Annotated in this window: 48 protein-coding genes (2 of these 48 cut by a window edge); 26 read left to right on the top strand and 22 right to left on the bottom strand. The window is 59.4% G+C overall.

Annotated features, from left to right (window positions below):
• A protein-coding gene (locus GBC55_RS04285) for a S9 family peptidase (RefSeq protein ID WP_162436924.1) crosses the window boundary here: on the bottom strand, positions 1–1,974 show its 5' portion. It extends 81 nt beyond the left edge of the window; only the first 1,974 of its 2,055 coding nucleotides appear in the window; the start codon lies at positions 1,972–1,974; the stop codon falls past the left edge of the window.
• Positions 1,975–2,154: 180 nt separating this feature from the next.
• Here GBC55_RS04285 and GBC55_RS04280 point away from each other — a divergent pair, with 180 nt between their 5' ends.
• Genes GBC55_RS04280 through GBC55_RS04270 form a run of 3 tightly spaced genes read left to right on the top strand, consistent with a single transcriptional unit; the run spans position 2,155 to position 4,016 of the window.
• Complete coding sequence (locus GBC55_RS04280) at positions 2,155–2,652, top strand: MFS transporter (protein WP_162436953.1); 498 nt, start codon at positions 2,155–2,157, stop codon at positions 2,650–2,652.
• A 33-nt stretch (positions 2,653–2,685) separates the two neighbouring features.
• Positions 2,686–3,462, top strand: coding sequence for a class II glutamine amidotransferase (locus GBC55_RS04275; protein WP_162436923.1), 777 nt, complete (start codon positions 2,686–2,688; stop codon positions 3,460–3,462).
• Between the two features lie 11 nt (positions 3,463–3,473).
• Positions 3,474–4,016, top strand: coding sequence for a DUF2937 family protein (locus tag GBC55_RS04270; protein ID WP_162436922.1), 543 nt, complete (start codon positions 3,474–3,476; stop codon positions 4,014–4,016).
• Between the two features lie 204 nt (positions 4,017–4,220).
• Here the strand turns inward: GBC55_RS04270 and GBC55_RS04265 are convergent, their stop codons facing one another.
• From GBC55_RS04265 to GBC55_RS04250, 4 genes are all read right to left on the bottom strand, one after another.
• Entirely contained in the window at positions 4,221–6,332 is a 2,112-nt protein-coding gene (locus GBC55_RS04265) for a TonB-dependent receptor (RefSeq protein WP_162436921.1), read from the bottom strand.
• 63 nt (positions 6,333–6,395) lie between these two features.
• Entirely contained in the window at positions 6,396–7,553 is a 1,158-nt protein-coding gene (locus tag GBC55_RS04260) for an MFS transporter (protein WP_162436920.1), read from the bottom strand.
• Positions 7,543–9,465 (bottom strand): IucA/IucC family protein, encoded by a 1,923-nt coding sequence (locus GBC55_RS04255; protein WP_162436919.1) that lies wholly within the window; start codon positions 9,463–9,465, stop codon positions 7,543–7,545. Before GBC55_RS04255 ends, GBC55_RS04260 begins: the two co-directional genes overlap by 11 nt.
• 110 nt (positions 9,466–9,575) lie before the next feature.
• Complete coding sequence (locus tag GBC55_RS04250) at positions 9,576–10,505, bottom strand: LysR family transcriptional regulator (RefSeq protein ID WP_162436918.1); 930 nt, start codon at positions 10,503–10,505, stop codon at positions 9,576–9,578.
• Between the two features lie 173 nt (positions 10,506–10,678).
• On the opposite strand from GBC55_RS04250, the gene GBC55_RS04245 reads away from it, so the two are divergent.
• Genes GBC55_RS04245 through GBC55_RS04230 form a run of 4 tightly spaced genes read left to right on the top strand, consistent with a single transcriptional unit; the run spans position 10,679 to position 14,377 of the window.
• Positions 10,679–11,965, top strand: coding sequence for an MFS transporter (locus tag GBC55_RS04245; protein ID WP_162436917.1), 1,287 nt, complete (start codon positions 10,679–10,681; stop codon positions 11,963–11,965).
• Positions 11,966–12,009: 44 nt separating this feature from the next.
• The gene (locus tag GBC55_RS04240; RefSeq protein ID WP_162436916.1) at positions 12,010–12,762 is read left to right on the top strand and encodes a 5-oxoprolinase subunit PxpA; all 753 of its coding nucleotides are present in this window, start codon (positions 12,010–12,012) and stop codon (positions 12,760–12,762) included.
• On the top strand, positions 12,759–13,463 hold the full coding sequence (locus GBC55_RS04235) for an allophanate hydrolase subunit 1 (protein WP_162436915.1): 705 nt from the start codon (positions 12,759–12,761) through the stop codon (positions 13,461–13,463). Before GBC55_RS04240 ends, GBC55_RS04235 begins: the two co-directional genes overlap by 4 nt.
• On the top strand, positions 13,460–14,377 hold the full coding sequence (locus GBC55_RS04230; RefSeq protein ID WP_162436914.1) for a biotin-dependent carboxyltransferase family protein: 918 nt from the start codon (positions 13,460–13,462) through the stop codon (positions 14,375–14,377). The genes GBC55_RS04235 and GBC55_RS04230 overlap by 4 nt, the downstream gene beginning before the upstream one ends.
• 34 nt (positions 14,378–14,411) lie before the next feature.
• Here the strand turns inward: GBC55_RS04230 and GBC55_RS04225 are convergent, their stop codons facing one another.
• Positions 14,412–15,590, bottom strand: a complete 1,179-nt coding sequence (locus GBC55_RS04225; protein WP_122837858.1) for a VWA domain-containing protein — start codon at positions 15,588–15,590, stop codon at positions 14,412–14,414.
• Between the two features lie 11 nt (positions 15,591–15,601).
• Positions 15,602–16,447, bottom strand: coding sequence for a MoxR family ATPase (locus GBC55_RS04220; RefSeq protein WP_162436913.1), 846 nt, complete (start codon positions 16,445–16,447; stop codon positions 15,602–15,604).
• A gap of 206 nt (positions 16,448–16,653) precedes the next feature.
• Between GBC55_RS04220 and GBC55_RS04215 the strand changes: the two genes are divergently transcribed.
• A complete protein-coding gene (locus tag GBC55_RS04215) occupies positions 16,654–16,884 on the top strand; it encodes a DUF4160 domain-containing protein (protein WP_162436912.1) in 231 nt (76 codons plus the stop codon).
• Positions 16,872–17,372, top strand: coding sequence for a helix-turn-helix domain-containing protein (locus GBC55_RS04210; RefSeq protein ID WP_162436911.1), 501 nt, complete (start codon positions 16,872–16,874; stop codon positions 17,370–17,372). The genes GBC55_RS04215 and GBC55_RS04210 overlap by 13 nt, the downstream gene beginning before the upstream one ends.
• On the opposite strand, the gene GBC55_RS04205 is transcribed toward GBC55_RS04210, so the two are convergent.
• Positions 17,369–18,445, bottom strand: a complete 1,077-nt coding sequence (locus tag GBC55_RS04205) for a DUF748 domain-containing protein (protein WP_162436910.1) — start codon at positions 18,443–18,445, stop codon at positions 17,369–17,371. The genes GBC55_RS04210 and GBC55_RS04205 overlap by 4 nt on opposite strands.
• Before the next feature lie 127 nt (positions 18,446–18,572).
• On the opposite strand from GBC55_RS04205, the gene cysK reads away from it, so the two are divergent.
• The 3 genes from cysK to GBC55_RS04190 all read left to right on the top strand — a co-directional run bounded on the left by cysK (position 18,573) and on the right by GBC55_RS04190 (position 22,138).
• A complete protein-coding gene (gene cysK, locus GBC55_RS04200) occupies positions 18,573–19,547 on the top strand; it encodes a cysteine synthase A (RefSeq protein WP_162436909.1) in 975 nt (324 codons plus the stop codon).
• Positions 19,548–19,790: 243 nt separating this feature from the next.
• A complete protein-coding gene (locus tag GBC55_RS04195) occupies positions 19,791–20,729 on the top strand; it encodes an aspartyl/asparaginyl beta-hydroxylase domain-containing protein (RefSeq protein ID WP_162436908.1) in 939 nt (312 codons plus the stop codon).
• Between the two features lie 545 nt (positions 20,730–21,274).
• The gene (locus tag GBC55_RS04190) at positions 21,275–22,138 is read left to right on the top strand and encodes a DMT family transporter (RefSeq protein WP_162436907.1); all 864 of its coding nucleotides are present in this window, start codon (positions 21,275–21,277) and stop codon (positions 22,136–22,138) included.
• A gap of 48 nt (positions 22,139–22,186) precedes the next feature.
• Here GBC55_RS04190 and GBC55_RS04185 read toward each other — a convergent pair whose 3' ends face one another.
• The 4 genes from GBC55_RS04185 to GBC55_RS04170 all read right to left on the bottom strand — a co-directional run bounded on the left by GBC55_RS04185 (position 22,187) and on the right by GBC55_RS04170 (position 26,327).
• Positions 22,187–23,128 (bottom strand): LysR family transcriptional regulator, encoded by a 942-nt coding sequence (locus tag GBC55_RS04185; protein ID WP_162436906.1) that lies wholly within the window; start codon positions 23,126–23,128, stop codon positions 22,187–22,189.
• A gap of 69 nt (positions 23,129–23,197) precedes the next feature.
• Entirely contained in the window at positions 23,198–24,727 is a 1,530-nt protein-coding gene (locus tag GBC55_RS04180; RefSeq protein ID WP_162436905.1) for a tripartite tricarboxylate transporter permease, read from the bottom strand.
• On the bottom strand, positions 24,724–25,257 hold the full coding sequence (locus tag GBC55_RS04175; RefSeq protein ID WP_162436904.1) for a tripartite tricarboxylate transporter TctB family protein: 534 nt from the start codon (positions 25,255–25,257) through the stop codon (positions 24,724–24,726). The genes GBC55_RS04180 and GBC55_RS04175 overlap by 4 nt, the downstream gene beginning before the upstream one ends.
• Before the next feature lie 53 nt (positions 25,258–25,310).
• A complete protein-coding gene (locus tag GBC55_RS04170; RefSeq protein WP_162436903.1) occupies positions 25,311–26,327 on the bottom strand; it encodes a tripartite tricarboxylate transporter substrate binding protein in 1,017 nt (338 codons plus the stop codon).
• A 377-nt stretch (positions 26,328–26,704) separates the two neighbouring features.
• Here GBC55_RS04170 and GBC55_RS04165 point away from each other — a divergent pair, with 377 nt between their 5' ends.
• The 6 genes from GBC55_RS04165 to GBC55_RS04140 all read left to right on the top strand — a co-directional run bounded on the left by GBC55_RS04165 (position 26,705) and on the right by GBC55_RS04140 (position 34,232).
• Positions 26,705–28,051, top strand: a complete 1,347-nt coding sequence (locus tag GBC55_RS04165; RefSeq protein ID WP_162436902.1) for an MFS transporter — start codon at positions 26,705–26,707, stop codon at positions 28,049–28,051.
• The gene (locus tag GBC55_RS04160) at positions 28,044–29,000 is read left to right on the top strand and encodes an amidohydrolase (protein WP_162436901.1); all 957 of its coding nucleotides are present in this window, start codon (positions 28,044–28,046) and stop codon (positions 28,998–29,000) included. Before GBC55_RS04165 ends, GBC55_RS04160 begins: the two co-directional genes overlap by 8 nt.
• Positions 28,997–30,001 (top strand): 4-hydroxythreonine-4-phosphate dehydrogenase PdxA, encoded by a 1,005-nt coding sequence (locus tag GBC55_RS04155; protein WP_162436900.1) that lies wholly within the window; start codon positions 28,997–28,999, stop codon positions 29,999–30,001. The genes GBC55_RS04160 and GBC55_RS04155 overlap by 4 nt, the downstream gene beginning before the upstream one ends.
• A 329-nt stretch (positions 30,002–30,330) precedes the next feature.
• Entirely contained in the window at positions 30,331–31,506 is a 1,176-nt protein-coding gene (locus tag GBC55_RS04150) for an L-rhamnonate dehydratase (protein WP_122476260.1), read from the top strand.
• Between the two features lie 30 nt (positions 31,507–31,536).
• Entirely contained in the window at positions 31,537–32,532 is a 996-nt protein-coding gene (araD1, locus tag GBC55_RS04145) for an AraD1 family protein (protein ID WP_162436899.1), read from the top strand.
• Positions 32,533–32,651: 119 nt separating this feature from the next.
• A complete protein-coding gene (locus GBC55_RS04140; RefSeq protein ID WP_162436898.1) occupies positions 32,652–34,232 on the top strand; it encodes an aldehyde dehydrogenase (NADP(+)) in 1,581 nt (526 codons plus the stop codon).
• Between the two features lie 161 nt (positions 34,233–34,393).
• Here GBC55_RS04140 and GBC55_RS04135 read toward each other — a convergent pair whose 3' ends face one another.
• Positions 34,394–35,302, bottom strand: a complete 909-nt coding sequence (locus GBC55_RS04135; protein ID WP_162436897.1) for a DMT family transporter — start codon at positions 35,300–35,302, stop codon at positions 34,394–34,396.
• A gap of 237 nt (positions 35,303–35,539) precedes the next feature.
• Here GBC55_RS04135 and aceK point away from each other — a divergent pair, with 237 nt between their 5' ends.
• From aceK to GBC55_RS04120, 3 genes are all read left to right on the top strand, one after another.
• Complete coding sequence (gene aceK / locus GBC55_RS04130) at positions 35,540–37,258, top strand: bifunctional isocitrate dehydrogenase kinase/phosphatase (RefSeq protein WP_162436896.1); 1,719 nt, start codon at positions 35,540–35,542, stop codon at positions 37,256–37,258.
• A gap of 438 nt (positions 37,259–37,696) precedes the next feature.
• Positions 37,697–41,608, top strand: coding sequence for an ATP-dependent RNA helicase HrpA (gene hrpA / locus GBC55_RS04125; protein ID WP_162436895.1), 3,912 nt, complete (start codon positions 37,697–37,699; stop codon positions 41,606–41,608).
• Between the two features lie 438 nt (positions 41,609–42,046).
• Complete coding sequence (locus GBC55_RS04120; protein WP_162436894.1) at positions 42,047–43,168, top strand: beta-ketoacyl-ACP synthase III; 1,122 nt, start codon at positions 42,047–42,049, stop codon at positions 43,166–43,168.
• A gap of 227 nt (positions 43,169–43,395) precedes the next feature.
• On the opposite strand, the gene GBC55_RS04115 is transcribed toward GBC55_RS04120, so the two are convergent.
• Positions 43,396–44,727 (bottom strand): putative porin, encoded by a 1,332-nt coding sequence (locus tag GBC55_RS04115; protein ID WP_162436893.1) that lies wholly within the window; start codon positions 44,725–44,727, stop codon positions 43,396–43,398.
• Positions 44,728–45,008: 281 nt separating this feature from the next.
• Here GBC55_RS04115 and GBC55_RS04110 point away from each other — a divergent pair, with 281 nt between their 5' ends.
• Positions 45,009–46,133: a GNAT family N-acetyltransferase gene (locus GBC55_RS04110; protein ID WP_162436892.1), complete on the top strand. Its 1,125-nt coding sequence runs from the start codon at positions 45,009–45,011 to the stop codon at positions 46,131–46,133.
• A 16-nt stretch (positions 46,134–46,149) separates the two neighbouring features.
• Here GBC55_RS04110 and aqpZ read toward each other — a convergent pair whose 3' ends face one another.
• From aqpZ to GBC55_RS04085, 5 genes are all read right to left on the bottom strand, one after another.
• Positions 46,150–46,845, bottom strand: a complete 696-nt coding sequence (gene aqpZ, locus GBC55_RS04105; RefSeq protein ID WP_162436891.1) for an aquaporin Z — start codon at positions 46,843–46,845, stop codon at positions 46,150–46,152.
• Positions 46,846–47,141: 296 nt separating this feature from the next.
• Positions 47,142–48,974 (bottom strand): ABC transporter ATP-binding protein, encoded by a 1,833-nt coding sequence (locus GBC55_RS04100; RefSeq protein WP_162436890.1) that lies wholly within the window; start codon positions 48,972–48,974, stop codon positions 47,142–47,144.
• A gap of 84 nt (positions 48,975–49,058) precedes the next feature.
• Entirely contained in the window at positions 49,059–49,616 is a 558-nt protein-coding gene (locus GBC55_RS04095) for a peptidylprolyl isomerase (RefSeq protein ID WP_162436889.1), read from the bottom strand.
• The gene (locus GBC55_RS04090) at positions 49,610–50,425 is read right to left on the bottom strand and encodes an alpha/beta hydrolase (RefSeq protein WP_162436888.1); all 816 of its coding nucleotides are present in this window, start codon (positions 50,423–50,425) and stop codon (positions 49,610–49,612) included. Before GBC55_RS04090 ends, GBC55_RS04095 begins: the two co-directional genes overlap by 7 nt.
• Positions 50,426–50,439: 14 nt before the next feature.
• Entirely contained in the window at positions 50,440–51,363 is a 924-nt protein-coding gene (locus tag GBC55_RS04085; RefSeq protein WP_162436887.1) for a LysR family transcriptional regulator, read from the bottom strand.
• Between the two features lie 49 nt (positions 51,364–51,412).
• Here GBC55_RS04085 and GBC55_RS04080 point away from each other — a divergent pair, with 49 nt between their 5' ends.
• From GBC55_RS04080 to GBC55_RS04070, 3 genes are all read left to right on the top strand, one after another.
• Positions 51,413–51,742 carry a 3-phosphoglycerate kinase gene (locus tag GBC55_RS04080; protein WP_162436886.1) on the top strand — a complete coding sequence of 110 codons (330 nt, stop codon included), beginning with the start codon at positions 51,413–51,415 and terminating at the stop codon, positions 51,740–51,742.
• A 264-nt stretch (positions 51,743–52,006) separates the two neighbouring features.
• Positions 52,007–52,606, top strand: a complete 600-nt coding sequence (locus tag GBC55_RS04075) for an FMN-dependent NADH-azoreductase (protein WP_162436885.1) — start codon at positions 52,007–52,009, stop codon at positions 52,604–52,606.
• Positions 52,607–52,951: 345 nt separating this feature from the next.
• Entirely contained in the window at positions 52,952–53,818 is an 867-nt protein-coding gene (locus tag GBC55_RS04070) for a carboxylate/amino acid/amine transporter (RefSeq protein ID WP_162436884.1), read from the top strand.
• 73 nt (positions 53,819–53,891) lie between these two features.
• Here the strand turns inward: GBC55_RS04070 and GBC55_RS04065 are convergent, their stop codons facing one another.
• Positions 53,892–55,190, bottom strand: coding sequence for a mechanosensitive ion channel family protein (locus tag GBC55_RS04065; RefSeq protein WP_162436883.1), 1,299 nt, complete (start codon positions 55,188–55,190; stop codon positions 53,892–53,894).
• Positions 55,191–55,383: 193 nt separating this feature from the next.
• On the opposite strand from GBC55_RS04065, the gene GBC55_RS04060 reads away from it, so the two are divergent.
• Complete coding sequence (locus tag GBC55_RS04060) at positions 55,384–56,730, top strand: DEAD/DEAH box helicase (protein WP_090181378.1); 1,347 nt, start codon at positions 55,384–55,386, stop codon at positions 56,728–56,730.
• 141 nt (positions 56,731–56,871) lie between these two features.
• Here the strand turns inward: GBC55_RS04060 and GBC55_RS04055 are convergent, their stop codons facing one another.
• Positions 56,872–57,147 (bottom strand): hypothetical protein, encoded by a 276-nt coding sequence (locus GBC55_RS04055; RefSeq protein ID WP_162436882.1) that lies wholly within the window; start codon positions 57,145–57,147, stop codon positions 56,872–56,874.
• A 94-nt stretch (positions 57,148–57,241) separates the two neighbouring features.
• Positions 57,242–57,671, bottom strand: the 3' portion of a protein-coding gene (locus GBC55_RS04050; RefSeq protein WP_162436881.1) for a thioredoxin family protein. 302 nt of this gene lie beyond the right edge of the window; the window shows 430 of its 732 coding nt (coding positions 303–732); its start codon lies off the right edge, out of view — the gene reads right to left on this strand; it ends in the stop codon at positions 57,242–57,244.

Raw genomic sequence — 57,671 nt, 5'->3', positions numbered from 1 at the left:
GCCATGCCCGGCGCCCAGTTCGGTCTTGAGCAACAGCGGATTCGTGTCGGTTTTGGTCGCTCGCAGCTTGGCTACCCATTTGGCCGCTTCCCAATACTGCACGCGGCTGTCGTTGTAGCCGGCGATCACCAGTGTCGCCGGGTAGGCTTGGGCAGTGACGTTTTCATACGGAGCGTAAGCCTTGATTCGCTCGTACACCTCCGGTTCTTCGGGATTGCCCCACTCGTCGTATTCGGTGACGGTCAGCGGCAGGTCCGGGTCGAGCATGGTGTTCAGCACGTCGACGAACGGCACTTCAGCAATCGCCGCGCCGAACAGATCCGGACGCTGATTGAGCACCGCACCGATCAACAAACCACCCGCGCTGCCGCCACTGATCGCCAGTTGCGGGGCGGTGGTGTAGCCGTTGGCGATCAAGTGTTCGGCACACGCGATGAAGTCGCTGAAGGTGTTGTGCTTGTGTTCCTGCTTGCCTGCGCGATACCAGGCTTCACCCAGTTCACCGCCGCCGCGCACATGCGCAATCGCAAACGCCACGCCGCGATCCAGCAGGCTCAGGCGTGCGTGGGAGAACCAAGGGTCGAGACTTTCGCCGTAAGCACCATAGCCATAGAGATAGAGCGGTGTCGGTTTGCCCAGTGCTTCGCGTTTGACCACCAGGCTGATGGGCACTTGCGTCCCGTCCGGCGCGGTCGCCCATAGGCGCTGACTGACGTAGGCATCGGCATCGAACGGACCCAGTACCGGGGTTTGCTTGAGGACTTTCTGCTCGCCATTTGCCAATTCCAGCTGGCGGATTTGCGCCGGCCGGTTCAACGCTTCATAGCGCAGGCGGATGCGCTCGCTGACGAACTCCAGGCTGTTCTGTACATGCAGGCTGTAGGCCGCATCCGGCAGATTGACGCGGTAGCTTGGCAGGTCTTGCGGGTGCACCTCGATGATGGGCAAACCGCCTTCGCGCAGGCTCAGGGTCAAAGCCCCCGCGTTGAGGCTCATGCCGTCGATCATCGTGGTATCGCTGTGCGGGATCAGTTTCTGCCAATCGGCCTCAGTCGGCGCAACGCCGGTATCGACGGCGCGATACAGCGCGAAGTTGATCCCGTCGCGGTTGGTGCGAATGAACCAGGTCCATTCACCGTCGAGCGCGCCGTGATCGACATCGTATTCATGATCTTCCACGCGCGGTGCAACACAGGTGAACGCTTGCTGGGGCTGCGCGGCGTCGAGGACCCACACTTCACTGGTGGTCTTGCTGCCCAATGCCAGCAGCAATTGCAGCTCGGAACTCGAGCGGTAGCAATGGAGGAAGAATCGACCGTCCGTCTCATGGAACACTTCTTCGGCCGCAGTGCCATCCAGTCGATAGCGGAACAGCTTGTGCGGGCGATGGGTGTCGTCCAGTTCGCCGAAAAACAGCGTCAGGCTGTCGTTGGCCCAGGTCATGCTGCCATCGCAGTCCTGGAATTCCAGTTCACTGACCCGTCCGCTGGACAGTTCCTTCACGAACAGCGTGTACACCTCATCACCCGTGGAATCGATGCTGTAGGCCAGGCGCTGGTGGTCCGGGCTGATGCTGAACGCCCCAAGAGAGAAGAAACCGCCGTTGGCCAGTTCGTTCGGGTCCAGCAGCAGCTGTTCCTGGCTTTCATCCAGCTGCAGGCCGTCATCGGCCGGGCGCGGGCAGCGGTAATGGCGCGCGTACTCGTCGCCGGCGGTGGTGCGGGTGTAGTACAGATACGGGCCCCACGGGGAGGGCAGGGACAGGTCGGTCTCGAGGATCCGGCCCTTGATTTCTTCGAACAGGGTTTCACGCAGCCCGGCCTGATCGGCGGTCTGCGCTTCCTGATAGCGGTTCTCAGCCTTCAAGTAGTCGAGCACCGCGTCGGTGTCCCGCTCCTGCAACCAGGCATACGGGTCGGAACCTTCAGCCCTGTGGGCTAGGGGTGCATCGGAAACGTTGGCGGATAGGGGCATGAAGGGCTCTCGAACGAAGTACGGAATAGGTTTCTGCAGGAAGGTCTGCTGCCCTGCAGCGCTGGCATCCACAGTCGATGTCGACTGGACTGGCGCCATCGCGAGCAAGCTGTGCTCCTACATGGACAAGCCTGATGGGTGAAAAGTCGTTACTATAAGCGCCTCTTTGCCTCCCTTGCCATGGACACCATGACCGAGAACGACTATCTGATCGCTTGGGGCCTCTACGCCTTCGCCGCTATAGGCTGCCTGTTGGTGTGGTTGCGCCTGACCCGCTGGATGTGGCGCTGGCTACGCGAGCCGCTGCGGCTGCTGGTGGCCGTGTTGCTGTTCAGCCCGACCATTATTGATCCCGTGAAGGAAAAAGTTGCACCGGCGATCGCCATTACCGCCCTCGACCTGATGTTCAAAGTCGGTAATAACGCCTGGCGGGCGATTTCCGACCTGTTCATGTACGGGATGATCGCCTTCGCCCTCTACCTCATCTTCGTGGCTATCCGCTTCCCTATCGAGCGCGCCGCCAACGCTCGCAAGGAACAGGCCGCCGCTGCACGAGAAGCTGCCCGGGCGGAAGAACCTGAAGACGAGCATCTGTTCGGCGGTGCCGGGGATGATCGATACGGCCGTCCACCGGTACCGAGCAACCCTCAGCGTATGCGGGTCGAACCGCGTTTGTAACACTGGCCCCAGCTTTTCATCGAGAGACCGAGCATGTGTGAGTTATTGGGCATGAGCGCCAATGTCCCGACCGATATCGTGTTCAGCTTCACCGGGCTGATGCAGCGCGGCGGGCGTACCGGTCCGCACCGTGACGGTTGGGGTATCGCGTTCTATGAAGGTCGCGGATTGCGCTTGTTTCAGGATCCGGCAGCGAGCTGCGAGTCTGAAGTGGCGAATCTGGTGCAGCGCTATCCGATCAAGAGCGAAGTGGTCATCGGGCACATCCGCCAGGCCAACGTCGGCAAGGTCTGCCTGTCCAATACTCACCCGTTCGTCCGCGAGCTGTGGGGACGCAACTGGTGTTTCGCCCACAACGGCCAACTGGCGGATTTTCAACCGATCACCAGCTTTTACCGTCCCGTGGGCGATACCGACAGCGAAGCGGCGTTCTGTGACTTGCTTAACCGTGTGCGCGCCGCCTTTCCTGAACCGGTCGACGTCGAAGCACTGTTGCCCGACCTGGTCGCCGCCTGCGCCGAGTATCGCAATAAAGGCGTCTTCAACTGCCTGCTCAGTGATGGCGACTGGCTGTTTTGTTACTGCTCGACCAAACTTGCCCAGATTACCCGCCGCGCACCGTTTGGCCCGGCGCGCTTGAAAGATGTCGATGTGATCGTCGACTTCCAGGCCGAAACCACGCCCAACGACGTGGTGACCGTGATTGCCACCGAACCCTTGACCGAAAACGAAACATGGACCCGTTACGAACCGGGCCAATGGAGCCTGTGGCGACGCGGTGAATGCGTCAGCCAGGGCAAGACCGAATAAGGACCGTCCCGATGTTGCTCAGTTATGTACGACTGGTGTTGTTCGCGGCGGGCCTGTTGATCGGCGTGCAAGTGCCGGGTTTTATCAGCGATTACGCCAAGCGGGTCGAAGCCCATCTGATTGAGGCGCAGACCGGCTTGAGCGGTTTTCAAGGCACCGCCAATCAGTTCTTCAAAGGCGACATGCAGGCACTGGTCGCGCATTACCGCGCCAGCGAAGACCCTATTTTTCGCAGCGACGCCGACAGCCTGAGCACCTTGCTCACCCGCCAGATCGCCCTCGATAAACAGTTTCAGGCCATGCAGGGCCCGTGGTACATCCGCGTCCTGCAAGTGGCCCTGGCCGCCGACCCGGATATCCGCAAGGAAACCTGGAATGGCTACAGCTACCAGATTCTGCTGACCCCGGAAGCGATGATCTGGGGCATGAGCGGCGCCTTGCTGCTGTCGTTCGGAATCGAATGCCTGTTCCGCCTGATCGACTGGGTGGTGTTGGGCGGCAAGCGTCTGCGCCAGAGCCGGCCGATTGAAGATCGGGATGTGCGGGGGTTGTAACTAGACTGCACCAGATACACCCAAATCCCTGTAGCAGCTGGCGCAGCCTGCGTTTGCTCCGGGGTCGCGCTCGACCGAAGCAGTCGCTGTCCAGGCACCGTGATACCGGTTTGAAAATCAGGTCCGCTTCGCGCCCCAACGCAGGCTTCGCCAGCTGCTACAGGTTGTCGTGAGGCTTGACTGATCGGCATGCCTGCTTAACTTTCACCAATCTACCGAATAACTCACGCTCAGCGTCCGGCCTTGAGCGTTCGCGTAAGGCGCTCGCGCGTTGGCTTGAGCAAACAGATTTTTGTACGTGCGGTCAGTCAGGTTGTACACCCCGCCTTCAATACGCCCGACCGGCAAGTGCACCGAACCGAGTAAATCCACCAGCGTATAGCCATTGATATCTCGCCCGTTGTTGTCCTTGGCGGCGGCATCGTAGTTGGCCAGGCGCATGCCTTGCAGACGCAGGGCGTAATCATCCCTGGCGTAGCCGGCAAACAACGTAGTTTTAGCGGGTGAAATACGGGTGGCCGGCAGGTCGATCCATTTGCCGTTCTGTTCGGTTTCCCCTTTGGCCCAGGCGTAGGTGCCGCCGAGCGACCAGTCATCGGTGACACGATACGTCAGGCTGCTTTCGATACCTCGAACCCGCTCTTTCTGATTGATCAGACGCAACACGCGATCATTGGCATCGTAGAACTGGGTCACATCCGACGTGTTTTCATACGCCGTGACATCGGCTTGCCACTGGCTCCAGTTGCCACGCCAGCCCAGCTCGTAACTGTCGACCTTGATAGCCTGCGCATTGAGGCTCTGGATGTTGAAAGTGCTCCTGACATCACGCATGAAACGCTGGATGTCCGGCAGCGAAAAACCCTGGCTGTAGTTGACGAAAATGTCCTGGTTTTCGCTCAGGTGGTAGACCGCACCCAGGTTATACAGCGTGGCGCTGTACTGGAGGGTGTCGCCCGGCAACGTCGCGCGTACACCGGTTTGAACGATTTCACCGTAAGCAATACTGTCGGCGACCTCGCTTTTGATCCATTCACGGCGAATACCGCCACGCAACGTCCAATCACCGATTTCCCATGACATCTGCCCGAAAAGCGCTTTGGTGGTGGTTTCGATGTCAGGTCCCATTTCGTAGGTCGTGCCGGTTTTTGTGTAGGTCAAACCATTGAGGGTGTACTGGTCGCCACGCTGTCGGGAGCGTTCGTGATCGTAGTCGGCGCCCCACACCAGATTACCCGTGGCATTGCCAATGGCTGGAAGCGCCGAATCAATGGCTGCACGCAGGCCGTAGACATCCTGCACGCTGTTGTTGTCGGCGATGCCGGCCTTGCCCCGCGACAGGTCCGGAAAAAACAGCGCGTCGGCCTTGCGCCAGTAGCTTTCCAGTTGCAGACCCTGGCTGTAGAAGTCCTTGTCGGTGTAATTGAGGTTGACCGCCTGATTATGGGTGTAAGGCTGGTCGCCCAGTTTCAACCCTTTGACCGCCACGGCTTGCTGCCGGTTTTTCGGATCCTTGGTGTAGTCGGTGTCTTGTTGGTCCTTGTAGTTCTGCAGAGACAGGCTGAGTTTCTTGTCAGCATCCAGCTCATACCCGAATCGACCTTGCAGGTCATAGGTTTCGGTGTCCATGTTGCTGCCCTGGGACGTGTCCTGAGGGATACGCTTGCCGCTGCCGTCGTATTGGTCGTTGCGCTGGGTCAGGTCGGCGGACACGTACCAGTCCAGCGCATCCCTGCGCCCGGTCGCGCTCTGGAAGACTTCATAGGCCAAGCCTTTTGCATTGAAGTGGTTGCCGCTGGTCAGGCCCAACTTGCTGCTATAGGCGATGTCCTGACCCTGATTACGCTTGGTGATGATGTTGATGATGCCGCCTGAGGCACCGGCACCGTAGACGCTGCTGGCGCCGGAGATCACTTCGATGCGTTCGATGCTCGCCGGCGCAATGCTGTTGAGCTGACGAAAATTATCGCGCGTGGCGTTCTGTGACACGCCATCGATCAGCACCAGCATGTTGCGCCCGCGCAGGGTCTGCCCAAAGTTGCTCATTCCGCCGCTGGAAGGTGCAAGGCCGGGAACCAGTTGCCCGAGAATGTCGGAGACCCGACGACCTGCGCCGCTCTGCTCGCGGACCTGCTGTTCATCGATGACCTGAACGGAGCCAGGAATCGAGGCAATGCTCACTTCGTTGCGTGTAGCGGAAACTACGGTGGCCTGGAGGTCCAGGGTGCCGGGCGGCTGCTCGATCTCCTCGGCGAGGCTGGAGGGGCTGAAAGCGCCGAGCAGGGGAATGAGGTACGACAGTCTGGATTGGGTCATGTTGTGGTCTTTTTTTATGATTGAAGTGGTAGAAAGCGTTTTGATGCCGGGTGCTGAGGCGAGCTAACGAATCCAGCGAATCCCGAGAGCAGCCAGTGCGTAAGCCACCGCCACCAGCCAGAAACTGTGAGCCAGACCGATCACACCCATGCCGACGCCGCCGACAACAACGCCTAGCAAGGCACCGGCTTTTGCCGCGCTGTTGCCAAGGCCCAAGGCGAAACCGAGTTGATTTGGGGTGACGGTGCAGGCGATCAATGCATAAGCGACGGGAAGCAGGGCGCCTTGCCAGATGCCCCAGATGAGCCGACTGACGAGAAAACCCATCCATTCGTTAGCCAATGCTGTCGCGGCGAGCGTCAGGGCGCACAGCCAGGCCACACCTTCGATAACGCGCAAGGTTTGAGCCGGCGCCCAACGATCGAACAAGCGCCCCCACATCGGTGCGGACAGCGCAAGGGTCGCGGCGCTTGCCGCGTAAGTGGCCCCGATCAGCCAATTGGGTGCTTGTAAAATGTTGGCGACATACAGGGCGTAAAACGGCTGAGGAATCGTCTTCGCGGCCTGGATCAGTACGATCACCAGCAGCATTGAGACGAGCCAGCCTTTGGGCAGAGGCATTGACGCAACGGGTTTTTCACGCGCCCTGCGAGTCGTGTCGGCAGGCAGGAGAAGGCTGCCCGCGACGCAAACGAGGCACACCACTGTCGCGCCATAGCAGAGAAGGGCAAACCCCGAGACGTCCATCAACCATCCGCCTGCAATGGGGCCGATTAACGAACCGACAGCCGTCGCTGACTGCAAGCGGGCAAGGGTGTGACCGCGTCTGTACCCGTCGCAGAAAGCCAGTGCATAGGCTTGGGCGGCGGCGAGAAAACCGGCCAGCGCGCCTTGCACCACGCGTAGGCCTACCAGCCACAATGGATCGACGATAACGGCCGCCAGGCCTTGGCATAGCGCGAGTGCCAGCAGTGCGCGGATGATCATCGCCTTGTGCCCGGTACGATCTCCCAATCGGCCCCACACGGGCGTCATCACCATGGCTGCGAGCATCGGGCCGGCGTAGACCAGTGTTGATAACAACGAGGTGTAGCCGACATCCTCTGGCCCGAGTAGGTGCTGGATCTGCAAGGGCCAGAACGGGCCGCTCATTTCCATGGCGCCCATGGAAAAGAACTGGATGCTGATCAGCAGTGGCAGCGCCCGCCCGTCAGCACGCATGTGTGCTTGATCGCAATGGATTGTTCAAGCGCCCGACGATATCGGTGTGACAGTCGAGCAAACGCATGCGCATAAACGATTTGGCTGGCCAATCCTGTTCCAGCAAGGCGAGGCGCTCGGTTTCCCAACGCTGAGGTTCAATGTGCTCGCGCAAGGTATCGAAGCAATGGGTAACGTGAGTGGCCATCCGCTCCCAAAGCAGCCGTTCAGGCACGTTCCAGTGTCGGGCGCACAGCAACGCCAGCTCGCCCAGGTGGCACATGAAGGTGGTGTGCAGAAGTTTTTCGCGGACAAAGCCGGGGTCGTCGTAGAGGGTCATTTTCGGGGCATGCAACAGCAGGTCGATACCCTTTGCGTGCAGCGTCTGGCGATGGATACGAACATCGCCAAAGTCGCGCAGCAGCAGTCGGCTCAACTGTCCGTCAGCGCCCATCACCATGAAGCTGTTTTGCTGGTGCGCTTCGAACGCTATGCCGTACAGGAGGTACATACCCAGCAACCCCGGTACGGCAATCGACACGTAGTCATTGAAGAACGCAAGCATTGCCTCGCTGTCGTCACTGCCCTGAGCCAGTTGGACCCAGTCACGCAACAGCGGTCGTTCGAACTCATCGACGGCGAACAGACTACCGACCGGAACCGCCAATTCACCGGTTTGAATCAAGGTATGCGGGTTGTCGCGGTACACCACGGCCAGATGTCGGGAACGTTCGTCATCGGCTGGCTGAGGTGAGTAATGAACACCGATTCGCTCCGGGACGATGTTCAGCTTGCGGCGTATATCTGGCTCCAGATCCAGAATGTGCAGAAGCAATTGGCTGATGCGTGGGCCCATCCTGGCCGAACGCGCAGAGACGGTGCGCTGCACGCTGGTCAGGCGTAATGACACCGGTAATTTGACCATCGGCGCTGTTTGGCTCGCCTCCGGTAATACCGTGCGAAAGGACATGGTCGGGTGGGCAATGAACGCAACGATGTCGGTGATTACCAACAGGTTATCGGCGAGTGCCTCCGCGAAGGTGTGGGGCAGTTCCTCTTGCGCCTGCCAGGGATGAGCGGGCAAGGGGAGGTAGTCCTCGGACTTGAGCCCCATTTGCTCCAGATGTTGATGGAGTTGCTCGCAGGCCTGGGGGAAGTGAGCGTGCCACCACTCCCGATAATCGGGAGTACCGTCCAGTGCTTCGACATGGGCGGCCCCCCGGTGTAACGCGCAAAGGACAATCGCAACACTCGCGTCGAATTCCGGGGACAGTGCAATGACCTGCGTGGCGCTCAAGCCCAGCTTGGTTTTGTAGTTCGGATGCCAGGGATGGCCAAGCGTGCCCCATTGCTCGAGCAGTAACGTCGGAATCTCTGAAGCTAGGCCGGCTTTAAGCCAGCCCAAAAAATTGCCGTCGTGTTCGGTGTCAATTTCCTCTCTTAAACGCTCAGTCCATTTGTGGTGAAACGCCAGGCATAGGGTGTCATTGCGCAGGCTGTCCTCCAGTTCCGTGGACAGGCGTTCGAGTACGTTGGCGCAGGGGGCGGGGGAGAAGTGAATACTGAGCTGCGCGAGCAGTTCGCCGGGCGTCAGGATTTTGTGGGGCAAATGACCGGCAGGGAAAAGGGTGACACTGCCGCGCAGGTCCCAGCTGTCCATTCCTGCACCGGTCAAATGATCAAAGCAAAGGTGCGCGTCATCTCCAATGGGCAACCAGCAACGACCGACATCGTCGTAAGTGCAAATATCAGGGTTGATCAGTTTCTCTCGAAACAACGCCTGCATCAGGCGCTGAAAGCTCCGTTGAGTGGCGGGTTCCAGCGCTTTGATCAGATGAACGAGCGTAATGCGATGGCCCTGAAACGCTTCTGTTTCGAGGGCCTCACTCCAGTGCGTGAGCAATTGCTGCTGTAGTTGCGTGTAGGCGCGCATTGAGTTCGACTCCTTGTCGACAGTCGTTAGCTGAAAGCGCGCAAAGAGTATTATTTTCGAAAACAATGGTAATGAAGACGATTCCTATTATCGTGTAGGAGGCTTCCTGTTCATACGTTTGGTAACGGTTTGCTCAAGCTGACATACCCTTCACCCACCTTCTGCGCGTACTCCACCAGCACCTGCTGACACAACGCCACAATCTCCTCGACCCATTCCACGCCCACCCGCCACGACACCACCACCTGCAAGTTCGGTGGCCGTTGATCAATATTCAACAGCGTCAGTTCACCCCGCGCCAATTCCTCGGCGACCAGCACCGGCGGCAATGCACCGATACCAAAGCCATCCCGCAGCAAGCGGGTGATGGCGGACACCGAATTCACGCAGTTCAGCCGCGGTGCCATCACTCCATTCGCTTGCATCAGGCTCAAAATGTCCTGATGCGGGTGGGAGTTTTTCGAGTAGGTGATGATCCGTTCTCGCGCGAGGTCGGTGATGCCCGAATACTCCCGGTTGTAGAGGGAGTTGCTGGCCGCGATCCAGCCAATGGGATGACTGGCCAGCTCCAGGCTGCGCACGCTTTCCTGGCGCAGCAGGTCGGTTTGCAGGATCACGTCGAGAAAGCCTTTTTGCAGCTGATCGCAGAGGTTGAGCGAGGTATCGGCCACCAACTCGATTTCCACCAGCGGATAGTGGTCCGTCATCTGCGCCACCAACGGGCTGAGCCAGGTGTGAATCACCGTGTCCATCACGCCGATGCGGATCCGTCCGACTTTGCAGGAGCGGGTCTCGATCGAGTGCTTGAGCGCCTGCATGGTGTCCATCATCTGCTCGGCGTATTCGAGCACTTTCAGGCCTTCGGGCGTCAGGCTGACGCCGCGAGAATCGCGCAGAAACAGTTTCACGCCAAGCTCGGTTTCGAGCACCGCGATCCGGCTGGAAATCGATGCTTGAGTGGTGAACAGCTTGTCTGCCGTCAGGCGGAAACTCTTGAGTCGGGCAACCCAGACAAAGGTCTCAAGAAACTTCAAGTTCATGGAATCAACTCGCAGGCTTAAACCGGGGGGATAAATTTTTCTTATGCCTAAGGCGGGTTTTTATTAGTTGGACGCAGTAGGGGCGGGCGTCCAAAAATCGACGCATCCGGTTCCCACGATAGGCGTCGTCGGGGCTCAGAACAATACCAATAAAATTTGCGCGGAGATTCGCCATGAGTGCGCCCGACACGCTCGATACCCCCAAGGCCACGGCTCGCCCGGGACCCTTCGACTGGTATCACAACATCAATCAGCAGGAACGTCGCACCTTCTGGAGTTGCAAGATCGGCTATGGCCTGGACGGCATGGACACCCAGATGCTCAGCTTCGTGGTGCCCACCCTGATTGCCATGTGGGGCATTACCACCGGTGAAGCCGGGCTGATTCACACCAGTACCTTGATCGCTTCGGCCATTGGCGGCTGGGTGGCGGGGATCCTGTCCGATCGCATCGGTCGCGTTCGCACCTTGCAGCTGACGGTGCTGTGGTTCGCGTTCTTCACCTTCCTCTGCGGCTTCGCGCAAAACTACGAACAACTGCTGATCAGCCGCACGTTGATGGGCTTCGGTTTCGGCGGCGAATGGACCGCTGGCGCGGTGTTGATGGGCGAAGTGATTCGCGCCAAGGACCGCGGCAAAGCGGTGGGCATGGTGCAATCGGGATGGGCGCTGGGTTGGGGGCTGACGGCGATTCTGTATGCGCTGCTGTTCTCGGTGTTGCCGCCGGAAGATGCCTGGCGCGCGTTGTTTATCCTGGGGATTGTGCCGGCGATCTTCGTGATTTTCGTCCGGCGGCTGGTCAAGGACCCGGAAATCTACCGCGAAGCCAAGGCTAAACAGGTACCGGGCAATCAGGCGAAGTTTTACGAGATCTTCGCTCCGGGCATCCTGTTCACCACGATTCGCGCTTCGGTGCTGACCACGGGCGCACTCGGCGGTTACTACGCCATCACCTCCTGGTTGCCGACTTTTCTGAAGAATGAGCGAGGGTTGAGCGTGCTGGGTACGGGCGGTTATCTGGCGATGGTGATCGTCGGCTCCTACGTCGGCTATGTCATCAGCGCGTATTTGACTGACATCCTCGGCCGCAAGAAAAACTTCATTCTGTTTGCCGTCGGCTCTTTCACCATTGTGCTGCTCTACACCCAGTTGCCCGTCAGTAATGGCGTGATGCTCTGGCTGGGCTTCCCGCTGGGCTTTTTTGCCTCGGGGATTTTCAGCGGCATGGGGGCGTTTCTCACGGAGCTGTTTCCGACACGGATTCGCGGTTCAGGCCAGGGCTTTTGCTACAACATCGGCCGGGCGCTGGCGGCATTGTTTCCGCTGTTGATCGGCTTGCTTAGCCAGAAGGTGCCGTTGAGCGTAGGCATCGGGGCATTTGCGGCGGTGTCCTACGGGGTGGTCATACTCGCGGCATTAAGTCTGCCGGAAACACGTGGCAAGCAATTGGATGCGCAGTAATCTGCCTGCATCTGAAAAGAATAAAGCCTACAGGAGTGTTCACCGTGAGCCGCCTGCTATTGAACTGCGACATCGGCGAGAGTTTCGGCAACTGGACCATGGGTATGGACGCCGAGGTCATGCCCTTCATTGATTGCGCCAACATTGCCTGCGGCTTCCACGCCGGCGACCCGAGCATCATGCGCAAGACCGTCAGCCTCGCCGTGAGCAATGGCGTGCTGATCGGTGCGCATCCGGCTTATCAGGACCTGGTGGGATTTGGTCGGCGTTCCATGGCTTACACCGCCGAGGAACTGCAAGATATCCTGCTTTACCAGATCGGTGCACTGGATGGCATTTGTCGCGCTCAGGGCGGGCGGGTGAGCTACGTCAAACCCCACGGCGCGATGTACAACGACATGATGGCCAACCCCGCGCAATTGCGAGCGGTGCTGCAGGCGGTAGCGGCGTATGACCGGACGTTGCCGCTGATGCTGATGGCGACACGTGACAACAGCGTCGCGCAGCAGCTTGGCAATGAATACGGGATCACGCTGTGGTTCGAAGCGTTCGCCGATCGCGCCTACGACAGCGCCGGCAGGCTTGTTTCGCGTCAACAGCCAGGCGCCGTGCACCATGATCCGGAAAAAATCATCGAGCAGGCGCTGACCATTGCCCGGGGCGGCGACCTCACTGCCAGCGATGGCAGTGCCTTGCATTTGCAGGCCAACACCCTTTGCGTTCATGGCGACAACAGCAGTTCAGTCGCTGCCGTGCGACGTATCCGCGAAGCCCTCGATCAGCAGCGTGCGTCATGAAGCTGCGGGTGGAAGTGGTGGCGCTGGATTGCCTGATGGTCCGCCTGTTCGATGAGATCGCAGAGGCCAACATGCCCTGGATGCTCGCGGCCAGTGAAAGTCTGCGGACGGCGTTCGCCGGGCATCTGATCGACCTGGTGCCGTCCTACACAACCTTGATGGTGCATTACGACCTCAGCGCATTGAATCCGTCCCAGGCTCGGGAGCTGATCAGTGCCGCGTTGATCGATCTGTCACCCAACGCGCGCACCCGCGGCACCTGTCATGTATTGCCGGTCTGGTACGACCTGAGCGTCGGCCCGGAGTTGAACCTGTTATCGCAACGCAGCAGGTTGGCGGTGGCTGATGTAATCCGACGTCACAGCGAGCATGAATATCAAGTGTTCGCCCTGGGCTTCGCGCCGGGATTTGCCTTCATGGGGCTGGTCGAGGAAGTGCTGGCGGCGCCGCGTCTGGATACGCCACGCAAAAAAGTCGCGGCCGGCAGCGTGGGTATCGCCGAGCGGCAGACCGCGGCTTACCCGGTCGTATCGCCCGGTGGCTGGAACCTGATCGGCCGAACCCCGGCCAAATTGTTCGACCGTGAACGCGATGGCTACAGCCTGATGCAACCAGGCGATACGGTACGCTTCGAGGCGGTCAGTCACGCCGAGTTCCTCAACCTGGGTGGCGATGACACGCCACTGGAGGCACAGGCATGAGCCGTCTAACGATAGAAGCAAGCACACCGTTGTGCCTGTTGCAGGACGCGGGTCGGTTCGGCGTGCGGCATCTGGGTGTGACACAGGGCGGGGCGCTGGATTGGCGTTCAATGTCGTGGGCGAACTGGCTGCTGGGCAATGAGCTGGATGCCCCGGTGATTGAAATCACCCTTGGCGGGTTTACCGTGGTCGCGCAAGAGGATTGCGTGCTGGCGCTGGCGGGAGCGGACCTCGGCGCCCACGTGGATGGCGAGGCGCTGGCACCATGGCGCAGTTTCAGGCTGAACAAAGGTCAGCGCTTGCAACTGACTCAGCCGCTGCTTGGGGCTCGGGCTTACTTGGCGGCACCCGGTGGGTTTGATGCGCCGAAGGTATTGGGCAGCAGTTCAACTGTGGTTCGAGAGGCGCTGGGTGGGCCGGACGCAATGGGTCGGGCGCTGGCCAAGGACGCGCAGTTGAGTTATCGGGGGAGCTCGCTGTTGTTGCTGCGAGAGTTGCCGTCGACACATCGACCGGACTTCAACGAGAACCGGCCGTTGGACCTGGTACTGGGTGCGCAGATAGGCGCGTTCAGCGGGCAGAGTTCGTTCGACGCGTTCAACAATGCCTGGACCCTGGACAGCCGCGCCGACCGGATGGGCATTCGTTTGCTGGGAACGGCGCTGGAGTATCAGGGCAAGCCGATGATCTCCGAAGGCATCCCGCTCGGTGCCGTTCAGGTGCCGCCGGATGGTCAGCCGATTGTGCTGCTCAATGATCGGCAGACCATTGGCGGGTATCCACGACTGGGCGCGTTGACGCCGTTGGCGTTGGCGCATTTGGCTCAGTGTTTGCCGGGGGCGAAGGTGCGGTTAAGGCCGGTGGTGCAGGAAGTGGCGCATCGGGAGCAGATCGAGTATCTGAAACGGTTTTAACTGTGGCGAGGGAGCAAGCTCCCTCGCCACAATGTTATTTGGACAGGTACCGCATCCCTTCCTCCAACCCCCGCAACGTCAGCGGGTACATCTGATCATCGATCAAGTCCCTCACGATGTTGGTCGATGAGGTATAGCCCCACGTGTCTTTCGGGTAAGGATTGATCCAGATGACTTTCTTGTACTTCTCCATGAACCGCTGCATCCACACGTAACCGGCTTCTTCGTTCCAGTGTTCGACGCTGCCGCCGGCCTGAGTGATTTCATACGGCGCCATGGCGGCATCACCGATGAAGATCACTTTGTAGTCGGCACCGTACTTGTGCAGCAAGTCCTGGGTCGACGTGCGCTCGGAAGTGCGGCGCATGTTGTTCTTCCACACCGACTCATAAATGAAGTTGTGGAAGTAGAAGTACTCCAGGTGTTTGAACTCGGTCTTGCAAGCCGAGAACAACTCCTCGCAGATTTTCACATGGGCGTCCATCGAGCCGCCGATGTCAAACAGCAACAACAGCTTCACGGTGTTGCGCCGCTCCGGACGCATCTGGATGTTCAGCAGGCCCGCATCACGCGCGGTGTGGTCGATGGTGCCATCGATGTCCAGTTCCTCCGCCGCACCCTGGCGGGCGAATTTGCGCAGGCGTCGCAGCGCGACCTTGATGTTGCGCGTGCCCAGCTCGACCGAGTCATCAAGGTTTTTGTACTCGCGCTGATCCCAGACCTTGACCGCCTTGCCCTGACGTTTACCGGCATCGCCTACCCGAATGCCCTCCGGGTTGAAGCCACCGGAACCGAACGGGCTGGTACCGCCAGTGCCGATCCACTTGTTGCCACCGGCATGGCGTTCCTTCTGTTCTTCCAGGCGCTTCTTGAATTCTTCGATGAGTTTGTCCAGACCGCCCAGGGACTGGATCGCGGCCCGCTCTTCGTCGGTCAGGGAGCGCTCGAATTCCTTGCGCAACCAGTCTTCAGGAATCAACGCCTGAAGGTGGTCATCGAGCTTTTCCAGGCCATTGAAATAAGCACCGAACGCTCGGTCAAACTTGTCGAAATGCTTTTCGTCCTTCACCAGAATCGCCCGGGACAGGTAATAGAACTCGTCCATATCGGCGAAGGTCACGCGCTGTTTCAGCGCGTTGATCAGGTCCAGCAGCTCACGCACCGAGACCGGAACCTTGGCAGCACGCATTTCATTGAACAGGTTGAGCAGCATGGCGTGGGCCCTTATCGAGTGCCGCGACGGCTCATGAACGCCAGGCGCTCAAGCAATTGCACGTCCTGTTCGTTCTTCACCAAAGCGCCGGCCAGGGGCGGAATGGCCTTGGTCGGATCTCGTTCACGCAGCACCGCTTCGCCAATGTTGTCGGCCATCAGCAGCTTCAGCCAATCCACCAGTTCGGAGGTCGATGGCTTCTTTTTCAGACCCGGCACTTTGCGCACGTCGAAGAACACGTCCAGCGCTTCGCTGACCAGGTCTTTCTTGATGTCCGGGTAGTGGACGTCGACGATTTTCTGCAGCGTAGTGCGATCCGGGAAGGCGATGTAATGGAAGAAGCAACGGCGCAGGAAAGCGTCCGGCAGCTCTTTCTCGTTGTTGGAAGTAATGATGATGATCGGGCGTTTCTTGGCCTTGATGGTCTCGTCGATCTCGTAAACGTAGAACTCCATCTTGTCGAGTTCTTGCAGCAGGTCGTTCGGGAACTCGATATCGGCCTTGTCGATTTCATCGATCAGCAGGATCACCCGCTCGTCGGACTCGAACGCCTCCCACAGCTTGCCCTTTTTCAGGTAATTGCGAACGTCGTGGACCTTGTCCGTGCCCAGTTGCGAGTCGCGCAGGCGGCTGACCGCGTCATACTCGTACAGGCCCTGATGGGCCTTGGTGGTGGACTTGATGTGCCAGGTGATCAGCTTGGCGCCAAAGGATTCGGCCAGTTGCTCGGCGAGCATGGTCTTGCCGGTGCCTGGCTCGCCCTTGACCAGCAGTGGCCGCTCCAGGGTGATGGCAGCGTTGACCGCCAGCTTCAGGTCATCGGTGGCGACATAGGCCTGGGTGCCTTCGAACTTCATCGGGTAATCCTCGAACGGTGACGCCGACCTGGACGATGCAGGGCGGGGCGGGCTAATTCATTGTGATGCCCGACTATAACTCGCAGGCCAGTCGACTGTGAACGCAGACGGCTTATTCAGTCTCTGAATGGCGCGTCACTTCTTGACTTGGTTTTGTTGACTGGCCAGTATTGAGCTATCGCCATTTTGGCGATAGCTTTTTGGACATGTCTACCAAATACCGATTTCGCAATACGTATCGTATTCAACTGCGTGAGAAGGACCATCCACCGCCCCATGTGCATCTGACGGGTGGCGGGATTGACGTCATGGTCAGTCTGGAAACCGTCAAAGTGATGGCAGGCAAGGCGCCGCCTCTGATTATTAATGAAGCATTAGCGTGGGTCAGAGACCATCAAGTGCAACTGCTGGAGGATTGGAAACGATGTTACCCATGAAACGACCGCGCTTGATTTCAGTGAAGGTCTTGCCGGATCACCGCCTTCTACTGAAATTTATCGATGGTCAGCAAATGAGCCTCGACTTGAGCCACGATGTTCAGACCTATCCAGGATTGCGACCGCTGCAGGGAACTGCTTTTGAGGGTGCGATGCTGGGCGATGATGGCTGGAGCGTCGAGTGGCCTGAACCGGATATACAGATTGGCGCAGACACGTTGTATCTGGATGCGCTGGCGCAAAACGCCTCGGACGAAAATACCCGCATCTTCATCGACTGGCGTGCTCGCACCGGGCTGTCTCTCAATCAGGCGGCAGAGGCACTTGGAATCAGTGCTCGAAGTATCAGTCGCTACAGCAGCGGACGAGAGACGGTGCCACGTTCACTGGCGTTGGCCTGCCTTGGGTGGGATTTTTTGCAACAGCAATCCAGGTCAGCCCATGCGGCCGAGGACAGTGGCCGCTATACCGTCACACGCAAACCTTAACCCGCCTCCGGCTTCGGCCGCTCATACCGGGCATTGAACGCCTGGATGAATCCGTTGCGCAAAATCTGCAAAAACGCCTCAAACGCACTGATGTCCTGGCGATGCACGTTGCCGCTGAGCGGCACGCGCGTTGCGAACTGGTTCTTGACCTGGTTCTTCAGCACCGTTTCGGAGCCGCCGACAATGGCTTCCCAGATCGAGCGGAAAAGTCCTTTGTCCTTGTTCTCCACGTCCTGCTGCCAGTTGAAAACGTCGACGTCCTTTAACAACGGTTTTATATAGCCCTTGAGTTGCCCCTTGTTGGCCGTGGCTTCAATCACTACATCGCCGTGGCCGGCATTGAAGTCGAACTTGCCATAGGCCGACGCAAAGTCATTCATGCGCTTGAGTTCGATGTCCCTGGCCCGCAAGCGAAATTCAAAATCCTCAAAATTGCTTAACGGGTCGAACGTGGCGGTGGTTTCCAGCGGTGCATGCCCGAGCAACAGTGCCTTGCCTTCAAAGCGAGCGTCACGTTTGCCTTCTTTATCTACCACGTTGGTCAGGTTGTAGATGCTGGCATTCACCTGGGTCGCGTTCATGTTCACCGGCGGCTTGGAGTTGAAGTTGCGAAAACTGATCTTGCCGTCGTAGATCCGGACTTCGTCCAGGGTGATCGGCAACAGTTTGCTCAACTGAGCGCGCCAGTCGGTGCCCTGACCGGTCTGGGAGTTCTGTTTGTTGGCACCGCCGTCGACGAAGTTCACTTCGGGATTGAAGAACTGCGCCTGGGCCACCACCGCGTGGTCGGACCAGAGCGAGTGCCAGCTTACGGCCAGGTCGATCAGCGGCGCATTGACGAACGGTACAGGGACTTTGCCGTCAACCTTGACGATTTTAAGCCCGTTGATTTTGTAGGCGCCGCGCCACCACGCCAGGTCGACGTCGGTGATCTGGCCGCGGTAGTCGCCCATGTCCGCCAGCTTGTCGTTCAGGTAGTCGCGCACCAGATAGGGCAGGGCGATATGCAGCGCTATCAGCAGTACGACGAGGCCTGCGAGGGACCACAAGGGCCAACTGTAACGACGTTTCATGATGACAAATCTCCGGCGATGTAAAGCCATTGACTGTTCTTGTTACAGGACGTTCGACCTGACTGGACGACCACGAGCAACAGGCTTACCTTTGAGCGCTATTTCAACGCTGTACAAGGACCCAGCCATGAGCCGTATCTACGCTGACAACGCCCATTCCATTGGCAATACACCGCTGGTGCAGATCAACCGGATCGCTCCGCGCGGCGTGACCATCCTGGCCAAGATCGAAGGGCGCAACCCGGGTTATTCGGTTAAATGCCGGATCGGTGCCAACATGATCTGGGACGCGGAAAGCTCCGGGAAACTCAAGCCCGGCATGACCATCGTCGAACCCACCTCCGGCAATACCGGCATCGGCCTGGCCTTCGTGGCGGCCGCACGGGGTTACAAACTGATGCTCACCATGCCGGCGTCCATGAGTATCGAGCGCCGCAAGGTGCTCAAGGCTTTGGGTGCCGAGCTGGTGTTGACCGAACCGGCCAAGGGCATGAAGGGCGCCATTGAAAAGGCCGCCGAAATCGTGGCGAGCAATCCCTCCACTTACTTCATGCCGGCGCAATTCGAGAACCCGGCCAACCCGGCCATCCATGAAAAAACCACCGGGCCAGAGATCTGGAACGACACTGACGGTGCCGTCGATGTGCTGGTGGCTGGCGTTGGAACCGGTGGAACTATTACCGGCGTTTCGCGGTATATCAAGAATACCCAGGGTAAACCCATTATCTCGGTAGCCGTGGAGCCGGTCGTGTCCCCGGTGATCACGCAAGCGCTGGCGGGTGAGGAAATCAAGCCGAGCCCGCACAAGATTCAGGGCATCGGTGCTGGTTTTGTGCCAAAAAACCTGGATTTGTCGATTGTCGACAGGGTGGAGCTGGTGACGGATGACGAGTCCAAAGCCATGGCGCTGCGCCTGATGCAGGAAGAAGGGATCTTGTGCGGTATCTCCTGCGGTGCTGCCATGGCGGTGGCAGTGAGACTGGCTGAAACGCCGGAAATGCAGGGCAAGACGATCGTGGTGATTTTGCCGGACTCTGGCGAGCGCTACCTGTCGAGCATGTTGTTCAGTGATCTGTTTACCGATCAGGAAAATCAGGCATAGGAGCAAATGCCTTCGCTGGTGGAACGCGTTCTCTGTAGCAGCTGGCATTGAGGGTAGCAAGGTGCTGACTCAGGTCAGCCCCCGTTCAGTAATCCCGTGTTATGAAGTGCTTTGTTACGCAATCCTCAATACTGAATGTTGAATAAAGTGGGTTTTTCCCGAGGCCGGTAGTGATTATCATGGCCGGCTGCCACGTCGGGTAAATGGCGTAGCGCAGAGTTGCCTATTCTCAAGGAGTTGTTGATGACCTTTTCCTTTGCCGCGAAGGCGTCGCTGTTATTGTTGTTTTTGGGCAGCACCCTCTATGTGCATTTGCGCGGCAAGGCGCGATTGCCCGTCCTGCGACAGTTCGTCAACCACTCAGCGCTGTTCGCGCCCTACAACGCCTTGATGTATGTGTTCTCCGCCGTGCCGTCCAGGCCTTATCTGGACCGCAGTAAATTCCCGGAGCTGGACGTACTCAAGGACAATTGGGAAGACATCCGTGACGAAGCGATGCACCTGTTTGACGAGGGTTATATTCGCGCCGCGGAAAAGAATAACGACGCCGGTTTCGGCTCTTTCTTCAAGAAGGGCTGGAAGCGTTTCTACCTCAAGTGGTACGACAAACCACTGCCTTCTGCCCAAGCCCTCTGCCCGAAAACCGTGGCACTCGTCAGCAGTATTCCCAACGTCAAGGGCGCGATGTTCGCGTTGCTCCCTGGGGGCAGTCACCTGAACCCGCACCGTGATCCGTTCGCGGGCTCCCTGCGGTATCACCTGGGACTGTCGACGCCTAATTCCAACAGCTGCCGGATCTTCGTCGATGGTCAGGAATACGCCTGGCGCGATGGCGAAGACGTGATGTTCGATGAAACTTATGTTCACTGGGTCAAGAATGAAACCGAAAAGACTCGGGTGATCCTGTTCTGTGACATCGAGCGACCGCTCAGCAATCGGTTCATGACCCGTATCAACCGCTACATCAGTGGCTGGCTCGGCCGCGCCACGGCGCCGCAGAACCTGGATGATGAACGTGTTGGCGGGATTAATCAGGTGTACGCCTGGAGCAAGAACTCCAGCGACCGGTTCAGTGGCGTGATCAAACAGTGGAAGCGTCGTCATCCCAAGGCTTACCGAGTGCTGCGGCCAGTATTGGCGGTGGTGGTGCTGGTGGCGTTGGGGTATTGGCTGTTTGGATAAAGTCGAGCACAAAATAAAACCGCTCCCTGCGAGAAATACCATTCCCTCAGACGCGACACTTACCTGTGGCGAGGGAGCTTGCTCCCGCTGGGCTGCGCAGCAGTCCCCTGCTTTTCAGGTAAAAGAGCGGGGCCGCTTCGCGACCCAGCGGGAGCAAGCTCCCTCGCCACAATTAGCCTGTCGCGATTGAGTGAGCATTGATTGCAATCTGTGTCACCCACTGGTTATAGTCGCCGCTCGGTGTTCTCCAACCCGCCGTCCACTCATCAAATAAGATCAGTCCATGCCAGCTTCCTTCCTCAACGCGGTAGTCGATTCAGCGGTCAACGCTGGCGTCGTGCCGTGCGGGAATCAGCAGCCTGTGCAGATCAGTCATTACCCCCCACCTGTTCGTAGCACTCCGGTGTACGCAGTCGTATCACCGCCGGGCGTCGGCGTTTCGGGCTGATCAGCTTCGTCTTGCTGTTCCCCGCGCCCGCCTGAAAAAACCTACTGAACTTCAGCTCCGGCTGGATTGGCTTTTTGCCTGACTACAGGTGGTATTCATGTTTGTCCTTTCGAAAAAAACCGCGCTCGCGGCGGCGTCCACGAGCCTGTTCGTTCTGCTGTGGAGCAGCGGAGCGATCTTCTCCAAATGGGGGCTGGCCCACGCGTCACCCTTTGCCTTTCTGATCATTCGCTTCGCCATTGCCCTTTGTGGATTGGTGCTGCTGACGCCGTTGCTCAAACTGAAACTGCCCAAGGGCGGCAAGCCGATGTTGTATGCGATGGCCACGGGCGTGGTGCTGTTGGGGGCCTATCAGATTTTTTATCTGCTGGCCCTGGACCTCAAAGTCACGCCTGGCGTCATGGCGACGATCATGGGCGTGCAGCCGATCCTGACGGTGGTGATCATGGAGCGGCAGCGATCGATCAGCCGGATGTTCGGGCTGACGCTGGGGCTGGCCGGATTGATCATGGTGGTTTACCAAGGCATCGGTCTGGCCGGGATGTCGCTGGCCGGGATGGTCTTCGGCCTGTTGGCGCTGGCGAGCATGACGTTCGGTTCGATCATGCAAAAGCGCATCACTGAAAATCCCCTCGGCACGCTGCCTGTGCAATACCTCGCCGGCCTGTTGCTGTGCGGGATTTTCGTGCCGTTCCAGCCATTTCACTTCGAGCACAGCAGCGGTTTCATCGTGCCGGTGTTGTGGATGGGCTTGGTAGTTTCGGTGCTGGCGACGCTGCTGCTGTACCGCTTGATCGCTCGGGGCAATCTGGTGAATGTCACCAGTCTGTTTTACCTGGTGCCCGCGGTGACGGCGGTGATGGATTACCTGTTTTTCGGTAATCGGTTGGCGACGCTGAGCATGCTCGGCATGTTGCTCATCATCGTCGGGCTGGTGTTTGTGTTCCGCAAACCGGCATAAGAGAGCGCGAAGAAACCAGAAGGCCCGGAGTACTGCTCCGGGCCTTTTTTATTTGGTCAGCGCATGCTCGGCTCGCACCGAATTCATGAACGCCTGCATGGCCGATGATTGAATGCGATGCCGCCGGGTGATCAGCCCAAAAGGCGGCAGCCGCGCTTCGAACTTGATCGGCAACACCGCCAGCAAGTCTCGACCGGCATAATCCTCGACCACCGACACCGGCGTGACACCGAGCATGTCGGTCTGCTGAATCAACGACAGCAAGGTCATGATCGATGTGGTTTCGACAATGCTGCTCGGGATATCGACCCGCGCATTGTGGAACACCTGATTGATGATCGCGCGCATCGGGCTTGGCTGCTGCTGCAGCACCCAGGTCATGTTCTGCAATTCGGCCCAGCTCAGTTGTGTCTCTTTTGCCAACGGATTATGCGCGCCAGCGATGACGCACAACGCCTCTTCGCCGAGGCTGTCGAACAGCAATTCTTCGGCCCGGGCACCCGCCGGAATCCGCCCCAGCACGATGTCCAGTTGATCCTGCAACAACGCCTGCACCAGCACGTCGCTGGTGTCGACCTGAATGCTCATGGACAACCGGGGATGGCTTTGTTTCAAGGTCGCGATGGTTCGCGTCAACAGCCCCGAGGCGAGCGCGGGGATCGCGCCGACAGCAACCCGACCCAGGTTGCCGGACTGCAGCGCCACCAGTTCTTCGCGCATGCCGCTGAGTTCGGCGAACACCATGCGGGCGTAATAGGTGACGGTTTCCCCGAACGGGGTTGCGCGCATGCCTCGAGGCAGACGTTCGAAGAGCTCGACGCCCAGCAGGTCCTCGGCTTCATGGAGCATCTTGGTTGCGGCGGGTTGGGTCATGCCGATGTGGTCAGCGGCGCGGCGCAACGAACCGAATTCCTCCAACGCGAGCATCAGCCGCAATTGGCGCAGACGCAGTCGACTGTGGATCACATTGGCTTCTGGAATTCGGGTCATGGGCTCGACTCGCAAAAAAGACTGCGGCAAGCCTGACAACAAATGTCAGGCGTTGCCAGCATTGCTGTGTCACAGCACCGATTTTGGTTTGGCGACAGCGGGTTTGCGCAAGCCCATCAGGGTTTGCAACGCCTTGGAAATCAGTGGCCAGAACAGCATCAGCAGCGCCGCCGTCGTCAGGCAACCCACCAAGGGGTTGGACCAGAAAATCCCCAGTTGTCCGTCTGAGAACAGCATCGACTGACGGAACGCATCTTCAGCCTTGTCCCCCAGAACAGCGGCCAGTACCAGTGGCGCAATCGGGTAACCGAGCTTCTTGAACAGGTACCCCAGCGCACCGAAGCCCAGCATCAGCACCACGTCGAAGAACGAGTTGTGCACCGAGTACGCGCCAATGGTGCAGACCATGATGATGATCGGCGCAATGATGGAAAACGGGATACGCAGGATCGAAGCGAACAATGGCACCGTGGCCAACACCACGATCAGGCTCACGACGTTACCCAGGTACATGCTGGCAATCAGTCCCCAGACGAAATCGTGCTGCTCGACGAACAGCGTCGGCCCAGGGTGCAGGCCCCAGATCATCAACCCGCCAAGCATCACTGCTGCCGTGGCAGAGCCGGGAATGCCCAGGGTCAGCATCGGCAGCAGGGCACTGGTGCCCGCCGCATGGTCAGCGGTCTCCGGAGCAATCACCCCTTCAAGTTCACCCTTGCCGAAGTTGTCGCGGTTCTTCGAGAAGCGTCGCGCCAGGCTGTAGCTCATGAACGATGCCGCCGTCGGACCGCCAGGCGTAATGCCCATCCAGCAACCCACCAGCGTGCTGCGCAAAATGGTCCACCAGTAACGCGGCAACTTGGCCCAGGTGCGCAAGATCACCATCGGTGTAATGCGTGCGTGCTCGCCGCGAAACACCAGGCCTTCCTCGACGGTGCAGAGAATTTCACCGATACCGAACAGGCCGATTACCGCCACTTCGAAACTGATGCCGGTCATGAGGGCCGGTTGATCGAAAGTCAGGCGCAGGTTGCCTGACACCGTGTCCATGCCAACTGCGGCCATGGCGAAACCGATCATCATGGCGACCACGGTTTTCAGCGGCGGATTTTTGCTCATACCAATGAATGTGCAGAACGCCAACAGGTACACCGCGAAGAACTCCGGCGAACTGAAGGACATGGCGAATTCGGCAATGCGCGTCGACAAAAAGGTCAGCAGCAAAACGCCAGCCAGCGCGCCGATCAGTGCCGAGCTGAACGCTGCGGTCAGGGCTTCAGCGGCGCGACCTTCACGGGCCATCGGATAGCCGTCGAAGGTGGTCGCCACCGATGAGGGCTCACCGGGAATGTTGAACAGGATCGAGGTGATCGAGCCGCCAAACAGCGCGCCCCAATACATGCACGACAACAGGATGATCGCCGAAACCGGCGACATGGTGAACGTCAGCGGCAACAGCAGCGCCACGCCATTAGGGGCACCGAGACCGGGCAACACACCGACCAGAATGCCCAGCAGCACGCCGATCACCATCAGGCCGATATGGCCCGGGGTCAGGATCAGGTTCATGCCTTGCAACAGGGAATCGAACTCGCTCATTTGAAAGATCTCCCGACCTGGGCAATCCAGTCGCCCATCGGGCCGGCATCCAGCGGGACCTTGAACCACAGTGCGAAAATCAGATAGCTGGCAAGCACGGCACCGAGGGATACGGTGGCGATCATCAACTTGCTGTAGGGCTGGGTACGGACCTTGTCACGCCACATGAACCAGGCGATGAAACAGGCTGAGGCGACATAAATGCCCGTCAACGGCATGGCCGCCACGAACAGCGCAATCGGGATAAACACCGATATCACTTGCTTGAACGCGCTACGGCTGACGAATGAAATGCTCAGGGCTTGCCAGCGCACCAGGGTCAATACGCCGTTGCCCACACTGGCCGCGCTCAACATCAGGCCGATGTAGAAGGGAAAGTAACCCGGCTCGGGGCCGGAATCGCCCCAGCCGATACCTTGTTCGATACTGCCAAACATCACCACCGCGCCGATCAGCGTGGTGAACAATGTCAGGCCGAGTTCGACCCAGCGGGTGCCGACCAGCGCGGGTGAATCCGAAGAATGAGACATGAAAGCACCTCCAGAAGGTGACGGCCGTGCGCAGGCGGACGGCCGTGGGCAACTCAGTTTTTCAGCCAGCCGGCTTCCTTGAACACCGGGGTCACGCGAGCGGTGTCTTTTTCAATGTAGGCGGTCAGCGGCTCGCCCTCGAGGAAGGTCGGCACCAGAGCGTTCTGTTTGACGTACGCCTTGAACTCAGGCGTCTCGGTGACTTTGCGCATCAACTCGACATAGAACGCGCGCTGTTCGGCGGTGACTTCGCCAGGCATGAACACGGTGCGCGGGAAGCGGTACTGATCGACCCCCAGGCCTTCTTCATGGCACGTCGGGACATCGGCCCACGACTTGTCGCCAGCGACTTTCTCGGTGTAGGCCATGCGCTCTTTACTGAACACGCAGAGCGGCTCGACCTGATCACCACGCCATTGGCTGATGCTTTCGCTGGGATTGTTGACGTTGGCGGCGATGTGTTTGCCGGCCAGTTGAGTGGCTGCTTCACTGCCGCTTTTGAACGGGATGTACACCAGTTTGCTGTTGGTGGTCTGGTTCAGCAGGAGGGTGAGGGTCTGGTCGACATCCTTGGACTGACTGCCGCCCATGCGCAGGTTTGACGGGTCAGCCTTGACGGCTTCATAGAATCCTTTGGCGTTCTTCCAGGGCGCGCCTTTGTAACTCCAGAGGATGAAGTCGTCCTCAGCCACTGCGGCCACGGGTGTCAGTTCCTGCCATTGATAACCGAGCTTGGACACCAGGGGCAGCAAGTAGATGTTGTTGGTACCGATCACCAGTTTGTCGGGATCGCCTTTGTTCATTTTCAGGTCGAGAAAGGCTTCGGCGCCATTGCCGCCACCCTTGTTGAGGACGATGGTATTAACGTCGAGCAGTTTGTGAGTGGTGATGATCGACTGGATCAGACGGCCGAGCTGGTCGGTGCCGCCACCAGGACCGCCGGCGACGACGATTTCGACGTTCTTGTCCGGTTGCCAGGCTGCGTGAGCGAGTGCAGGAAGGGCGCCGGCGGCGACCAGTGTGCAGCCAAGAAACAGACGGGACGTACGACGGACGAATGCATTTCGCATGGAAGGGCCTCGTTTTTGTAGTTGTTATGAGTGACTTGTCTGCGCTCGAAAGCCGCAAGCCTGGTCCGAGTGTGGGAAGGTGTTTGCCTCGCGTCTAGTCAAAACAATACATACACCGATAGCCTGGGGTTATAGGTGCCAACATCAAAAATGACAGTTTTCCCCCAGCGCTTTGTGCCAGAGCGTTTTGCGATGAAAAGCTCTTCAGACGCGAGGCAGTGAAAGCCCGGTGAAAGCAGGGTATGCAATAACCCAAGGCTATCGCCTGATTTCAAGTATTGATTAGACGGTTATCACCGGGCCTTCGATAGTGCTCACCAGACGCCGTATACACGGTGTCGTTGCATCCACAAAAATAATAAACAGAGGTACGCACCATGGCTCGTCCCAGTGCTTCCCTGCATCTGCCTGGTGCAGATGTTCAGTCAGCGACAGTGACTGCGGCAACACCGCAGGCGACCATTCGCACCGCCAGCAATGTGCGCTGGAAAATCTTCGCGATTGTTTTCGCCTTGACCATGGTCAACCTGATCGACCGGGTGTCGTTGTCCATCGCGATGCCGACCATCGCCCATGAATTTTCCCTGTCACCGAGCATGCAAGGGCTGATTCTCAGCAGTTTCTTCTGGGCGTATGCCTTGCTGCAGATTCCTGGCGGCTGGCTGATCGATCGCTTCGGTCCGCACCGCGTCATCAGCTGGTCCACCGGGTTATGGGGCACCTTTCAGGTGATCGCGGCATTCGCTACGGGAGGGCTGTCATTGTTGTTCGCCCGGGTTGCCCTGGGCGCCGCAGAGGCACCGTTGTTTCCCTCCGGCGGCAAGCTCATCTCCTTGTGGCTGGCCCCGAGCGAGCGCAGCCGTGGCGCAGTGCTGATGGACAGTGGCAGTCCATTGGGTGTGGCGGTCGGCGGGTTGATCATTGCCTACCTGATCGCTTCGCTGGACTCCTGGCGCCTGGCCTTTGTGATTGCCGGCATCGCGACACTGGTGCTGGCCTGGGTGGCGCAACGTTACCTGCGCGATGACCCGGCCACGCACCCGCAGGTGAACGCCGAAGAGCTTGAGAAGATCAACGCCGGCCGCGCCACCCCAGCCGCTGAAGCCGCGCGCATTCCGGTCAAAGGCCTGGGCATTGCCGCGCGTTCCCTGAGCGGATTGCTGATCGGTCGCGCCAGCTGGGCGATGGTGTATTTCGGGCTGCTGACCTGGGGGCCAAGCTACCTGGCACAGGCCCGCGGGTTCGATATCAAAGGCATCGGCGCCGCCACCTTCGTGATCTTTGTGTGCGGCGCATTGGGTTCGTTGACCGGTGGTTTCCTCTGCGACGGCCTGATCCGCAAGGGCGTCAGCCGAGGGGTTGCGGTCAAGAGCCTGCTGGCGTTTTCCGGTCTGGTGGCCTTGGGTGCGTTCCTGTTGCTGCCGACCCTGAGTGATCCTTTTGCGGCCGTGGCGTTGTTGGCCATGACCGCGTTTTTCTTGATGTGGGGCAGCCTCTATTGGAGCTTTCCAGCGTTGCTGGCCGCGCCGGCACGGGTCGGTTTGATCGGCGGCGTGATGAACATGGCGGGCAGCACCGGCGGCATTGCGGTGCCGATTCTGGTGGGCGTGATCCTGCAGATGTCAGGCGGTTTTGCGCCGGTCCTGGGTTTCTTTGCGGTGTGCTCGGCAATCTTCGTGCTGGCTACGCTGTTCATCAGTCTTGATGAGGTGCGTCATGGGTGAGTTGTGGAATGGCCCGATCATCGATGCCCATCATCATTTCTGGGACCCTGCGATCAATGACCATCCCTGGCTCGCCCCGGAGGCCAATATTGCGTTTCGCTACGGCGACTACAGTGCAATCAAGCGTCGTTATTTTCCCGACGATTACTTTGCTGATGCCGGTCCTCATCACGTCGTGCAAACGGTGTACATCGAGACCGAGTGGAACCCGCAGGACCCGATTGGCGAAACCCGTTTCATCGAGGGCCTGGCCGCTCGTTATGGCGTCCCCAATGCGATCGTGGCGCAAGCCTGGCTCGATCATCCGGACGCCATCGCGGTCCTGACCGAACAGGCCGCATTCAAGTGCGTACGCAGCGTGCGTCACAAGCCTGGCGGACCGACGATGCCAGAGCAGGTGGGTCATGTGCGCAGCTTGATGAGTGATGAGCGCTGGCGTCGCGGTTATGCCGCGCTGGAAGGTCTGGGGCTGCATTTTGATTTGCAGTCACCCTGGTGGAACCTGCACGAGGCCGAACGCCTGGTCCGGGATTTTCCTCGCACCACGCTGATTCTCAACCACGCCGGGTTGCCCAATGACCGTAGCGCCGAAGGCTTGGCGGGGTGGCGTCTGGCGATGTCGCGACTGGCCCAGTGGCCCAACGTGCAGGTGAAGGTTTCCGGCCTCGGCCAGGCCGGCCAGCCTTGGCGCGCCAAGGACAACGCCTGGATCGTGCGCGAAGTCATTGCCATGTTCGGTACCGATCGAGTGATGTTCGCCAGCAACTTTCCGGTGGACAGCCTGTGCGGTTCGTTCGATGACATTTACAGCGGATTCAAATCCATCGTGGCTGATCTGCCGAGCGCCGATCAGCAACGACTTTTCTACAGTAACGCGCAGCGGGTTTATCGCTGCGAGCCTTGCGCCATTGAGCGGACATGGCCAGAACCCTTGAGGAGTGAAGCATGAACAAGACAACCATCGCCATGGTCCTGGGTGACCCGGCGGGCATCGGCCCGGAACTGATCGCACGCCTGCTCGCGGAGCCTGCCGTGCGCAGCCAGGCGAACGTGATTTTGATTGCTGACGAGGCGGAAATGCAGCGCGGCATGCGCATTGCCGGCGTGGAGTTTCCCTACCGTCGTGTGGCGTCGCTGGAGCAGTTGTCGTTCACCGATGACACGCCGTTGTTCTACGATTTTCGCGGCGACACCCTGGGTGAGTTTCCCCGCAGTGAAGCCAGCGTCATCGGTGGTCGCTACAGCCTCGATACCCTGGAAAAAGCGCTGCGCCTGACCGAGGCCGGGACCACCGATGCCGTGCTGTTCGGGCCACTGAACAAGACCTCGCTGCACATGGCTGGCATGGCGCATAACGACGAGTTGCACTGGTTCGCCGAGCTGCTGGATTTCCACGGGCCGTTCTGCGAATTCAATGTGCTCGATAATCTCTGGACGTCGCGGGTCACGTCCCATGTGGCCTTGTCCGAAGTCCCGGGCATGTTGACTCAAGCGCGCGTAGTGGAGGCGATCCAGCTGATCGACACCGCGCTCAAACGCAACGGCCTGGAAAAACCACGCATCGGCGTCTGCGGCTTGAACCCGCACAACGGAGACAACGGTTCGTTCGGTCGCGAGGAACTGGACATCATCGGCCCGGCGGTGCGTTCGGCGCAGGCACTTGGGATAGCGGCAGAAGGACCTTATCCGGGCGATACGATTTTCCTCAAGGTGCAGGGCGATGCCAGCGCCTTCGACGCGGTCGTGACCATGTATCACGACCAGGGCCAGATCGCGATCAAGTTGATGGGATTCTCCCGCGGCGTGACCGTGCAGGGCGGCCTGCCGATCCCGATCACCACCCCGGCCCACGGCACCGCGTTCGACATCGCCGGCCAGGGCAAGGCCAACGTCGGTGCAATCCGCCAGGCGTTCGAGATTGCCTGCCGGATGGGGACCAACAGCTACTGATTTTGCGATAACCGAACAACGCATCACTCTGTGGGAGCGGGCTTGCCCGCGATGACGGCAGTGCAGACACCTTGCTGGTGTCTGTCAGACCGCTATCGCGGGCAAGCCCGCTCCCACAGTGGTTTGTGTATGCCCGATAACCTCATCTAAATGAAAACCCGTCGTTGCGATCACCCCAGGTTATCGTCGGATACGCATAAGTGATTATCCGCCACCCCCTGGCGCTGGCTACAGTCGGTCCATCGAATGCCTGGAGCCTGCGATCCAAGCGGCTTTGCGCACACGACCCAACAATGACAAGAATCCGGCAGCGCAAGGAAACTGTATTCATGAAAATCAAAGCGATCCGTACCCGCGTTTTCGAGTGGAAAGGCAAAGTCGTTCCCCCTCAAGCGCACTTCTGCACCAATGCCAGCGACATCCTGTTCGAGCGTGGCGATGCCATGGGCTCGTTCCGTTTTCATGGTTGGCTGGTGGTGGAAGTCGAGACCGATACCGGTCTTGTCGGCATCGGTAACTGCGCCCTGGCCCCGCGTGTCGCCAAGGAAATCATCGACACTTACCTGGCCCCGATCGCCATTGGCGAGGATCCGTTCGACAACGAATACATCTGGCAGAAAATGTACCGCCAGAGCCACGCCTGGGGCCGCAAAGGCATCGGCATGGCAGCCATCTCGGCGATCGACATTGCCATCTGGGACATCATGGGCAAAGCCGTGAACAAGCCGGTGTTCAAGCTGCTCGGTGGACGCACCAAAGAAAAGATCTGGACCTACGCTTCCAAGCTCTACGCCAACGACAACCTTGACCTGTTCCTCGAAGAAGCCCAGGGCTATCTGAACCAGGGTTTCACCGCGCTGAAAATGCGTTTCGGCTACGGCCCGAAAGACGGCCCGGCGGGCATGCGCAAGAACATCGAGCAAGTCCGCGCGCTGCGTGAACTGGCCGGTCCTGACGTCGATATCATGCTCGAATGCTACATGGGCTGGACCCTGGAATACGCCCGTCGCATGTTGCCAAAGCTGGCCGAGTTTGAGCCGCGCTGGCTCGAAGAACCGGTGATCGCCGATGACATCGAAGGCTACATCGAACTGAAAAAAATGGGGATCATGCCGATCTCGGGCGGTGAGCATGAATTCACCTCCTACGGCTTCAAGGATCTGCTGGAACGCCGCGCCATCGACGTGATCCAGTACGACACCAACCGCGTCGGCGGCATCACCGCTGCGCGCAAGATCAACGCCATGGCTGAAGCCTGGTCGGTGCCGGTGATTCCTCACGCCGGGCAGATGCACAACTACCACCTGACCATGTCCACCACCGCGTCGCCGATGGCCGAGTTCTTCCCGGTATTCGACGTCGAAGTCGGCAACGAACTTTTCTACTACGTGTTCAAAGGCGAGCCGCAGCCGGTCAACGGTTACATCCAGCTCGACGACAACACGCCGGGCCTGGGCCTGGAAATTTCCGATGAATACTTGAGCGACTTCAACATCATCGAATGACCCCAATCCCTGACTTTCCGGAGGGCCGACATGCGCCTGATTCAATTTGAAAACTCAGCCGGCGAACGCCAGGTCGGCCTCGTCGATGGGGCACAGGTCCAGGTGCTGCTGAACACGCGCAGCACCCGTGAACTGGCACTCGCGGCGATCCGCGCCAATCGCAGCCTGCAAGAAGAAGCCGCAACCCGTGGCACCGTGCCGGGCCCGGATTACGCGCAACTGCTGCAGCAGGGCAACGTCCTGCCGCCGCTGGATCACGAAGACCCGGCCCATTGCCTGATCAGTGGCACCGGCCTGACCCATCTGGGCAGTGCATCGGCGCGGGACAAGATGCACCAGCAAGAAGGTTCGGTTGAAGCCGGCATGACCGACACCATGCGCATTTTCAAATGGGGTCTGGAAGGTGGGAAGCCTGAAGCCGGCCAGGTCGGGGCGCAACCGGAATGGTTCTACAAGGGCGACGGCAGCATCGTCGTGCGACCCGGTGCGGACTTCCCGGTGCCGCCGTTCGCCGAAGACGCCGGCGAGGAGCCGGAACTGACCGGCCTCTATGTCATCGGCGACGATGGCCTGCCGTACCGTGTCGGTTATGCCTTGGGTAACGAGTTCTCCGACCATGTGATGGAGCGACGCAATTACCTGTACCTCGCGCACTCGAAGCTGCGCTTTTGCGCCTACGGCCCGGAACTGCGTGTTGGTGAGTTGCCCCGGCATCTGGCCGGCACCAGCCGCATCAAACGCAACGGTGAAGTGATCTGGGAAAAGGAGTTTCTCAGCGGCGAAGACAACATGTGCCACAGCCTCGCCAACCTTGAATTCCATCACTTCAAATACGCCCAGTTTCTGCGTCCGGGGGATGTCCACGTGCATTACTTCGGCACCGCCACGCTGTCATTCGCCGACGGGGTCAAAACCCAGCCGGGTGACCGGTTCCAGATCAGCCTCGACGCGTTCGGTGCGCCCCTGGAGAACGGCATTGGCGAGAGCTCCCAACCGTTGGGCATCGGCCAGGTGCGCACACTCTGATCCTTGTAGGAGCGAGCTTGCTCGCGAAGGTCGTTCAGGCACAGAAGCTGTGTTGGACGTACCTTTTTCGCGAGCAGGCTCGCTCCTACAGGGTCTGCCATCGATCAAGGAAATGCCAAATGACCACGTTACTCGGACACAACTACATCGCTGGCCGTCGCAGCGCCAACGGGACGGTACAGCTGCAAAGCCTCGATGCAACCACTGGCGAGCCGCTGCCCGGTACCTTCTATCAAGCCAGCGAAGCGGAAGTGGACGCCGCCGCCAAGGCTGCAGCCGCTGCCTATCCGATCTATCGCAACGTCAGCGCTGAAAAGCGTGCGTTGTTCCTGGAGGCGATCGCCGATGAAATCGATGCGTTGGGTGATGACTTCGTCGCGACTGTTTGCCGTGAAACGGCATTGCCGGCGGGGCGCATTCAGGGTGAGCGCGGACGTACCAGTGGCCAGATGCGCCTGTTCGCCAAGGTCCTGCGACGCGGCGATTTCTATGGCGCGCGCATCGACCAGGCATTGCCCGAGCGCCAGCCATTGCCGCGTCCGGGTCTGCGCCAGTACCGCATCGCGTTAGGTCCGGTGGCCGTGTTCGGTGCCAGTAACTTTCCGCTGGCCTTTTCAACGGCCGGTGGCGATACCGCTTCGGCGCTCGCCGCCGGCTGCCCGGTGGTGTTCAAGGCGCACAGCGGGCACATGGCAACCGCCGAATGGGTGGCGGATGCAATCATCCGCGCGGCCGAACGTACCGAGATGCCTGCGGGCGTATTCAACATGATCTTTGGCGGTGGCGTCGGTGAGTGGCTGGTCAAGCATCCGGCGATCCAGGCGGTGGGCTTCACCGGCTCGCTCAAGGGCGGTAATGCATTGAGCCATATGGCGGCGACCCGACCACAGCCGATCCCGGTGTTTGCCGAGATGTCGAGCATCAACCCGGTGTTCCTGCTACCTGAAGCACTCAAGGTGCGTGGCGAACAGATTGCGGCGCAGCTCGCCGGTTCGGTGACCTTGGGCTGCGGTCAGTTCTGCACCAATCCTGGCCTGGTCATCGGCCTGCGTTCGCCGCAGTTCAGTCTGTTTCTGGAAACGTTTTGCGCGAGCATGAACCAGCAGCCGGCACAAACCATGCTCAATGTCGGCGCGTTGGGCAGCTACAGCCGAGGCCTTGCCGAATTGCACGAGCATCCGGGTGTGAAGCATCTTGCAGGCAAACCGCAGCAGGGAAATCAGGCGCAACCGCAAGTGTTCCAGGCGGATGTCGGCCTGCTGCTCAGGGGCGAAGAGTTGCTTCAGGAAGAAGTGTTCGGACCCACCACCATCGTTATTGAAGTAGAGGATCAGGCGCAGATGGCCGCGGCCTTGCAGGGCTTGCGCGGGCAGCTGACGGCGACGCTGATCGGCGAGTCTGACGAGTTGCTGGAATACCGTTGGCTGGCCGAATCGCTGCAGGAAAAGGTGGGGCGGATCCTGCTCAACGGCTATCCGACCGGGGTCGAGGTGTGCGAAGCCATGGTGCACGGCGGGCCGTACCCGGCAACGTCCGATTCGCGCGGGACGTCGGTCGGCTCGCTGGCCATTGACCGATTCTTGCGGCCGGTGTGCTTCCAGAATTACCCGGACGCCTTGCTGCCCGAGGCGTTGCAGAATGCCAACCCGCTAGGGATTCGGCGGTTGGTGGATGGGGAGGTGAGTCAGTCGGCTTTGTAGTGCCTGTACTGACGCCATCGTCGGAACGCCGCCCGGGGCAAGCCCGGCTCCCACAAGGTTTGAGGTCGAGCACAAGATTTGTGTGCACCACCAATCACTGTGGGAGCCGGGCTTGCCCCGGGCGGCGTTCCGACGATGGCGTCATCAGCAGCACTACATCTTTACTTGGTCGCCACCTCAACAGGCTTCACCACCGCCGGCTTCAACACCAGCCACAACGCCACCGCAATCAACACCCCGCCATAAATGTGCGCCATCGACAACGGCTCATCCAGCAACATCGCCCCCCACAACACCCCGAACGGCGGAATCATGAAGGTCACGGTCATCGATTTCACCGGACCGATGGACGTGAGCAGGCGGAAGTAAACAATGTACGCGAACGCCGTGCATCCCAAGCCTAGCCCCAGCAACGACAACCAGACATTCCAGCCACCCCAGCTCGCCGGCGGCTCGCTGATCACGCTGTAGCCGAACAACGGCAGCAGGAACAACGTCGCCCCCAGCATGCTGCCCAGCGCCGAAAGACGGCTGTCGAGGCCGCCGGCCTGATCCAGCCAGCGACGGGCGAGGAACCCGGCGAAGCCATAGCAGGTGGTAGCCAGCAGGCAGGCGAGGGCGCCCATCAGCAGTTGCAGGTCAAACGCCACCGGACCGGCACGGGTCAGAATGCCGACGCCAAACAGGCCCAGGAATACGCCACCCAGCTTGGCGCCGGTGAGTTTTTCACTGAAGAACAGCCCGCCAATCAACACCCCCATCAAGGGTGTCGTGGCATTGAAAATCGCCGAGTACCCGGCAGGCAGCACTTGCGCCGCCACGGAGTACAGCGTCGCCGGAATCCCGGAATTGATCACCCCGAGCAACATCACGGTCTTGAGTTTGCCTTTGAAATCCCAGCTGATACGCATCAGTCCCAGGATCACCAGCAGGCCGACGGCCGCGATCGATACACGGAAAAATGCGGTCGGAACCGTGCCAATCACCGGGGCGATGATGCGCATGAACAGAAAGCTCGCGCCCCAGATGGCGGCCAGCGACAGCAAACGGAAAATATCGACGGGGTTCACGGGGCATTCCTTCCTTGATGGGGACGGGAGTGTTGCTGAGTGAGTGGTCTGTCGCAACCGAAAAACGGGCATTTAATTAAAGCGGGGGGTGTGAGCCGATCACTGATCGCCAGACCCGCCTCTGACCCGCGTCGCAAGACGAAGCGGCCTTAAACCGTATCACCGCAAAATTGCGCTTCTCCTGCACCCGGTTAACTGGCTAAGCTCAGGGCTCCGAATTCCCGCAGAGGTCTCACCATGGCGCAGCAATGGCCAGCCGCCGACATCGCCCGAATGATCCTCGAGGGCTTTGACGATTACCGCGAGCATTTCCGCCAGATCACCGACGGCGCCCGGGCTCGATTCGAGCAGGCCCAGTGGCAGGAGACGCAATCGGCCTCGGCCGCGCGGATCAATCTGTACGAAGAAAAAGTCAGCGAAACCGTAGAACGCCTGCGTATCGCCTTCGACAGCGACACGCTGGACGTCAGCTGCTGGCCTCTGGTCAAGAGTGCCTACATCAAGCTGATCGACCTGCGCTTCGACGATGAACTGTCCGAGACCTGGTACAACTCGATCTTCTGCGGGCTGTTCAGCCATGACCTGATCAGTGACGGCTGCATGTTCATCCACACCACCCGGCCAAGCCTGCGTAGGGCCCGGGCAGCACAAACCCGCACCTACAAACCTCAAGGGCAGCTCTCCGGCATGCTGGAGAGCATCTTTGCCGACTACCGTTTCAGCGAGGATTACGCCGACCTGGCCAGCGACATGCGCCGCCTCGAAGCGCAATTGCGTGAGAACCTGCCGGACTGGGTGTGCAAGGACCCGGACCTGAGCGTCGAATTGTTTTCCTCGGTGCTTTATCGCAACAAAGGCGCCTACCTGGTAGGACGGATCTACACCCAGGACGAGCAATGGCCGTTGGTGATTCCATTGCTGCACCGCGAAGGTCGCGGCATCCAGATCGACGCGCTGATCACCGACGAAGCCGATGTGTCGATCATCTTCTCGTTCACCCGGTCGTATTTCATGGTGGATGTACCGGTGCCAGCGGAGTTTATCGGGTTCCTCAAGCGCATCCTGCCGGGCAAGCACATCGCCGAGCTGTACACCTCGATCGGTTTCTACAAACACGGCAAGTCCGAGTTCTATCGAGCGCTGATCAACCACCTGGCGAGCACCGACGATCAATTCATCATGGCCCCCGGCGTGCGCGGCATGGTGATGAGCGTGTTCACCCTGCCGGGTTTCAATACCGTATTCAAAATCATCAAGGACCGTTTCTCGCCGTCGAAAAACGTCGACCGTGCGACGGTGATCGAGAAGTATCGATTGGTGAAAAGTGTCGATCGGGTCGGGCGCATGGCCGATACCCAGGAATTCGCCGATTTCCGCTTTCCGTTGAGCAAGTTCGATCCGGCGTGCCTGGAAGAATTGCTGGAAGTGGCCGCGTCCACGGTGTCGGTGGAAGACGACACGGTGCTGATTCGCCACTGCTGGACCGAACGGCGGATGACGCCGCTCAACCTTTACCTGGAAAACGCCAACGACGATCAGGTCCGTGAGGCGCTGGAGGATTACGGCCTGGCGATCAAGCAACTGGCGGCGGCGAATATTTTTCCCGGCGACATGCTGCTGAAGAACTTCGGCGTTACGCGTCACGGCCGGGTGGTGTTTTATGACTACGACGAAATCTGCTTCCTGACGGAAGCCAACTTTCGCCACATTCCGCAGCCGCGCACGCCGGAGGATGAGATGGCGTCCGAGCCGTGGTACTCGATCGGTCCGCTGGATGTGTTTCCCGAAGAGTTTCCTCCGTTCCTGTTTGCCGATTCCGGCCAGCGCAGGCTGTTCGATCAGTTGCATGGCGAGCTGTATAACGCCGATTACTGGAAAAGCCTTCAGGAAGCCATTCGCGCCGGCAAGGTGATCGATGTGTTCCCGTATCGACGTAAGGGCTTCGACAGCGAGTAGCGCGCCAGAGTGAATCCTGTGGTTTGGGGGTTATCTGTGGTGCAAGGTTTTATCTGTGGTGCAAGGCTTTATCTGTGCTGAGAGGATTAATCTGAGGGAAGGGATTTATCTGTGGTGAAGGGATTTATCTGTGGGAAGGGGATTTATCTGTGGCGAGGGGATTTATCCCCGTTCGGCTGCGAAGCAGACGCAAAACCATTCGATGCGGATTATCTTAAAATTCCCGCTGTTAGTATTTGGGACCGCTTCGCGGTCCAACGGGGATAAATCCCCTCGCCACAGATAAATCCCTTCCCACAGATAAGTCCTCTTAGCACAGATAAATCCCTTCACCACAGATAAATCCCCCTCTACAAAAGCGCATCACAGTCGTGTTAAGTGACGCAAATCTGCGACAATCCGCCCACTGCGCCACTAGCCGACTGAATTGCGTACCTGATGACTGACGAATCGCCCTCCATCGACAAACTGCTGAAAAATCTCGATCACGCCATGCTCGCCGACTGCCACCGGCTGCGGCGGCAGTTGCTTGAGCTGCGCAAGAAACCTGATGAAGCCAAGCTGGCTCAGTGGGTGGCGCGCATGCAGGCGTCCTGTGATCAGGTGCTGGCGCGGCGTGCCAGCCTGCCGGTGGTGCGTTATGACGACAGCCTGCCGATTGCCGCCAAGCGCGACGAAATCAAAGAGGCGCTGCTCAAGCATCAGGTGCTGATCATTGCCGGCGAAACCGGTTCGGGCAAGACCACCCAGTTGCCGAAAATCTGCCTGGAAATCGGTCGCGGCCAGTACGGCCTCATTGGTCACACACAGCCCCGTCGAATCGCTGCACGCAGTGTGGCGAGCCGGGTCGCGGAAGAACTCGGTACACCGTTGGGGGCGCTGGTCGGCTACCAGGTGCGGTTCGAGGATCAGAGCGATTCCAACACCCTGATCAAACTGATGACCGACGGCATCCTGCTGGCGGAAACCCAGAACGACCGCTACCTCGAACGCTACGACACGATCATCGTCGACGAAGCCCACGAACGCAGCCTGAACATCGACTTCCTGCTCGGCTACCTGAAAACCCTGCTGCCCCGTCGCCCGGACCTGAAAGTCATCATCACGTCGGCGACCATCGATCTTGAGCGTTTCTCGAAGCATTTCGATGATGCCCCGATTGTCGAAGTTTCCGGCCGCACCTTCCCGGTAGAGACCTGGTATCGCCCGCTGACCCTGGAACAGGACGAGGAGGGCAACCGCGTCGAGGACGACCTGACCGTGGATCAGGCAATCCTCGCGACGCTGGACGAAATCGCCGCGTTCGAACGCAGCGAACGAAAGAGCCCAGGTGATGTGCTGGTGTTTTTGCCCGGCGAGCGCGAGATTCGCGACGCCGCTGACATGTTGCGCAAGGCGCAGCTCAAGCACACCGAAATCCTGCCCTTGTACGCGCGGTTGTCCCCGGCGGAACAGCAGCGGATTTTCCAGTCGCCCCCCGGTCGTCGCGTGGTCCTGGCGACCAACGTCGCGGAAACGTCGTTGACCGTGCCGGGCATTCGTTACGTGATCGACAGCGGTACGGCGCGCATCAGCCGTTACAGCTACCGCGCCAAGGTCCAGCGCCTGCCCATCGAAGCCATTTCCCAGGCCAGCGCCAACCAGCGTAAAGGCCGTTGCGGACGGGTCGAACCGGGCATTTGCATCCGCCTGTATGGCGAAGAAGATTTCCTGGGCCGCCCGGAATTTACCGACCCGGAAATCCTGCGGACCAACCTCGCCGCCGTGATCCTGCAGATGCTGCATCTGCGCCTTGGCGAGATCACTGATTTCCCGTTTATCGAACCACCGGATGGCAAGGCCATCAGCGACGGTTTCAACCTGCTTCAAGAACTCTCGGCGGTGGACCGCAACAGCCAGCTGACCCCGCTCGGTCGTCAATTGGCGAGGCTGCCGGTGGACCCGCGCATGGGCCGCATGTTGTTGGAAGCGGCCAAGCTCGGCAGCTTGCAGGAAGTGCTGATCGTTGCCAGCGCCATGTCGATCCAGGACCCGCGCGAGCGTCCGCCGGAGCGTCAACAGGCCGCGGATCAGGCCCACGCGCAATGGAAAGACGTCGACTCGGACTTCGCCGGGCTGGTCAATCTGTGGCGTGGTTTCGAGGAACAGCGCCAGGTGCTGACGGCGAGTCCGCTGCGTAACTGGTGTCGCAAGAACTTCCTCAACTATCTGCGTCTGCGCGAGTGGCGCGACTCCCATCGCCAGTTGAGCCTGATCTGCCGCGACATGCAGCTAAGCCTCAACAAGGAGCCGGCGGATTATCCGAAGCTGCACAAAGCCGTGCTTTCGGGTTTGCTCAGTCAGATTGGCCAGAAAACCGAAGACGGTGATTACCTCGGAGCCCGTCAGCGACGCTTCTGGATTCACCCCTCGTCGGGCCTCGGCAAGAAGCGTCCGCAATGGTTGATGGCCGCTGAGCTGGTGGAAACGACCAAGCTGTATGCGCGCATGGTCGCCAAGATCGACGCCGACTGGATCGAACCGCTGGCCGGGCACCTGATCAAGAAAAACCACTTCGAACCCCATTGGGAGAAGAAGCGCGGACAAGTCGTGGCGTTCGAGCAGATCACCTTGTTCGGGCTGATCGTGGTCGGTCGCCGGCCGGTGCATTACGGGCCGATTGACCCGGTGGTGTCCCGTGAGTTTTTCATTCGCGAAGGCCTGGTGCGGGGCGAGATTCAATCGAAGGCCAAATGCCTGAGCGCCAACCAGAAACTCCTTGAACAGCTCGACGAACTGGAAGCCAAGGCCCGTCGTCGCGACATTCTGGCCGACGAAGAAACCCTGTTCGCGTTCTACGATGCGCGGCTGCCGGCGGAGATTCACCAGACCGCGACTTTTGACAGCTGGTACCGCGTCAACAGCCAGAAAGACCCGCAGCTGCTGATCATGCGCGAGGAAGACGTACTGGCTCGCGAAGCCAGCGAAGTCACCGCGCAGCATTACCCGGACACCTTGCACATTGGCGATCTGGAACTGGCACTGAGTTACCACTTCGAACCCAACCATCCCCGCGACGGGGTGACCCTGAGGGTGCCGGCGCCTTTGTTGCCGATGCTGCCTCCTGAACGGCTGGAGTGGCTGGTGCCGGGTGTGATCGAGGCCAAATGCATCGCGCTGGTGCGCAACCTGCCCAAGGCCCTGCGCAAAAACTTCGTTCCGGTACCGGATTTCGTCAAAGCGGCGTTGCAGCGCATGACTTTTGCGGAAGGCTCATTGCCCCAGGCGCTGGGACGTGAACTGCTGCGCATGACCGGTGCGCGGGTCAGTGATGAAGCCTGGGCCGAAGCGGCGCAACAGGTCGACAGTCATTTGCGCATGAACCTGGAAATCGTCGATGGCCAGGGCAAGTTCCTCGGCGAAGGGCGTGATCTGGCGGAGCTGACGGCACGTTTCGCCGAAGCCAGTCAGGCCGCACTGGCGGTGCCGCAAACCGCGAAAAGCCAGCAGCCGGTGGAGGCGAAAGTCTTCGCCGCGGTGGCGGAGAAAACCCAGCAGAAGATCGCCGGACTGTCGATGACGGTCTATCCCGCGCTGGTGGAAGAGAACGGAACGGTCAAGGAAGGGCGGTTCTCCACGCCGGCCGAAGCCGAGTTCCAGCATCGCCGCGCGTTGCAGCGGTTGCTGATGCAGCAATTGGCGGAACCGGCGAAGTTCCTGCGTGGCAAGTTGCCGGGGCTGACCGAGCTGGGCCTGATGTACCGCGACATGGGGCGCATCGACAGCCTGGTGGAGGACATTCTGTTGGCCAGCCTCGACAGCTGCATTCTTGAGGGTGAAGACCCGTTACCCCGTGACGGCGCTGGATTGGCCGCGTTGGCCGAGCGTAAGCGTGGCGGCTGGACCGAGCATGCCGAACGCCTGGCGAAGTTGACGCTGGAGATTCTCAAGCTCTGGCACGGGCTGCAGAAGCGCTTCAAGGGCAAGATTGATCTGGCGCAAGCTGTGGCGCTCAACGATATCAAGCAGCAACTGAGTCATCTGGTGTATCCGGGGTTCGTCCGCGAAACGCCGATGCAATGGCTCAAGGAGTTGCCGCGTTACCTGAAAGCAGTCGAGCAACGTTTCGAGAAAATTGGCGCGCAAGTGCAGCGGGATCGAGTCTGGAGCGGTGAGTTGTCGGGGCTGTGGGCTCAATACCAGGCCCGCGCCAGCAAACACGCCCAGGAGGGCAAGCGCGATCCACAGCTTGAGCTGTATCGCTGGTGGCTGGAGGAGTACCGGGTTTCCCTGTTTGCCCAGCAACTGGGGACCAAGGTGCCGATCTCGGACAAGCGCCTGAACAAGCAGTGGAGCCAAGTCGAACCCTAACCCCTGTGGGCGCCGGCTTTGTGGCGAGGGGATTTAGCGAAACGTCGCACTAGCTTTGTGGCGAGGGGATTTATCCCCGTTGGGGGGCGAAGCCGCCCTAAAAGAATTGGGTTCATACTTCAGGTGGACCGAGAGTGAAGGTTTTGCGACTGCTCCGCAGCCGAACGGGGATAAATCCCCTCGCCACAGAGGTGCCACAAAGGTGCAACACAGGTGGTCCCAAGGATTGCTGTTGCTTTTGCAAATGGCGCCAAAACCCTACGTTTATGGCAAACTTCGCGCCTATAAACGCCGGCCCCGCGGTTTTGAGCCTTCACGGCTGCGGGCGGATCGGAATAAAGCGATGCCAGGTTTGCGTCCCCCGGATGGGAATAGACCCTTTGTGCGTTGGTACGTCGGTACCAATGCTTTCTGCCTGAACAGATTAGAGAAACGACCATGCATAACGTCGTCATCAGCGGCACCGGCCTGTACACCCCGGCCAACAGCATTTCCAATGAAGAGCTGGTGCAGTCTTTCAACGCTTACGTTGCGCAATTCAACGCCGACAACGCCGAAGCGATCGCCCGCGGTGAAGTCGAAGCCTTGACCGAATCCAGTGCCGCGTTTATCGAAAAAGCCTCTGGCATCAAAAGCCGTTTTGTCATGGACAAGGACGGCATCCTCGATCCGCAACGCATGGCGCCACGCCTGCCGGAACGCTCGAATGACGAGTGGTCGGTGTTGTGCCAGATGGCCATCGGTGCCGCCGAGCAAGCCTTGCAGCGCGCGGGCAAAACCGCCGCGGACATCGACGGCGTGATCGTCGCCTGTTCCAACCTGCAGCGCGCCTATCCGGCCATCGCCATCGAAGTCCAGGAAGCGCTGGGCATCCAGGGTTTCGGTTTTGACATGAACGTGGCGTGCTCCTCGGCGACCTTTGGTATCCAGGCCGCCGCCAACAGCGTGCAACTGGGCCAGGCCCGGGCGATCCTGATGGTCAACCCGGAAGTCTGCACCGGTCACCTGAACTTCCGTGACCGCGACAGCCATTTCATATTTGGCGATGCGGCGACTGCCGTGATCATCGAGCGCGCCGATCTGGCAACGTCCGAATATCAGTTCGATGTGGTCAGCACCAAACTGCTCACCAAGTTCTCCAATAACATCCGCAATAACTTTGGCTTCCTCAACCGCGCGGCGGAAGAGGGCATTGGCGCCAAGGACAAGCTGTTCGTGCAGGAAGGCCGCAAGGTATTCCGCGATGTATGCCCGATGGTGGCGGAGCTGATCGCTACGCACCTGGAAGAGAATTCGCTGAACATTGCTGACGTGAAACGCTTCTGGCTGCACCAGGCCAACCTCAGCATGAACCACCTGATCGTGAAGAAACTGCTGGGCCGCGAAGCCACCGAAGAAGAAGCACCGGTGATTCTCGACACCTACGCCAACACCAGCTCCGCCGGCTCGGTGATCGCGTTTCACAAAAACCAGGATGACCTGGCGGCAGGTTCGCTGGCCGTACTCAGTTCGTTCGGGGCGGGTTATTCGATTGGTAGTGTGATTCTGCGTAAGCGCTGAGTTCGGCTTAAAAGATCGCAGCCTGCGGCAGCTCCTACACAGGATCGGGTTTCAACGCGATATCGCGGCTGGAATGCGGTCGGTGTAGGAGCTGCCGCAGGCTGCGATCTTTTTTTGGGCCAAAAAAACTCGCGCTGCCGTATCGGACGGATGATGGGGACCGATACCACAACGCGAGTTTGGAAAAACACCCCGGGCTTCCTTGCCCGAGTGATGTAGCGGGATTATCAGAACTTGGCTTCAGCATCCAGCTGCAGGGTGTTGATGTCCGAATCTCTCAGGCCGGCGCTGGCGTTGGTGTAGTCGGAGTTAGCCATGAAGTACGTCGCACCCAGGGCGAAGTTCTTGTCGATTTCGTAGCTCACTTTCAACTTGCTGCCACGGGAACCGGTGAAGCCGTTGGCGAAGTCGGAGTCGGTGAAGGCGCCAACTACGGCGTTGCGCTGCACATCGCGGTAGTTGTAGTCCACTGCGAAGCCGTAGAGCTTGGTCTTCACACCCGCCAGCCAGCCCATGTCCTGATCGTTGCTGGCGTCGTCGTTGTTGACGATCTGACCATACAACGACAGCGGCATTGGCAGCCCGCCGATATCCAGCTGACCAAAGCCTTCGTACAGTTTGAATTGCTCGCCCGGACTGTTGCCGTTGACGGCCAGTGCGCACGGAGCCGTGACGGCGCCAGTCGTCGGGCAAGCACTGCTGTCATCGTTGTCGTAGGCGTAAAGGCTGCCGCCCAAGGTCATTTTGAGGTTGTCGGTGATTGCGAAGCGCGCGCCCAACTGGCCAGCGTACAGTCGCAGATCGTGTTTGAACTGCACGCCTTCGCCGTCGACGTTGTCCTTGAGGGTGTAGTGACCGGCGCTACCGAACAGTTCAGTGCTGCCGCCCAGTGGGTACTTGTAGGTCACTGCCAGACCTTCCGGGCTGATGTCGCTATCCCAGATGATGTCGCCCATGCTCACCCACTGTTGCGGCATCTTGCCGGCAACGAGGTGCAGGTTTTTGATCGCGTCGGGGTGGTAGTCGACGTAACCCTGGTCCAGCCAGATCGACTTCTTGTCGAAATAGTTGTTCAGGTCCTGGTTGGTGGAACGCGCGTCGTCGCTGCTGCCGGTGGCGATGCGGATACCGGTGTCGACCTGCGGGTTGATCTCGGTGTACGCACCCAGACGGGCACGAATGCGCTGGCGGTCCGAGTCTCTGTTGTTGGAAACGCCATCGTTCTTGATGGTTTCCTGGCGGAAACGCACGTCGCCCTTGAACTGGGTCTTGGCGGCCCACGCCAGTTTCTGGTCGAAGGCGCTTAGTGTGTCGGTTTTCTTCGCGGTGGCTGCGATCTGCTCGTTGGTCTCTTGCTGAGCCTGACGGGCGATCTGCTGGTCTTTCTGATCCCTGGCCAACTCGGCTTGCAGCTCGCCGTACTGCGCGTTGGTAATCGAGCCGTTTGCCTTGAGCATGTCGAGCAGTTTGGCGTCGACTGCGGCGCTGGCCGGAACACTCATGGCCAGCAGCAGTCCGCCACACAGGGCTGCCGCAGTTTTCGTGGAAGCAAGACGCATATCAATCTCCGAAGATGAGAGTGGATGACTGAGCCATCCAGGGCACAACCGACCATTGATGGACGGAAAACAGTGGCCGGGTTAGAACCCGACGCTCTAAAAACAGGCGCCAGTATCGCGATGGTTTATGACAGTGCAGTGGCAAAGTGATGGCGTTGCGATGACGATACAAAGTCGTCTGAAAACCCTTTTCCAGAGCACTGCGGTCGGATAGGTCGTGTAGGTTGCTGCGCGATAAGCGATACTCGCCAAGCTTTCACGCATTAGGTGAAGAGGAATTTATGCCGCTGCAACGACTGGAAAACCTGTCCGACATTTCACCGCGCAACTGGGATGCCCTGGTGCCGGACGCTCAGCCGTTTCTGCGTCACGCCTTCCTCAGTGCCCTGGAGGACAGCGGCAGCGTTGGCCCTCATACCGGCTGGCAACCCGAGCATTTGTTGCACATCGAGGGCGATCGGCTGATCGCTGCGCTGCCCGCTTATCGCAAGTGGCACTCCTACGGCGAGTACGTCTTCGATCACGCCTGGGCGGATGCCTGCGAGCGTGCCGGCATCGACTATTACCCCAAGTTGTTGACTGCGGTGCCGTTCAGCCCGGTCAGTGGTCCGCGGCTGTTGGCGGCCACGGTGGAAGACGGCTTCGAACTGCTCAAGAGCCTGCCGGGATACCTTGAGATCGAAGGGCTTTCCAGCGCCCACATCAACTTCACCGATCCGTTCACCGACGCCGCATTGGCCGAGCAACCGGGCTGGCTGCAGCGGATTGGCTGTCAGTATCACTGGCAGAATCGCGGGTACCGGGATTTTCAGGATTTCCTCGACGTCCTCAGTTCGCGCAAGCGCAAGCAGATGCGCAAGGAGCGCGAGCAGGTGGCGGGGCAGGGGATTGATTTCGAATGGCTCGAGGGGCCGCAATTGACTGAGGTGCAGTGGGATTTTGTCTATGCCTGCTACGCCAATACCTACGCGGTGCGTCGGCAAGCGCCGTACCTGACGCGGGCGTTTTTCAGTCTGCTGGCCGAGCGCATGCCGCAAGCGATACGTGTGGTGTTGGCCAAACAAGGCTCACGGCCGGTGGCAATGGCCTTCAGCCTGGTGGGCGGTGGCAGTTTTTACGGACGTTACTGGGGCTGTCTGGCGGAGTTCGACCGCTTGCACTTCGAGACGTGTTTCTACCAGGGCATGGATTACGCGATTGCCAATGGCTTTCAGCGCTTCGACGCAGGGGCTCAAGGCGAGCACAAATTGATACGTGGCTTTGAACCGGTGATCACCCATTCCTGGCACTACTTGCGGCATCCAGGCCTGAAGGCGGCGGTCAAAGACTTCCTGCACCAGGAGCGTTTGGGGGTGTTGGCCTATGCCGAAGAAGCGAGGACCGCGCTGCCTTATCGGCAAGCGTGATCCCCGCTCCCAGGGGTTAAGTGCCTTCCTTGCCCAGCCAGCGGTATGTCACGCCGCCAACCACGGCGCCGAGCAGCGGCGCTACCCAGAACATCCACAACTGCGCCAAGGCCCAGCCACCAACGATCAGTGCCGGGCCGGTACTGCGGGCCGGGTTGACCGAGGTGTTGGTCACGGGGATCGAGATCAAGTGGATTAGCGTCAGCGCCAGGCCGATGGCGATGGGCGCCAGCCCTGGCGGTGCTCGCTTGTCGGTGGCACCGAGGATGATCAGCACGAACATTGCCGTCATCACCAGTTCGCAGACAAAACCTGCGGCCATCGAGTACTTGCCGGGTGAGTGTTCGCCGTAGCCGTTGGAGGCCAGGCCCGCTGACAGATCGAACCCTTCTTTGCCGCTGGCGATGTAGTAGAGCAGCGCGGCGGCAATGACCCCGCCGATCACCTGGGCAATGATGTAGGCCGGCAATTCCTTGGCGGGGAATCGACCGCCGACGAACAAACCAACGGAAACGGCGGGGTTGAGGTGGCATCCGGAAATATGGCCAATGGCGAACGCCATGGTCAGCACCGTGAGGCCGAACGCCAGGGCCACACCCAGCACCCCGATTCCAAGCGGAGAAGACGCGGCCAGAACCGCACTGCCGCAACCCCCCAACACCAGCCAGAACGTACCTAACAACTCAGTGACTGAACGTTTGAACAGAGACATGAGAGCGTCCTTGATAGGCTTCCTATCGAGACTGCATCGAGTTATGCATCCTGCAAACTTACGACAGGCTCATCTCCAGAACCTTGGCTGAGTACAGCAGGGTTTTTACGGAATTCCAGTCGTAGAAAAACCGCCAGAGCCCGTGATGAAAGGCGTGTGGCGGTTTAACAGAGGGACGCAAATCCCTGTGGGAGTGAGCCTGCTCGCGATTGCGGAGTTTCAGTCGACGTAAATGTCGAATGTTAACCCGCTATCGCGAGCAGGCTCACTCCCACCGGAACAGCAATGAATGCAGCTCAGTCGATCCCCACAAACCCACCCGTCTGATGCTGCCACAACCGCGCATACAGACCGCCATGGGCCAGCAGTTCCGCGTGGCTGCCGGTTTCGGCGATCTTGCCGTTCTCCAGCACCACCAGCCGGTCCATCCGGGCGATGGTCGAGAGCCGGTGGGCGATGGCGATCACGGTTTTACCCTGCATCAAGGTTTCCAGGCTCTCCTGAATGGCGGCTTCGACTTCCGAGTCCAGTGCCGAGGTCGCTTCGTCCATGATCAGGATCGGCGCGTCCTTGAGCAGCACACGGGCAATGGCGATCCGTTGCCGTTGTCCGCCCGAGAGTTTCACCCCGCGCTCACCGACATGCGCGTCAAAACCGGTTCGACCCTCGGCGTCTGACAGCAGCGGAATGAACTCGTCGGCACGGGCTTTGTGCACCGCTTCCCAGAGTTCGGCGTCAGTGGCGTCGGGCTTGCCGTACAGCAAGTTGTCGCGTATCGAGCGGTGCAGCAGCGAGGTGTCCTGGGTGATCATGCCGATGCGCTCGCGCAGGCTTTCCTGGCCAACGTCGGCGATGTTCTGACCGTCGATGAGTATCCGCCCGCCCTCGACGTCGTAGAGACGCAGCAGCAGGTTCACCAAGGTGGATTTACCGGCACCAGACGGACCGATCAGGCCAATTTTCTCGCCGGGTTTTATCGTCAGATCGAGATCGCCGATGATTCCGCGTTTCTTGCCGTAATGGAAATCGACGTGTTCGAACCGCACTTCACCACGGGGCACGGTCAGCGGTTTGGCCTGATCGCGGTCGGTGACGCTGACCGGTTGCGCGATGGTCTGCAAACCGTCTTGAACCATGCCTATGTTTTCGAAGATGCCGTTGACCACCCACATGATCCAGCCGGACATGTTGACGATGCGAATCACCAGGCCCGTCGCCAGGGCAATCGCCCCGACCGAGATCAGTGATTGCGTCCACAACCACAGCGCCAGGCCGGTGGTGCCGACGATCAGCAAGCCGTTCATGCTCGTGATCACCACGTCCATGCTGGTGACGACGCGGCCGGCGAGCTGGGCTTTGACGGTCTGTTCTTCGATGGCTTCCTTGGCGTATTGCTGCTCGAAGTTGGTGTGGGCGAACAGCTTCAGCGTGGTGATGTTGGTATAGCCATCAACAATGCGACCCATGAGTTTGGAGCGCGCATCGGAGGACACCACCGAGCGCTCCTTGACCCGAGGGACGAAGTAGCAGAGCGCGCCGATGTAGGCGGCGATCCAGGTCAGCAACGGGATCATCAGGCGCCAGTCCGCCTCGGCGAACAGCACCAGTGAACTGACCGCATAGATCAGCACATGCCAGAGCGCGTCCACCGCTTGCACGGCCGAATCGCGCAGCGAGTTACCCGTCTGCATGATGCGTTGGGCGATGCGACCGGCGAAGTCGTTCTGGAAGAAATTGAGGCTCTGTTTGAGCACGTAACTGTGATTCTGCCAGCGAATCAGGCTGGTCATGCCGGGGCTCAGCGTTTGATGAACCAGCAGGTCATGGAGGCCGACGAATATCGGCCGAAAAACCAGGGCAACCACCGCCATCCAGGCCAGCTCGATGCCGTGTTCCTGGAAGAAATTGACGTTGGGCGTGCCTTGGGTCAGGTCGATGATGCGGCTCAGGTAGCTGAACAGTGCCACTTCGATCAGTGCACCGATCAAGCCGACGACCAACAGGGCGGCGAAACTCGGCCAGACCTGCTTGAGGTAATAGGTATAGAAGGGGAGAACCCGATCCGGCGGAGCCGCCGTCGGTGCGTCGCGGAAAATGTCGATCAGTTGTTCGAAACGGCGATAAAGCATCGGATCTCCGCCCGCGCTCGGGCTTTTCCTTGAACAGTGTGAGCGACGCCGCCATACGGTCGCCGCTCATACATCAGGTGAAGCTTAGTCGATGACCTTGGCCGACTTGATGAACACCGGATCGGCTGGCACGTCTTTCATACCGCCGCGGCTGGTGGTCGGCGAATTGACGATGATGTCCACAATGTCCATGCCTTTGACGACCTTGCCGAAGACTGCGTAGCCATCACCCTGGTCGAGGAAATCGTTGTCCTTGACGTTGATGAAGAACTGGCTGGTGGCCGAATCCGGCGCCGAGGTACGGGCCATGGACAAGGTGCCACGAACGTTGACCAGGCCATTCTTGTGCTCGTTCTTGATCGGCGCCTTGGTTTCTTTCTGTTGCATCTGTTGAGTGAAACCGCCGCCCTGGACCATGAAACCCGGGATCACGCGGTGGAAAATCGTGTTGTTGTAGAAGCCGCTGTTCACGTAATCAACGAAGTTCTTGGTACTGATCGGTGCCTTGACCGGGTCCAGTTCGATTTCGATCTGGCCATTGGTGGTTTCCAGCAGCACATGGGGAGCCTTGGCAGGCGTCGCGGCCATCAGGTTGGCGGCGAACAGAACGGTGCCAGCGGCGAGGGCGATTTTTTTCAGCATGGGTCAGTGATCCTGAGTGGGGTGGTGTCGACTTCGGTGAGAAACTCGAGCAGGGTTTGATTGAAGTGTTCCGGCTGATCAAGCGGCGTGGCGTGGCGTGAATCGGCGATCACCACCAGTCGCGCATTGGGCAGCAGTTTTACGTAATTCTCTTTTAGCGCGACCGGTGTGTAGTCACGGTCGGCGCTGACGATGAGGGTTGGACAGGACACTTTCGAAAGTCGTTCCTGAACACCCCAACCGACAATGGCATCGAAGCTGGCGAGATAAGCATGTTTGTCGTTTTTTGCCCAGCGCTCGGCCATTTTTTGACGAAGAGCGGCTTGTTCCGGCTTGGGAAACAGCTTGCCACCCAGCGCCTTGCCGATGGTCTCCAGACTGAGGACTCGCATCAGGCTCCAGCGTTTGAACCACTGCCAGTAATCGTCGCGGCTGCGCAATTTGACCTGGGGCCCGCTATTGACGATGCACAGGCTTTTTAACAGTCGCGGCTGATCGACTGCCAGCTGGAAGCCGATCATCCCGCCCATGGACAGTCCCACGTAATGTACGGGGCCCAGGTTCAAGTGCTCGATGAGTGCCACCAGATCCGCGCTGAACCCGGCGATGCTGTAGCGCTCGCGCGGCTTGTCGGAGCGTCCGTGGCCGCGCACATCGGGTACGATCACCCGGTAGTGGGCTGACAGCACCGGGATCTGCATCTCCCAGTCCAGGGTGCTGGAGCCGAGACCATGGACCAGCAGCAAAGGGGTGCCGTGGCCGTATTCCTCGTAGTGCAGGTTGCAACCTTCGTGTTCGAAATAGGCCATGCAGTCACTCCATGTCAGGCTTGTTCAGGGGCGGCGAACGGCGCATCCAGTGGCGCGGTGTCAAAGGTACGCAGCAGGTCGATGAGAATTTGCGTTGCCGGGCCCAGGGGTTTGTCCTTGTTCGAATACAGATAGAAGCTCGGATTACGACTTCCACCCTGATCCAACGGTAGCAGCTTGAGCGAACCTTCCTTGAGTTCCCGTTCGATCATATGCCGAGGCAGCCAGGCAAACCCCAGCCCGCTGCTGACAAACGTAGCGGCCGTGGCCAGGCTGCCCACGGTCCAGCGCTGTTCGGCACCGAGCCAGCCGACGTCCCGTGGCTGTTGGCGACCGGAGTCGCGGATCACCACTTGCATCTGGCTTTCCAGGTCCTGGAAATTCAGTTCGCGGTTAAGCCGATGCAAGGGATGATCGGGATGAGCGACGGCGACAAATTCGACGTCGCTCAACTCCGCGCCCAGATATCCGGGAATACTGAAACCGGTGATGGCCAGGTCGGCCACGCCTTCGAGCAACACTTCTTCCACACCCGACAAAACTTCTTCGCGCAGCCGCACCCGGCAGCCACGGCTTTGCGGCATGAACGCGGTCAGGGCGCGCACGAGGCGGGCGCTTGGGTAAGCTGCGTCGACCACCAGCCGCACCTCCGCTTCCCAGCCTTGCTCCATGTGGTGGGCCAGGTCTTCCAGCTGACTGGCCTGCTTGACCAGCTGCCGGGAGCGGCGCAGCAATACGCCGCCCGCTTCGGTCAACACGGCCTTGCGGCCATCGATACGCAGCAGCGGTACGCCGAGCTGGTCCTGCATGCGCGCCACGGTATAGCTGACCGACGATTGCGAACGGTGCAGCGCTTCGGCGGCCTGGGCGAAACCTCCGTGATCGACCACGGCCTGTAGCGTTCGCCATTGATCAAGGGTCACGCGGGGCGCTTTCATGTTGAGCTCCTCTTGTCCTAAGCTGGCGGTCCTTACTGGAGACTGCCGAATGAAAAAACTTTGTTGTGTCGTGTCAGGTTGCGTACTGCTGGCGATGCTGCCGCTGACGGCTTTTGCTTATCCGATCGATGTGCAGAAACAGTTGAATGGTTTGAGCATCGACTACAACGCCTACGACACGGATAACGACATCGCGTCCATTCAGGTCAACAACTACGGCACCACCGATGCGACCTGCAAGGTGGTTTTCAGCAATGGCCCCGAAGCGCCCCGCACCCGCAAGATCGATGTGCCGGCTGGCAAACACAAAAATGCGACTGCCAAGTTCACCCGCACCATCATCAAAATGCGCATCGACCTGACCTGCACGCCGAAATAGCACCGAATCCGGAGGCCGAGGAAGATTTTGTGGGAGTGAGCCTGCTCGCGATAACGGTGTGTCAGGTGCAGAGATGTTCATGACACACCGCTATCGCGAGCAGGCTCACTCCTACAGGATCTATGCCCAACCTTATCGGTGTGCTCTGCTTATAAACGAATTTATTGATGGGTTATAGCAGTTATTTGCGCTTTTTCATCGATATGGTTCTGTTTAACCTTCACTCCATCGCCTTACAGCATTCTCAGATGGAGCCTACATCCCATGTCACGCGTTCTGATCATCGAAAGCAGCGCCCGTCAGCAAGACTCGGTTTCCCGTCAACTGACCCAGACCTTCATCAGCCAATGGAAAGCCGCGCACCCGGCTGACCAGATCACCGTACGTGACCTGGCCGTCAACCCGGTGCCGCACCTGGACATCAATCTGTTGGGTGGCTGGATGAAGCCTGCCGAGCAACGCAACGACATCGAACAGGCGTCGCTGGAACGCTCCAACCAGCTGACTGACGAACTGCTCGCCGCCGACGTGTTGGTCATGGCCGCGCCGATGTACAACTTCGCGATTCCGAGCACCCTCAAAGCCTGGCTCGACCATGTGCTGCGTGCCGGCGTGACCTTCAAGTACACCGACACCGGCCCTCAGGGTTTGCTCTCTGGCAAGCGTGCTTATGTCCTGACTGCACGCGGCGGTATCTACGCTGGCGGCCCGGCGGATCATCAGGAACCGTACCTGCGTCAGGTTATGGCGTTCATCGGGATTCACGACGTGACCTTTATTCACGCTGAAGGCATGAACCTGGGTGGCGACTTCCAGGAGAAGGGCCTCAACCAGGCCAACGCCAAGCTTTCGCAAGTCGCCTGACCGTTTAATCGCCAGATAATCGCTGAATGTTCTAGTGACCTGGCGCAACCCTTCAAGCCTGTACGCGCATCGACCTCCCTTTGCACTTGTTGCTCCTGAGTGCTGCAGCCCGATTGAACGCTTTAGCGAGATCGGGCTTTTTTTTGCCTGCAATTTAGTGAAACGGCACAGATCCCCTGTGGGAGCCGAGCTTGCTCGCGATGGCGGTGTGTCACTGGGTATCAATAGTGGATGTGCCGCCGTCATCGCGAGCAAGCTCGGCTCCCACAGGGTTTTATGTTTGGCTTGCTGTCGCGGCAACAGGCAAAACCCGCTATCGTCGCCGCCATTCAAAATGAGGCGCACATGGGCTATCTACTTTTTGTCACGCTGATTCAGGCGTTTTCCTTCAGCCTGATCGGCGAATACCTGGCCGGGCATGTCGACAGTTACTTCGCGGTGCTGGTGCGTGTGGTGCTGGCTGGACTGGTGTTCATCCCCCTGACCCGCTGGCGTTCGGTGGAACCTGCGTTCATGCGCGGCATGTTGCTGATCGGTGCGCTGCAGTTCGGCGTGACGTACGTCTGCCTGTACCTGAGCTTCCGCGTGTTGACGGTGCCGGAAGTGTTGCTGTTCACCATCCTCACGCCGTTGCACGTGACTTTGATCGAGGACGCGCTGAACCGGCGCTTCAATCCGTGGGCGCTGGTGGCGGCGTTGGTGGCGGTGCTCGGCGCCGCGGTGATTCGCTACGACCGGATCAATCCGGACTTCTTCATGGGCTTTGTGCTGCTGCAACTGGCCAACTTCACCTACGCCGCCGGGCAGGTGCTTTATAAACATCTGGTGGCGCGTCACCCGAGCGATCTGCCCCATTACCGGCGTTTTGGTTACTTTTACCTGGGGGCACTGGCGGTGGCGTTGCCGGCATTTCTGCTGTTCGGCAAACAAAATTTCCTGCCCGAAGCGCCTCTGCAGTGGAGCGTGCTGGTGTTCCTGGGCCTGGTCTCCACCGCGCTCGGGTTGTACTGGTGGAACAAGGGCGCCTGTATGGTCAACGGCGGCACGCTGGCCGTGATGAACAACCTGCATGTGCCGGTGGGGTTGCTGATCAACTTGCTGATCTGGAATCAGCATGAGGAATTGGGGCGGTTGTTCTTCGGCGGGATGGTGATTCTGGCGGCGGTGTGGATCAGCCGGTTGGGTATCAAACCACACGTTCAACCCGTGTAGGAGCTGGCGCAGCCTGCGATCTTTTGATCTTGAAAATCAAAAGATCGCAGGCTCCTACAGGGTTTTTCAGCGGTCACATGATGTGTTTTTCTTGCTCGGGGATGTGGCTTGCGCCGAGCATTGCCGGAAGTAAACCGGCCCTGAGGTCTCCACCGCTGGGCTGCTGATAAAGGCTCAAGCCGAACTCCGGAAGCACCGCCAGCAGGTAATCGAAAATATCCCCCTGAATCCGCTCGTAATCAGCCCACGCCGTGGTGCCAGTGAAGCAGTAAATCTCCAGCGGTATGCCCTGCGCCGTGGTCTGCATCTGGCGGACCATGCAGGTCATGTTCGGCTGAATCTCCGGGTGGCTCTTCAAATACGCCAGCGCGTACGCGCGGAAAGTGCCGAGGTTGGTCATCCGCCGGCGGTTGGCCGACATTGCCGCGACATTGCCCTGTGCTGCGTTCCAGGCCTTCAGTTCGGCCTGCTTGCGGCCGATGTAGTCCGTCAGCAGGTGCACCTGAGACAGGCGCTGCTCTTCGTCATCACGCAGAAAGCGCACGCCGCTGGCGTCGATGAACAGACTGCGCTTGATCCGGCGGCCACCGGACTGCTGCATGCCGCGCCAGTTCTTGAACGACTCGGACATCAGGCGCCAGGTCGGGATCGACACGATCGTCTTATCGAAATTCTGTACTTTCACCGTGTGCAAGGTGATGTCCACCACATCGCCGTCGGCGCCGACTTGCGGCATCTCGATCCAGTCGCCGACCCGCAGCATGTCGTTGCTGGTCAGCTGCACGCTGGCGACGAACGACAGCAGGGTGTCCTTGTAGACCAACAGAATCACTGCCGACATGGCGCCCAGACCGGACAGCAGCAACAACGGCGAACGATCGATCAGCGTGGCAACGATGATGATCGCGCCAAACACATACAAGACCATTTTTGTCAGTTGTATGTAGCCTTTGATCGAACGCGTGCGGGCGTGTTCGGTGCGTGCGTAGATGTCCAGCAGCGCGCTGAGCAGGGCGCTGAAGGCCAGCAGCAGGAACAGGATGGTGAATGCCAGCGCGACGTTGCCGAGGAAAATCAGGCTGGTCTTGCTCAGCTCCGGCACCAGATGCAGGCCGAACTGAATCACCAGCGACGGCGTCATTTGCGCCAGTCGATGGAAAACCTTGTTGTGGCGCAGGTCGTTCAGCCAATGCAGGGCCGGTTGGCGGCCGAGCAACTTGGCTGCGTGTAAAATCAGGTAACGCGCCACTCGTCCGAGGACCAGCGCAATCACCAGCAACACTATCAGTGCCAGGCTTGAATGCAGGAGCGGGTGCTGATCAAGCGCCCCCCAAAGGTCTTGGACGTTGAGCCAGAGCTGTTTGATATCCATAAGCAAAAACGATTCTTCTGTAGGACGCGACAGGGCGATTAGAGCATCTAAGACGCTTTGTATTACGTTTGGAGACAAATCAGGCAACAAAAAAACCACTGATTAGCGCCGTTTGTATAAAGAAACTCGGCCTCGGCGCTCGAAACCGTTACCCTATGCAGCTGTTTTTTTGTATTTCTTCGAGGTAGCACCCGTGTTTTCCCAATTCGCCCTGCACGAACGCCTGCTCAAAGCCGTGGCCGAGCTTAAATTTGTCGAGCCAACGCCTGTGCAAGCAGCGGCTATTCCGCTGGCGCTCCAAGGGCGTGACCTGCGGGTGACAGCGCAAACCGGTAGCGGCAAAACCGCTGCTTTCGTTTTGCCGATCCTCAACCGTCTGATCGGTCCGGCCAAGGTTCGCGTCAGCATCAAGACCCTGATCCTGCTGCCGACCCGCGAGCTGGCCCAGCAGACCATCAAGGAAGTCGAGCGCTTTGCGCAGTTCACGTTCATCAAGTCCGGCCTGATCACCGGCGGTGAAGACTTCAAGGTCCAGGCCGCCATGCTGCGCAAGGTGCCGGACATCCTGATCGGTACGCCGGGCCGGATGATTGAGCAACTGAACGCCGGCAACCTCGACCTGAAAGAAGTCGAAGTACTGGTGCTCGATGAAGCCGACCGCATGCTCGACATGGGCTTTGCCGAAGACGTCCAGCGTCTGGTCGAAGAGTGCACCAACCGCCAGCAGACCATGCTGTTCTCGGCCACTACCGGTGGCTCGGGCCTGCGCGAAATGGTTGCCAAGGTGCTGAACAATCCAGAGCACCTGCAACTCAATAACGTCAGTGACCTGAATGCGACGACCCGTCAGCAGATCATCACGGCTGACCACAACCAGCACAAAGAACAAATCGTGAACTGGCTGCTGGCCAACGAGACCTATCAGAAGGCCATCGTGTTCACCAACACCCGTGCCATGGCAGACCGCATCTACGGTCGCCTGGTGGCTCAGGACTACAAAGCGTTTGTCCTGCACGGCGACAAGGACCAGAAAGACCGCAAACTGGCGATTGACCGTCTGAAACAGGGCGGCGTGAAGATCCTGGTCGCCACCGACGTTGCTGCTCGCGGCCTCGACGTGGAAGGTCTGGACCTGGTCATCAACTTCGACATGCCACGCAGCGGCGACGAATACGTTCACCGTATCGGTCGTACTGGCCGTGCCGGCAACGATGGCCTGGCCATTTCGTTGATCTGCCATGGCGACTGGAACCTGATGTCGAGCGTCGAGCGCTACCTCAAGCAGAGCTTCGAGCGCCGCACCATCAAGGAAGTCAAAGGCACCTACGGCGGGCCGAAGAAGGTCAAGGCTTCGGGCAAGGCTGTTGGCGTGAAGAAGAAAAAGGTCGACGCCAAGGGCGACAAGAAGAAAACCGGCGCCAAGGCGCCCACCAAGCGCAAAATCGCCAATCGGCCGAAGACCGACGCCTTGTCGCTGGTCAGCAAGGACGGCATGGCGCCGCTCAAGCGCCGCAAGCCAGAAGCGCCGGCGGCTGAATAAGCACGTGTAGCGCCCCATAAAAAAACCCGGACCGATGTCCGGGTTTTTTTACGTCAAAAGATCGCAGGCTGCGCCAGCTCCTGCAGGGAATTGCAATCTCATGTAGGAGCTGGCGCAGCCTGCGATCTTTTGATTTTGCCTTTAGCCTTCAGCCTTCTTCTCAGCTGAACCCAATTCCTTCAGCCGCTGATCAATCAACTGACATTTGTCCGGCAAATCTGCGCTGGCCGTTCCCAGGTCCATCTTCTGCAATTCGGCATTGATCTCCTTGGCTTTGGCGGGATTCTGCTCGGTCAGCTTGGTGACTTCCTTGGCCAGCTGTTCGCGTTTGGCGGTAGCTTCCTCGGGCGTGCAAGCCCAAACGGGCAGGGCGCAGGCGAGGGTGGCGGCGAGGGTGAGTTTCAGCAGGGTTTTCATGGGCAGGCCTCAGTTCCGGTTAAGGCGGGATATCTGGTTGAGGGTCCGAACGCGCAAAAAGTTCATCAGCACACGCACCGCTCGCTCCTTACTGCTAACTGTGACAGCAGCTTGAAGATGCCTTTTCGTCATAGCGGTCGTGATGGCGCACCCATTCCATGATTTCCTCCTCATTGCGCCCCTTCGGCGTCAGATCCAGGTAGTTGTAGGCGCCGACCAGCATGTCCAGGCCGCGGGCATAGGTGGAATACGTGTGGAAGATTTCGCCCGCATCGTTGCGATAAAAGACGCTGAGGCCGGGAAGTTCTTCTTCCGCGCCGTCGGATTTTTCGTAGTTGTAGGTGGACGTGCCAGCGGCGACTTCGTCTGCGCGGGCGGAGACGCCAAAGTCATAGTTGAAATCGCAACCGGCTGACGATACCCAGTCGAATCTCCAGCCCATGCGCCGTTTAAAGTCCTGAAATTCGGCAAACGGCGCATGAGAAACCGCGACCACGGCAACGTCATGATGCGCCAGGTGCTGA

Source organism: Pseudomonas sp. TNT3 (assembly GCF_010095445.2).
Lineage (GTDB): Bacteria > Pseudomonadota > Gammaproteobacteria > Pseudomonadales > Pseudomonadaceae > Aquipseudomonas.
The sequence above is the reverse complement of the archived record's forward strand: the minus strand, read 5'-3'. Positions and strand labels throughout refer to the sequence as shown.

Bases quoted from the DNA above. Each gene is read 5' to 3' on its own strand.
- GBC55_RS04280 (WP_162436953.1), top strand. From the start codon at position 2,155: ATGGACACCATGACCGAGAACGACTATCTGATCGCTTGGGGCCTCTAC.
- GBC55_RS04275 (WP_162436923.1), top strand. From the start codon at position 2,686: ATGTGTGAGTTATTGGGCATGAGCGCCAATGTCCCGACCGATATCGTG.
- GBC55_RS04270 (WP_162436922.1), top strand. From the start codon at position 3,474: ATGTTGCTCAGTTATGTACGACTGGTGTTGTTCGCGGCGGGCCTGTTG.
- GBC55_RS04265 (WP_162436921.1), bottom strand. From the start codon at position 6,332: ATGACCCAATCCAGACTGTCGTACCTCATTCCCCTGCTCGGCGCTTTC.
- GBC55_RS04260 (WP_162436920.1), bottom strand. From the start codon at position 7,553: ATGCGTGCTGACGGGCGGGCGCTGCCACTGCTGATCAGCATCCAGTTC.
- GBC55_RS04255 (WP_162436919.1), bottom strand. From the start codon at position 9,465: ATGCGCGCCTACACGCAACTACAGCAGCAATTGCTCACGCACTGGAGT.
- GBC55_RS04250 (WP_162436918.1), bottom strand. From the start codon at position 10,505: ATGAACTTGAAGTTTCTTGAGACCTTTGTCTGGGTTGCCCGACTCAAG.
- GBC55_RS04245 (WP_162436917.1), top strand. From the start codon at position 10,679: ATGAGTGCGCCCGACACGCTCGATACCCCCAAGGCCACGGCTCGCCCG.
- GBC55_RS04235 (WP_162436915.1), top strand. From the start codon at position 12,759: ATGAAGCTGCGGGTGGAAGTGGTGGCGCTGGATTGCCTGATGGTCCGC.
- GBC55_RS04230 (WP_162436914.1), top strand. From the start codon at position 13,460: ATGAGCCGTCTAACGATAGAAGCAAGCACACCGTTGTGCCTGTTGCAG.
- GBC55_RS04225 (WP_122837858.1), bottom strand. From the start codon at position 15,590: ATGCTGCTCAACCTGTTCAATGAAATGCGTGCTGCCAAGGTTCCGGTC.
- GBC55_RS04220 (WP_162436913.1), bottom strand. From the start codon at position 16,447: ATGAAGTTCGAAGGCACCCAGGCCTATGTCGCCACCGATGACCTGAAG.
- GBC55_RS04215 (WP_162436912.1), top strand. From the start codon at position 16,654: ATGTCTACCAAATACCGATTTCGCAATACGTATCGTATTCAACTGCGT.
- GBC55_RS04210 (WP_162436911.1), top strand. From the start codon at position 16,872: ATGTTACCCATGAAACGACCGCGCTTGATTTCAGTGAAGGTCTTGCCG.
- GBC55_RS04205 (WP_162436910.1), bottom strand. From the start codon at position 18,445: ATGAAACGTCGTTACAGTTGGCCCTTGTGGTCCCTCGCAGGCCTCGTC.
- cysK (WP_162436909.1), top strand. From the start codon at position 18,573: ATGAGCCGTATCTACGCTGACAACGCCCATTCCATTGGCAATACACCG.
- GBC55_RS04195 (WP_162436908.1), top strand. From the start codon at position 19,791: ATGACCTTTTCCTTTGCCGCGAAGGCGTCGCTGTTATTGTTGTTTTTG.
- GBC55_RS04190 (WP_162436907.1), top strand. From the start codon at position 21,275: ATGTTTGTCCTTTCGAAAAAAACCGCGCTCGCGGCGGCGTCCACGAGC.
- GBC55_RS04185 (WP_162436906.1), bottom strand. From the start codon at position 23,128: ATGACCCGAATTCCAGAAGCCAATGTGATCCACAGTCGACTGCGTCTG.
- GBC55_RS04180 (WP_162436905.1), bottom strand. From the start codon at position 24,727: ATGAGCGAGTTCGATTCCCTGTTGCAAGGCATGAACCTGATCCTGACC.
- GBC55_RS04175 (WP_162436904.1), bottom strand. From the start codon at position 25,257: ATGTCTCATTCTTCGGATTCACCCGCGCTGGTCGGCACCCGCTGGGTC.
- GBC55_RS04170 (WP_162436903.1), bottom strand. From the start codon at position 26,327: ATGCGAAATGCATTCGTCCGTCGTACGTCCCGTCTGTTTCTTGGCTGC.
- GBC55_RS04165 (WP_162436902.1), top strand. From the start codon at position 26,705: ATGGCTCGTCCCAGTGCTTCCCTGCATCTGCCTGGTGCAGATGTTCAG.
- GBC55_RS04160 (WP_162436901.1), top strand. From the start codon at position 28,044: ATGGGTGAGTTGTGGAATGGCCCGATCATCGATGCCCATCATCATTTC.
- GBC55_RS04155 (WP_162436900.1), top strand. From the start codon at position 28,997: ATGAACAAGACAACCATCGCCATGGTCCTGGGTGACCCGGCGGGCATC.
- GBC55_RS04150 (WP_122476260.1), top strand. From the start codon at position 30,331: ATGAAAATCAAAGCGATCCGTACCCGCGTTTTCGAGTGGAAAGGCAAA.
- araD1 (WP_162436899.1), top strand. From the start codon at position 31,537: ATGCGCCTGATTCAATTTGAAAACTCAGCCGGCGAACGCCAGGTCGGC.
- GBC55_RS04140 (WP_162436898.1), top strand. From the start codon at position 32,652: ATGACCACGTTACTCGGACACAACTACATCGCTGGCCGTCGCAGCGCC.
- aceK (WP_162436896.1), top strand. From the start codon at position 35,540: ATGGCGCAGCAATGGCCAGCCGCCGACATCGCCCGAATGATCCTCGAG.
- hrpA (WP_162436895.1), top strand. From the start codon at position 37,697: ATGACTGACGAATCGCCCTCCATCGACAAACTGCTGAAAAATCTCGAT.
- GBC55_RS04120 (WP_162436894.1), top strand. From the start codon at position 42,047: ATGCATAACGTCGTCATCAGCGGCACCGGCCTGTACACCCCGGCCAAC.
- GBC55_RS04115 (WP_162436893.1), bottom strand. From the start codon at position 44,727: ATGCGTCTTGCTTCCACGAAAACTGCGGCAGCCCTGTGTGGCGGACTG.
- GBC55_RS04110 (WP_162436892.1), top strand. From the start codon at position 45,009: ATGCCGCTGCAACGACTGGAAAACCTGTCCGACATTTCACCGCGCAAC.
- aqpZ (WP_162436891.1), bottom strand. From the start codon at position 46,845: ATGTCTCTGTTCAAACGTTCAGTCACTGAGTTGTTAGGTACGTTCTGG.
- GBC55_RS04100 (WP_162436890.1), bottom strand. From the start codon at position 48,974: ATGCTTTATCGCCGTTTCGAACAACTGATCGACATTTTCCGCGACGCA.
- GBC55_RS04095 (WP_162436889.1), bottom strand. From the start codon at position 49,616: ATGCTGAAAAAAATCGCCCTCGCCGCTGGCACCGTTCTGTTCGCCGCC.
- GBC55_RS04090 (WP_162436888.1), bottom strand. From the start codon at position 50,425: ATGGCCTATTTCGAACACGAAGGTTGCAACCTGCACTACGAGGAATAC.
- GBC55_RS04085 (WP_162436887.1), bottom strand. From the start codon at position 51,363: ATGAAAGCGCCCCGCGTGACCCTTGATCAATGGCGAACGCTACAGGCC.
- GBC55_RS04080 (WP_162436886.1), top strand. From the start codon at position 51,413: ATGAAAAAACTTTGTTGTGTCGTGTCAGGTTGCGTACTGCTGGCGATG.
- GBC55_RS04075 (WP_162436885.1), top strand. From the start codon at position 52,007: ATGTCACGCGTTCTGATCATCGAAAGCAGCGCCCGTCAGCAAGACTCG.
- GBC55_RS04070 (WP_162436884.1), top strand. From the start codon at position 52,952: ATGGGCTATCTACTTTTTGTCACGCTGATTCAGGCGTTTTCCTTCAGC.
- GBC55_RS04065 (WP_162436883.1), bottom strand. From the start codon at position 55,190: ATGGATATCAAACAGCTCTGGCTCAACGTCCAAGACCTTTGGGGGGCG.
- GBC55_RS04055 (WP_162436882.1), bottom strand. From the start codon at position 57,147: ATGAAAACCCTGCTGAAACTCACCCTCGCCGCCACCCTCGCCTGCGCC.